47 protein-coding genes and 4 pseudogenes (1 of these 51 cut by a window edge) are annotated in these 57,671 nt (G+C 69.8%); 26 read left to right on the forward strand and 25 right to left on the reverse strand.

What is annotated here, in order from left to right:
• The coding region (locus tag RZ84_RS00975; protein WP_063772645.1) for an IS630 family transposase at window positions 1-737 on the forward strand (737 nt) is incomplete at its 5' end.
• Between the two features lie 527 nt (window positions 738-1,264).
• Here the strand turns inward: RZ84_RS00975 and RZ84_RS00980 are convergent.
• The 4 genes and pseudogenes from RZ84_RS00980 to RZ84_RS00990 all read right to left on the reverse strand — a co-directional run bounded on the left by RZ84_RS00980 (window position 1,265) and on the right by RZ84_RS00990 (window position 3,405).
• Complete coding sequence (locus tag RZ84_RS00980; protein ID WP_043262719.1) at window positions 1,265-1,585, reverse strand: DUF6092 family protein; 321 nt, start codon at window positions 1,583-1,585, stop codon at window positions 1,265-1,267.
• Complete coding sequence (locus RZ84_RS40335; protein WP_241777995.1) at window positions 1,566-1,784, reverse strand: nitroreductase family protein; 219 nt, start codon at window positions 1,782-1,784, stop codon at window positions 1,566-1,568. Before RZ84_RS40335 ends, RZ84_RS00980 begins: the two co-directional genes overlap by 20 nt.
• A gap of 101 nt (window positions 1,785-1,885) precedes the next feature.
• A pseudogene (locus RZ84_RS40340) lies at window positions 1,886-2,074 on the reverse strand (ATP-dependent DNA ligase); the annotation flags it as partial.
• Window positions 2,075-2,589: 515 nt separating this feature from the next.
• Window positions 2,590-3,405 (reverse strand): class I SAM-dependent methyltransferase, encoded by an 816-nt coding sequence (locus RZ84_RS00990; RefSeq protein ID WP_043262720.1) that lies wholly within the window; start codon window positions 3,403-3,405, stop codon window positions 2,590-2,592.
• Window positions 3,406-3,609: 204 nt separating this feature from the next.
• Between RZ84_RS00990 and RZ84_RS35885 the strand changes: the two genes are divergently transcribed.
• Window positions 3,610-4,683: an ISL3 family transposase gene (locus tag RZ84_RS35885; protein ID WP_157878728.1), complete on the forward strand. Its 1,074-nt coding sequence runs from the start codon at window positions 3,610-3,612 to the stop codon at window positions 4,681-4,683.
• 282 nt (window positions 4,684-4,965) lie between these two features.
• On the opposite strand, the gene RZ84_RS01000 is transcribed toward RZ84_RS35885, so the two are convergent.
• From RZ84_RS01000 to RZ84_RS01010, 4 genes are all read right to left on the reverse strand, one after another.
• Window positions 4,966-6,783 carry a ricin-type beta-trefoil lectin domain protein gene (locus tag RZ84_RS01000; protein ID WP_043262721.1) on the reverse strand — a complete coding sequence of 606 codons (1,818 nt, stop codon included), beginning with the start codon at window positions 6,781-6,783 and terminating at the stop codon, window positions 4,966-4,968.
• 518 nt (window positions 6,784-7,301) lie between these two features.
• Window positions 7,302-7,427: a hypothetical protein gene (locus RZ84_RS42200; RefSeq protein WP_277816859.1), complete on the reverse strand. Its 126-nt coding sequence runs from the start codon at window positions 7,425-7,427 to the stop codon at window positions 7,302-7,304.
• Window positions 7,428-7,551: 124 nt separating this feature from the next.
• On the reverse strand, window positions 7,552-9,744 hold the full coding sequence (locus RZ84_RS01005) for a bifunctional polysaccharide deacetylase/glycosyltransferase family 2 protein (RefSeq protein WP_078893472.1): 2,193 nt from the start codon (window positions 9,742-9,744) through the stop codon (window positions 7,552-7,554).
• Window positions 9,745-9,760: 16 nt separating this feature from the next.
• Window positions 9,761-10,204, reverse strand: coding sequence for a hypothetical protein (locus RZ84_RS01010; RefSeq protein WP_043262722.1), 444 nt, complete (start codon window positions 10,202-10,204; stop codon window positions 9,761-9,763).
• A gap of 355 nt (window positions 10,205-10,559) precedes the next feature.
• Here RZ84_RS01010 and RZ84_RS38670 point away from each other — a divergent pair, with 355 nt between their 5' ends.
• The 14 genes and pseudogenes from RZ84_RS38670 (at window position 10,560) to RZ84_RS01075 (ending at window position 26,018) form a co-directional block, all read left to right on the forward strand.
• Entirely contained in the window at window positions 10,560-11,171 is a 612-nt protein-coding gene (locus RZ84_RS38670) for a hypothetical protein (RefSeq protein ID WP_157878729.1), read from the forward strand.
• Complete coding sequence (gene cseB / locus RZ84_RS01015) at window positions 11,168-11,863, forward strand: two-component system response regulator CseB (RefSeq protein WP_052229659.1); 696 nt, start codon at window positions 11,168-11,170, stop codon at window positions 11,861-11,863. The genes RZ84_RS38670 and cseB overlap by 4 nt, the downstream gene beginning before the upstream one ends.
• Window positions 11,864-11,870: 7 nt before the next feature.
• A complete protein-coding gene (locus RZ84_RS01020) occupies window positions 11,871-13,085 on the forward strand; it encodes a sensor histidine kinase (RefSeq protein WP_043262723.1) in 1,215 nt (404 codons plus the stop codon).
• A gap of 238 nt (window positions 13,086-13,323) precedes the next feature.
• Window positions 13,324-14,352 (forward strand): LCP family protein, encoded by a 1,029-nt coding sequence (locus tag RZ84_RS01025; RefSeq protein WP_052229660.1) that lies wholly within the window; start codon window positions 13,324-13,326, stop codon window positions 14,350-14,352.
• Entirely contained in the window at window positions 14,349-16,244 is a 1,896-nt protein-coding gene (locus tag RZ84_RS01030) for an acyltransferase family protein (protein WP_157878730.1), read from the forward strand. Before RZ84_RS01025 ends, RZ84_RS01030 begins: the two co-directional genes overlap by 4 nt.
• Window positions 16,245-16,568: 324 nt before the next feature.
• Window positions 16,569-16,778, forward strand: a pseudogene (locus RZ84_RS01035) (IclR family transcriptional regulator C-terminal domain-containing protein); the annotation flags it as partial.
• Between the two features lie 168 nt (window positions 16,779-16,946).
• Window positions 16,947-18,320 (forward strand): MFS transporter, encoded by a 1,374-nt coding sequence (locus tag RZ84_RS01040; protein ID WP_078893474.1) that lies wholly within the window; start codon window positions 16,947-16,949, stop codon window positions 18,318-18,320.
• Between the two features lie 5 nt (window positions 18,321-18,325).
• The gene (locus RZ84_RS01045; protein ID WP_241777489.1) at window positions 18,326-19,300 is read left to right on the forward strand and encodes a sugar kinase; all 975 of its coding nucleotides are present in this window, start codon (window positions 18,326-18,328) and stop codon (window positions 19,298-19,300) included.
• A complete protein-coding gene (locus RZ84_RS01050; RefSeq protein WP_043262725.1) occupies window positions 19,297-20,037 on the forward strand; it encodes an IclR family transcriptional regulator in 741 nt (246 codons plus the stop codon). Before RZ84_RS01045 ends, RZ84_RS01050 begins: the two co-directional genes overlap by 4 nt.
• On the forward strand, window positions 20,034-20,681 hold the full coding sequence (locus tag RZ84_RS01055; protein ID WP_052229663.1) for a bifunctional 4-hydroxy-2-oxoglutarate aldolase/2-dehydro-3-deoxy-phosphogluconate aldolase: 648 nt from the start codon (window positions 20,034-20,036) through the stop codon (window positions 20,679-20,681). Before RZ84_RS01050 ends, RZ84_RS01055 begins: the two co-directional genes overlap by 4 nt.
• A complete protein-coding gene (dgoD, locus tag RZ84_RS01060) occupies window positions 20,678-21,829 on the forward strand; it encodes a galactonate dehydratase (protein ID WP_043262726.1) in 1,152 nt (383 codons plus the stop codon). Before RZ84_RS01055 ends, dgoD begins: the two co-directional genes overlap by 4 nt.
• 403 nt (window positions 21,830-22,232) lie before the next feature.
• Window positions 22,233-22,811: a chloramphenicol phosphotransferase CPT family protein gene (locus tag RZ84_RS01065; RefSeq protein WP_043262727.1), complete on the forward strand. Its 579-nt coding sequence runs from the start codon at window positions 22,233-22,235 to the stop codon at window positions 22,809-22,811.
• Between the two features lie 295 nt (window positions 22,812-23,106).
• A complete protein-coding gene (locus RZ84_RS01070) occupies window positions 23,107-24,042 on the forward strand; it encodes a tellurite resistance/C4-dicarboxylate transporter family protein (protein ID WP_043262728.1) in 936 nt (311 codons plus the stop codon).
• Between the two features lie 332 nt (window positions 24,043-24,374).
• Window positions 24,375-26,018, forward strand: coding sequence for a cytochrome bc1 complex cytochrome b subunit (locus RZ84_RS01075; protein WP_043262729.1), 1,644 nt, complete (start codon window positions 24,375-24,377; stop codon window positions 26,016-26,018).
• A 39-nt stretch (window positions 26,019-26,057) separates the two neighbouring features.
• Here the strand turns inward: RZ84_RS01075 and RZ84_RS01080 are convergent, their stop codons facing one another.
• From RZ84_RS01080 to RZ84_RS01090, 3 genes are all read right to left on the reverse strand, one after another.
• Window positions 26,058-26,447: an aa3-type cytochrome oxidase subunit IV gene (locus RZ84_RS01080; protein WP_043262730.1), complete on the reverse strand. Its 390-nt coding sequence runs from the start codon at window positions 26,445-26,447 to the stop codon at window positions 26,058-26,060.
• Entirely contained in the window at window positions 26,444-28,162 is a 1,719-nt protein-coding gene (ctaD, locus tag RZ84_RS01085) for an aa3-type cytochrome oxidase subunit I (protein WP_043262731.1), read from the reverse strand. The genes RZ84_RS01080 and ctaD overlap by 4 nt, the downstream gene beginning before the upstream one ends.
• Window positions 28,163-28,333: 171 nt before the next feature.
• Window positions 28,334-29,281 (reverse strand): LysR substrate-binding domain-containing protein, encoded by a 948-nt coding sequence (locus tag RZ84_RS01090; protein ID WP_078893476.1) that lies wholly within the window; start codon window positions 29,279-29,281, stop codon window positions 28,334-28,336.
• A gap of 94 nt (window positions 29,282-29,375) precedes the next feature.
• On the opposite strand from RZ84_RS01090, the gene RZ84_RS01095 reads away from it, so the two are divergent.
• Window positions 29,376-30,470, forward strand: a complete 1,095-nt coding sequence (locus RZ84_RS01095) for a YeiH family protein (protein ID WP_043268748.1) — start codon at window positions 29,376-29,378, stop codon at window positions 30,468-30,470.
• A gap of 298 nt (window positions 30,471-30,768) precedes the next feature.
• Here the strand turns inward: RZ84_RS01095 and RZ84_RS01100 are convergent, their stop codons facing one another.
• Both RZ84_RS01100 and RZ84_RS01105 read right to left on the reverse strand, forming a co-directional pair.
• Window positions 30,769-31,119, reverse strand: a complete 351-nt coding sequence (locus tag RZ84_RS01100) for a DUF3040 domain-containing protein (RefSeq protein WP_078893477.1) — start codon at window positions 31,117-31,119, stop codon at window positions 30,769-30,771.
• 42 nt (window positions 31,120-31,161) lie between these two features.
• Window positions 31,162-31,620, reverse strand: a complete 459-nt coding sequence (locus RZ84_RS01105; RefSeq protein ID WP_043262733.1) for an SPW repeat protein — start codon at window positions 31,618-31,620, stop codon at window positions 31,162-31,164.
• A 146-nt stretch (window positions 31,621-31,766) separates the two neighbouring features.
• Between RZ84_RS01105 and RZ84_RS01110 the strand changes: the two genes are divergently transcribed.
• Complete coding sequence (locus RZ84_RS01110; protein WP_052229665.1) at window positions 31,767-32,285, forward strand: MarR family winged helix-turn-helix transcriptional regulator; 519 nt, start codon at window positions 31,767-31,769, stop codon at window positions 32,283-32,285.
• Window positions 32,286-32,359: 74 nt separating this feature from the next.
• On the opposite strand, the pseudogene RZ84_RS35890 reads toward RZ84_RS01110, so the two are convergent.
• From RZ84_RS35890 to RZ84_RS01120, 3 genes and pseudogenes are all read right to left on the reverse strand, one after another.
• Window positions 32,360-32,843: pseudogene (locus RZ84_RS35890) on the reverse strand (GNAT family N-acetyltransferase); the annotation flags it as partial.
• 64 nt (window positions 32,844-32,907) lie between these two features.
• Window positions 32,908-33,873 carry a nitrilase-related carbon-nitrogen hydrolase gene (locus RZ84_RS01115; protein ID WP_052229666.1) on the reverse strand — a complete coding sequence of 322 codons (966 nt, stop codon included), beginning with the start codon at window positions 33,871-33,873 and terminating at the stop codon, window positions 32,908-32,910.
• 49 nt (window positions 33,874-33,922) lie between these two features.
• Window positions 33,923-34,468, reverse strand: a complete 546-nt coding sequence (locus RZ84_RS01120; RefSeq protein ID WP_052229667.1) for a hypothetical protein — start codon at window positions 34,466-34,468, stop codon at window positions 33,923-33,925.
• Between the two features lie 192 nt (window positions 34,469-34,660).
• On the opposite strand from RZ84_RS01120, the gene htpG reads away from it, so the two are divergent.
• Window positions 34,661-36,580, forward strand: coding sequence for a molecular chaperone HtpG (htpG, locus tag RZ84_RS01125; protein WP_043262735.1), 1,920 nt, complete (start codon window positions 34,661-34,663; stop codon window positions 36,578-36,580).
• Between the two features lie 250 nt (window positions 36,581-36,830).
• On the opposite strand, the gene RZ84_RS01130 is transcribed toward htpG, so the two are convergent.
• From RZ84_RS01130 to RZ84_RS01140, 4 genes are all read right to left on the reverse strand, one after another.
• Window positions 36,831-37,976, reverse strand: coding sequence for a SagB/ThcOx family dehydrogenase (locus RZ84_RS01130; RefSeq protein ID WP_043262736.1), 1,146 nt, complete (start codon window positions 37,974-37,976; stop codon window positions 36,831-36,833).
• A gap of 80 nt (window positions 37,977-38,056) precedes the next feature.
• On the reverse strand, window positions 38,057-40,195 hold the full coding sequence (locus RZ84_RS01135) for a YcaO-like family protein (protein ID WP_043262737.1): 2,139 nt from the start codon (window positions 40,193-40,195) through the stop codon (window positions 38,057-38,059).
• A gap of 87 nt (window positions 40,196-40,282) precedes the next feature.
• Entirely contained in the window at window positions 40,283-40,402 is a 120-nt protein-coding gene (locus RZ84_RS37765) for an azolemycin family RiPP peptide (protein WP_107068054.1), read from the reverse strand.
• 575 nt (window positions 40,403-40,977) lie between these two features.
• Window positions 40,978-41,316, reverse strand: a complete 339-nt coding sequence (locus RZ84_RS01140) for a hypothetical protein (RefSeq protein WP_157878731.1) — start codon at window positions 41,314-41,316, stop codon at window positions 40,978-40,980.
• A gap of 1,028 nt (window positions 41,317-42,344) precedes the next feature.
• Here RZ84_RS01140 and RZ84_RS01145 point away from each other — a divergent pair.
• Together RZ84_RS01145 and RZ84_RS42205 are read left to right on the forward strand one after the other, a co-directional pair.
• Window positions 42,345-42,734 (forward strand): hypothetical protein, encoded by a 390-nt coding sequence (locus tag RZ84_RS01145; protein ID WP_043262739.1) that lies wholly within the window; start codon window positions 42,345-42,347, stop codon window positions 42,732-42,734.
• Window positions 42,731-44,548: a caspase family protein gene (locus tag RZ84_RS42205; RefSeq protein ID WP_078893478.1), complete on the forward strand. Its 1,818-nt coding sequence runs from the start codon at window positions 42,731-42,733 to the stop codon at window positions 44,546-44,548. Before RZ84_RS01145 ends, RZ84_RS42205 begins: the two co-directional genes overlap by 4 nt.
• A gap of 1,324 nt (window positions 44,549-45,872) precedes the next feature.
• Here the strand turns inward: RZ84_RS42205 and RZ84_RS01160 are convergent.
• From RZ84_RS01160 to RZ84_RS01175, 4 genes are all read right to left on the reverse strand, one after another.
• Window positions 45,873-46,163 (reverse strand): sensor histidine kinase, encoded by a 291-nt coding sequence (locus RZ84_RS01160; RefSeq protein ID WP_043262741.1) that lies wholly within the window; start codon window positions 46,161-46,163, stop codon window positions 45,873-45,875.
• A 671-nt stretch (window positions 46,164-46,834) separates the two neighbouring features.
• Window positions 46,835-48,286: a uracil-xanthine permease family protein gene (locus RZ84_RS01165; protein ID WP_052229669.1), complete on the reverse strand. Its 1,452-nt coding sequence runs from the start codon at window positions 48,284-48,286 to the stop codon at window positions 46,835-46,837.
• A 575-nt stretch (window positions 48,287-48,861) separates the two neighbouring features.
• Complete coding sequence (locus RZ84_RS01170; protein ID WP_043262742.1) at window positions 48,862-50,037, reverse strand: alkaline phosphatase family protein; 1,176 nt, start codon at window positions 50,035-50,037, stop codon at window positions 48,862-48,864.
• A 513-nt stretch (window positions 50,038-50,550) separates the two neighbouring features.
• Complete coding sequence (locus RZ84_RS01175; RefSeq protein WP_043262743.1) at window positions 50,551-52,632, reverse strand: alkaline phosphatase family protein; 2,082 nt, start codon at window positions 52,630-52,632, stop codon at window positions 50,551-50,553.
• 177 nt (window positions 52,633-52,809) lie between these two features.
• Here RZ84_RS01175 and RZ84_RS38675 point away from each other — a divergent pair, with 177 nt between their 5' ends.
• Together RZ84_RS38675 and RZ84_RS01180 are read left to right on the forward strand one after the other, a co-directional pair.
• Window positions 52,810-52,956, forward strand: a complete 147-nt coding sequence (locus tag RZ84_RS38675; protein ID WP_157878732.1) for a hypothetical protein — start codon at window positions 52,810-52,812, stop codon at window positions 52,954-52,956.
• A 205-nt stretch (window positions 52,957-53,161) separates the two neighbouring features.
• Window positions 53,162-53,439, forward strand: a pseudogene (locus RZ84_RS01180) (sugar ABC transporter substrate-binding protein); the annotation flags it as partial.
• Between the two features lie 122 nt (window positions 53,440-53,561).
• Here RZ84_RS01180 and RZ84_RS01185 read toward each other — a convergent pair.
• Window positions 53,562-54,278 (reverse strand): FadR/GntR family transcriptional regulator, encoded by a 717-nt coding sequence (locus RZ84_RS01185; RefSeq protein ID WP_241777490.1) that lies wholly within the window; start codon window positions 54,276-54,278, stop codon window positions 53,562-53,564.
• A 216-nt stretch (window positions 54,279-54,494) separates the two neighbouring features.
• Between RZ84_RS01185 and RZ84_RS01190 the strand changes: the two genes are divergently transcribed.
• The 3 genes in view from RZ84_RS01190 to RZ84_RS01200 are tightly spaced (at most 16 nt apart) and all read left to right on the forward strand, a layout consistent with a single transcriptional unit that may run on beyond the window.
• Window positions 54,495-55,553: a sugar ABC transporter substrate-binding protein gene (locus tag RZ84_RS01190; RefSeq protein WP_043262745.1), complete on the forward strand. Its 1,059-nt coding sequence runs from the start codon at window positions 54,495-54,497 to the stop codon at window positions 55,551-55,553.
• Between the two features lie 14 nt (window positions 55,554-55,567).
• On the forward strand, window positions 55,568-57,100 hold the full coding sequence (locus tag RZ84_RS01195) for a sugar ABC transporter ATP-binding protein (RefSeq protein WP_043268759.1): 1,533 nt from the start codon (window positions 55,568-55,570) through the stop codon (window positions 57,098-57,100).
• Window positions 57,101-57,116: 16 nt separating this feature from the next.
• Window positions 57,117-57,671 carry the 5' portion of an ABC transporter permease gene (locus RZ84_RS01200; protein ID WP_241777996.1) on the forward strand. 462 nt of this gene lie beyond the right edge of the window, so only the first 555 of its 1,017 coding nucleotides appear in the window; its start codon is at window positions 57,117-57,119; the stop codon falls past the right edge of the window.

The following is a 57,671-nucleotide window of genomic DNA, read 5'->3' on the forward strand; positions in this document are numbered from 1 at the left end:
TGGCCGCGGCGACGGGGATGTCGCAGTCGGCCGTCTCGCGGATCTGGCGGGCGTTCGCCCTGGCCCCGCACCGATCACAGACCTTCAAGCTGTCCACCGACCCGCTGTTCATCGACAAGGTCCGCGACGTCGTCGGCCTCTATCTCGACCCGCCGGAGACGGCTCTGGTGCTGTGCGTGGATGAGAAGTCGCAGATCCAGGCACTGGACCGGTCTCAGCCCGTCTTGCCGATGATGCCCGGGGTACCTGAACGCCGCAGTCACGACTACGTCCGCGCCGGCACCACCACCTTGTTCGCCGCCTTGGAGGTGGCCACCGGCAAGGTGATCGGATCACTCCACCGCCGGCACCGTGCCGCCGAGTTCAAGAAGTTCCTGATCAAGCTCGACAAGGAGGTTCCCGCCAAGCTCGCGGTGCACTTGATCCTGGACAACTACGCCACCCACAAGACACCGGCGATCAAGAAGTGGCTGCTGGCCCATCCCCGCTTCCATCTGCACTTCACCCCCACCGGATCATCGTGGTTGAACCTGGTGGAACGGTGGTTCGGGGAGCTGACCAGCAAGAAACTGCGACGCAGCGTCCACCGCTCCGTCCAGGCCCTCGAACGCGACATCCGTACCTGGCTGGCCGACTGGAACGACAACCAACGACCGTTCACCTGGACCAAGACCGCCGACGAGATCCTCGAGCAAGTCGCCGCATACTGCAAACGAATCCCCGACTCAGGACACTAGTGGGCACCCGTCGGTCCGACGGTGTCGACGCGGGGCCGATCGCTGCACAAGCTGGCCTGGTTCCCCGGCGAACTCTTCAGTGGGCAAAACGGACCAAATCGCACGTTCCGGTACCCGAAGACAGCCTGGTAGCCGGGCAGAGTGGCGCACTCGGACAGCGCACGGACCTGGACGGACTCGGTGGACGGCAGTTGCTCCAGGGCCCGCCTGATGCGCCGACGGACATCGCGAACCGCTCTTTTCGCCCGCGCGACGGTGCATGCTCGGGCGTACACCCGCCAGCCGCGTGCATGTCGGCCAAGTGCAAGTCGGTGTAGACGACGTCGACTAGGTCGAACATGCACGCGGCCCACTCCAGCAACGCTGCCAGAGTCCGCTGGGTGAAGTAGCTGTTTCCGGTACTGACAGGGATCAGAGCGTGCTCGCCGCGTTCCAGCACCCATCGGCAGGCGGGACTGAACGTCTCGACCTCGACCAACTCCCCGCCTGTGTCGTGAGGGATGTCCGCAGACTCGGTGTGGTCCAGTTCAGTCACGGGCGATCAGCCCTTCCTCCTGCAGCAAGCGTGCCAGGCGCGCGCACAGCGAGTCGAGAAACCCCTTCAGGTCCCGGTCCTTCATCGCGCCGCACGTGAAGTCCTCCAGCTCCGCCCGCACGTACTCCAAGCCCTGGTTGGTGATGCCGGCCGCAGTGGCCAGGGCGAGAGATCTGCGTGCCGCGTTCAGGCGGCGCAACGGCCCATAAGACGGGGGCTCGTCCGGCAGACCGCGTCCGCTACTGAGCAGGAACGTCGCGAGCAGAAGCAACTCCTCACCCGTCCGTCGCAGTTCACCGGTTCCACGCGTCATGGCAGATCACCTCGTTCGTATCGCGACGGCAGGAAGGCTCGGGGGCGCGAGCAGGGTGTCCGACAGGTACCAGCAGTACCGGCTCCAAATGCTGGGGGAGCCCGAGGAGAGCACTGACGGACTCCTTGCGGAAGCTCGCGACCGGGCAGCCCCCCAAACCCAGGGCGTGCGCCGCCAGCAGAAGGTTCTGCACGGCCATGGCGACACACAGCAGACCCTCGTCCCAGCCAGTCGGCGCGCGGCGAACACCGATTCCAGCGCGGGCCCGCGCCGCCGGTACGGCCACCCGGTCGTGTCTATCCCAGACAGCCGCAGCAGATCGAACGCGACGAAGTGGGCCGACCACTCCCGCGCCGCCCGGGTCGCCCCGGCGCCGCGCCCGGCAAGCCGGTGCTGCAGCCGCTCGACGGACAGCCGCCCCGCGACGTCCCAGACGACCAGTTCGCCGTCCAGTGCGGTCTCATCCGGCAGCTGCGCGGTCCCGGTCACAATCTCCGGAAACCAATCTCCGGAAACGAGGCCGCCATCTGAGTGTCGCGCCTGGAGCGCAGCCGAGCCCGGGAGCGCTCCGGTTGTCAGCGGGCGCCGCGGTCGATCAGGGGTCCGCGGTTCCGGGAGACGCCCTTGGTCGCCTCGTCACGGGCCATCCACACCATGCGGGGCCGCCGTTGTCGGGGGCCTCGGGGATCCGCTCGATCAGCGTGGTGCAGAGGTCGGCGGCTTCGTCCTCCTCGATGTCGTCGGCCGGGAACCCGACCCGTACGCCCTGGCGGACTTCCGCCGGAGTCGACCACCATGGCCCCAGACACCAGGTCCACGCTTCCGGTGGTTGCCCTCGCCTTGGCCGAACGTGTGGAAAAGGCCCGGTCGGCACAGGTGTTGGCGTCCGGCAGCAGCCACGGCGAGACGTCCACGGCCGACACCAGCCGATGGGTAGCGGAAGCCCGGCGGTGCGACCTGAGTCGACGATGGCATGACGGGCAGCATCCCAACCGGTCCGCGCTCTACCGGCGGACCGCCGAGATCAGTCCGCCGGGCCGCTCCTCGCGCTGCGGCGGGGTGCTGATGGGACGGCCGTAGGCGGCAGCGCGCTCGCGCAGGGTGTGGCAGTCGGCCTCCCAGCCGTGCCCGGCCAACCAGTCCACCGGGTCGTCGGGCACCTCCGAGACCCACATGGACGCCGCCGACCCCGGCACGGCGTCCGCGCCGAAGCGCTCGATCACGCCGCGCGAGCCCAACGTCAGCCCCATCCGACTGCCTGGCGCCGACTGCGCGCTGATCCGGGCCAGCAGCAGCTCCACCGCGTCCTCGGGCAGATAGATCAGCAGTCCTTCGGCGATCCACGCGGTCGGCACGGCCGGGTCGTGCCCTGCGGCGGCCAGCGCGCCTGGCCAGTCCTCGCGCAGATCCACCGCGACGGTGATCCGCTCGCAGCGTGGGACGGCCCGCTCCTGGCGCAGCACCGAAGCCTTGAAGTCCAGTGGCGCGGCGGTGTCGACCTCGAACAGGCGGGTGCCCTCGGGCCAGTCCATCCGGAAGGCCCGGCTGTCCATGCCGGCGCCGAGCAGCACGATCTGCCGGACCCCGGACGCGGAGGCCTGCCGCAACAGGTCGTCGAGGAACTTCGTCCTGATGACGATGGAGAACGACACGGCCAGTCGGCGGCGTCGCGCGGCCTCGTCATCGGGCAGCGGCGGCGAGGAGGGCCACAGGCCGCCGGCGGCGGCGAAGGCCTGTGCCAGTGGGTCGCGGAACAGCGCGTTCTCCCGCTCGGTCTCCAACGCCCGCACCCTGGCCACACCCACCGCCGTGGCCCACACTCCCGACGGCTGCACCCGCTCCCGCTCATCAGTCACCGCGCCAGCCTAGACGATCGGTTCCAAGGGGCCCGATGAGGGGAGCCGATGAGGGGAGCCAGGTTCATGCGCGGCCAGCCGGTCATGCGCGCACTGACCTCCTACGACGGCTGAAGTTCGCCCGAAAATCGCCTGGCTCGATGGTGGTGTGGTCGACAATCCTTCGCCGTGAACGAAGTGCTGCCGCGGTTGAACGAGCCGCTGTTCTCCTCGGTCGAGGGCGTGTTGATGGAATCGGTCGAGGTGATCGACACGGTCGTCCGGGTCGAGGCCCGTACGACCGCAGGGCGGGCGGCCTGTCCGGGGTGCGGGTGCTGGTCGGGGCGAATACACGGCTCCTACCTGCGATTTCCTCGTGATCTGCCGACGGCGGGCAAGTTCGTCGTGGTGTCGTTGCGGGTGCGGAGGTTCGTCTGCGAGGAGGAATCCCGCGAGCACATGACCTTCGCCGAGCAAGTACCCGGTCTCACCCGCAGGTTCGGGCGACGGACCGAGCGGCTGCGGTCGACGCTGGTGCCGGTCGGTCTTGCGCTCGCGGGCCGGGCCGGCGCCCGGATGACGGACACCCTCAAGCTTCCGGTCAGCCGGAACACCCTGTTGAGGCTGATCGCCTCGCTTCCGGACCCCACCACCGCAGTACCCCGCGTGGTCGGCGTGGACGAGTACGCCCAGCGCAAGAGCCGTGTCCACGGAACCGTGCTCGTCGACGTCGAGACACGTCGCCCGGTCGACCTCCTTCCCGATCGGGAGGCGCACACGCTCGCGGCCTGGCTCGCCGAGCGGCCCGGCATCGAGATCGTCTGCCATGACCGGGCTCCATTCTTCGCCGAAGGTGCCACCCGCGGCACCCCGCAGGCCCTCCAGGTCGCCGACCGTCAGCAGAACGCTTCGCCGCCAACCCCAACCGGTCGGCCTCCGCCCGCCGTCAGCCCGGGCCGTTACGCGCTGGATCCTCACCCACCCCGACGCCCCACCCGAAGACGACCGGCTCCGGCTCAAAGCCGTCCTGGCCAATTCCCCGAGCCGACGGCACTTGCCGAGCACGTGCGCTCCTTCGGGCACATGGTCGCTCACCTCCAGGGTGACCAGTTGCCGACCTGGATCGAAGCGGCCGCCTCCACCGCTGAACTGCCCAGCCTCCGTAGCTTCGCCCAACACCCCACAGCTTCCCGAACTACCTCAACCACCGCCGCGCCGCCCACGACCGGGACGTCGAACCCTTCCGGGACGACTGCGACCTGACCGTCGACGGCAGCCTCCCTGCCGACGACCTCCTCAGTAGGTCTGGTCAGCGATCGTGGTCAAAGAACTCATCTCATCCACAACTCTTGACGATTGCCCGGCCACTTCCGCACCCCCGCCGCCGCCATTCGTGGGCACGGCTTCCCGCGGGGTGAGTGCCCAGCTGGGAGGCTCCGTGGCAGGCGCTCCCTTACGCAATGCGGCGCCCCGTCACGGCCGTGCGGTGGTGACGGGGCGCCGTCCCGGCGTCGGCGTCGTGCGTACGACGCCAGGGACCGCGGCTCAGGCGGCAGGTGGGGTGGTGAAGGGGGCGCTCCAGGTCTGGTTGGGCTGGTACGTGCCGCACTGGTAGGTGGCCACCTTGGCCGAACGGTCGTCCAGCGCACCGCCGTTGATGTCCACGCACGCACCCGTGGCCTGCCGGAGTTCGCCGGAGCGGTGGTAGGTCCAGCGTTGGTGCGGGTCGCTGTCGTCGCAGGCCGCCAGCCGCAGACCGGTCGGGTCGCCCGTCACGCACAGGCCGTCGCCCTGGAGGCTGGAGATCAGCCCGTTGCCGTGCAGCCGCCACTGCTGGTTGGCGCCGCCGGTACAGTCCCACAGGGCGACCTCGGCGCCCTTCGTCGCGCCGTGGTACGCGTCCAGGCAGAACGGTGTCTTCTGGAAGTTGCTCTGTGCGGACTGGATCTGCCCGACCGCGTCCGCCGCCCCGCCGCAACTGCCGGGCGCCACCGTGAACATGGCGTTGTCGTGGCCGCCGATCGTGGTGCTGATCGAGTCGGTGACCCGGGAGTCCTGGTGGGTCCACAGGTTGCGGGCGGTGCGGGTGCAGCCGAGGTTGCCGAAGCCGATCCGGGCCAGGTCCAGTTTGTAGTGCACCAACGAGGAGTTCTTGTTGAGGACGGTCACCGCGCGGCTGCCGTCGGCGAGCGGCTTGACCACGACGTCGATCCCGGCCGTGGCGGAGGCGTTGTCGCGGGAGGCGAGGTAGCCGCCGGCACCCAGCGGATCCTGGTCGACGGCGATGATGTCCTTGTTCTTGAGGATGGCGAGCTGCTCCTGGTAGTCCTCCGGGTGCGCCGCCATCTTCCGTACGTCGGTGCTGATCATCAGCGGCGAGCCCATGGCCGACCACAGCGCGAACTGGCTACGTTGCTCGGGCAGCGTGAGCTGGTTGTTGTCGCCGATCAGCAGCATGTCGGCGTCGTTGTGGTTGCCGACGCCGTTGTACCGGGCCAGCGCCACGGTGTCGGTGAAGTTCTGATAGACGCCGCCCTGGTAGGCCGACTCGGCGCTCGGGTCGTTCCAGGCGGCCTTGGGCCACACCGTGATGTCCGGGCTGACCCGCCACATCTGCCCGAGCCCGCGCACCCAGTCCATGGTCTTGTACTTGACCGACTCGGCGCCCGAAGCGGCCGCCGGCGCCGACTCGTTGAAGAGGATCTTGCGGTCCTTGCCGGCGGTGGCGGTGTTCAGCGCCTTGGCCATGGTGGTGAAGATCTGCTGCCGGTCGCTCCACGTCGTACCGCAGTTGTCCAGCTTGAGCGAGTCGATGCCCCAGTACGCGAGCGAGCGGGCGTCGTTGTCCTCGTGGCCCTTGACGCCGCCGGGCACGCCCTGGCAGGTCTTCTCACCTGAGGTGCTGTAGAGCCCGGCCTCCATGCCGAGGGCGTGCAGGCGGTCCGCGTAGCCGGTGAGTTCCCAGTCGAAGCCGGGCTGACTGCTGCCGCCCCAGTGCGCGGCGCCGTGCAGGTATCCGGCCGAGGTGCGCTGCATCCAGCAGTCGTCCACGGTCAGGTTCTTGTACCCGGCGGCGACCAGACCGGTGGCCTTCATCGCCTTGGCCTGGTCCTCCATGAAGTTCTGGAACGAGTAGCCGGCACGGGTCCCGTCCAGCCGGGCCTGCGCCGCGCACGTGAACCGCGCCCAGTTGTTGAAGCCCATCATCGGTTTCTGCCCGATGGGGGTGTCGGTGTTGGCGGCACCGCTGTCTGCGGGCGCCCGGCCGGCGGTCGTTCCGGCCAGGGCGGTCGTTCCGGTTCCCCCTAACCCGGCCAGCACCACCGCGGTGCACAGCCCGGTGATCCAGCGGCGTCGTCTCATCCTTGCCTCCCCTTCCTCCCGATTTACCCCCCGTGGATGAGTGAAGCTGCTTGGTACATTGCTTTTCCACTCAGATTTTTTCAGAAGGTTCCAGGTGGGCAGCCTGGCCGTCAAGAGGTTCGGGTGAGGTGAATTTTCCAGTCGCACCGGGAAGCAACCGACCCACACCGGATCGACCCCGCCTCGGGGCCGAACAGGGGTCGGCTCCACATCCGTTGACAGAAGCACGACACAGTACGAAAACTTGGCCACCCACGCACAAGGCTCGTTGGCCCGCCGGACTCCGGAAACGACGAACGCCCACAGGCCGACCGGCTCGCAGCGGTCACCGGACACCGGCAAGACGCACTGGAACGGGCGCCGTCCGAACTGGTGCGACAGAAACGTACGGAACCCGACAGACCCAAGCGCAGCCCGAACCAGACTATTTAAGGCAGGACATTGACCATAGGCCGGTCACAGCGCTGGGCATTTACGGCACCAAAGATCCGGCTGAGCTTTTGAGTTCGTGAGGCAGGTCAGACGCCCATCACCAGGCCGGTGCCGGCGAGGCAGTCGCCGACCAGGTCCCAGGTCGGCGGCGAGGTAATCGAAGCCGACATCGAGCACCCCACGGGCGGCACCACCGCCCTGCGCCTGCTCACCGCGACCGTCGTGCTCGCCGGAACGCACGTGGCGTCGGGTGGTGTCGGGTGGTGTCGTTGACGTGGCGGCCGTCCGGTTCGGTTCAGCGGGCCGTCGGTGTGCGGTGGGCCCCGGCGCCGGGGCCTACGTCGTGTCGGCGGCGGGCATGGCGGGGGCGGTGGCCGGTTCGGTGGCCGCGGCGGCCCGCAGGCTTCCGTACCGCTCCATGCGCTGCCAGCGCAGCCGGGAGCCCGCGACGGCGGTGAACAGCGACTGGATGACGACCAGATACATCAGCTGCCGGTAGACGAACTGCTGGAGCTGCAGGCTCCACAGCGGTCCGGGCCGTTCACCGTCCAGACGGAACGCGTACCGGCCCATCAGCAGTTGCAGCAGCACGAAGGCCAGCCACAGGCCGACGATCCGGACCGGGTCGAGGAAGACCAAGCCGTAGAGGGCGAAGATGTCCACGGCGGGCGCGAGCAGCGGCATCAGTACCTGGAAGAGCAGCAGGTAGAGCAGGCCGCGGCGGCCCAGTTTGCCTGCCGCGCCGCGCTGCACCAGCGCGCCGCGGTGCTTCCACATCGCCTGGAGGGTGCCGTAGCACCAGCGGTAGCGCTGGCGCCACAGGGCGTTCAGTGAGGCGGGGGCCTCCGTCCAGGCCCGCGCGTGTTCCTCGTAGACCACGCGCCAGCCGGCCCGGCACAGGGCCATGGTGAGGTCGGTGTCCTCGGCGAGGGTGGCCTCGCTGACGCCGCCGAGTTCCAGCAGCGCTCGGCGGCGGAACGCGCCGATCGCGCCCGGCACGGTCGGCATGCACTGGGCGAGGTCGAACAGGCGGCGGTCGAGGTTGAAGCCGACCACGTATTCGATGTGCTGCCAACGCCCCAGCAGGCCGCCGCGGTTGACGACCTTCGCGTTGCCTGAGACGGCGCCGACGCCGGGGTCGGCGAAGGGCTGCACGATCGTTTGGACGGTGGTGGGTTCGAAGACCGTGTCGCCGTCGACCATGACCACCAACTCGTAGGAGGCGGCGGTCAGTCCGGTGTTGAGTGCGGCGGGCTTTCCCGCGTTCTGCTGGCGGATCACGCGTACCGGCAGGCCCAGGGATTCCACCAGGTCCGCGGTGCCGTCGGTGGAGCCGTCGTCGACCACGATGACTTCGACCGGATGGTCCGAGGCGAGCAGGGAGCGCACGGCGGCCCCGATGCCCGCGCTCTCGTTGTAGGCGGGGACGATGATGCTGACCGGTTCCGTCACCGCCTGCCCCCACGGCCTGCCCCGGCGCCGGTTCCGCAGCCGCCGGTGCCGACGGGCCGCGGCCAGAACGACGATCGCGCGCAGCACGCTGGCCGCCCCGGCCGCGTACATCAGGACGCCCAGCAGCCACACGGCCCAGTCACCGCCCCGGAGCGCCCACACCAGCGCCGTCCCCTGCACGCGGTCGCCGATCCCTGCGGCGTGTACGGGTTCGGCCATGCCGACCGCGTCGCTGACCGTCGCGAACCGGTGGCCACCGGCCTTGAGTTGGGGCAGCAGGGTGCCGAGCGCGGCGACTGTCTGCGATCGGTCGCCGCCGGCGTCGTGCATCAGCAGGATCTGTCCCCGGTCGCCGCGGGGTGTGGCGTTGGCGATGATGCGGGACACGCCGGGTCGCTGCCAGTCCTCGGTGTCCTGGGTGGTGAGGACCGTGGTGTACCCGGCTTTGGCCGTCTGCTTCAGCACGGTCCAGCCGGTGTTGTCCACCGCGCGGTTCTGGGAGGAGTACGGCGGACGCAGCGGTGAGGTGGTGACGCCCGCCGCGCCGACCACGGCCAGCTGGGACTCGCGCAGCTCCAGGGAACGCTGCCGGGGGGCGAGCTTGCCGAGGTCGGGGTGGGTGAAGCCGTGGATGCCGATCTGGTGGCCCTCGGCGACGATCCGGCGGACCAGCTCCGGGTGGTTGATCACCTGGGTGCCGACCAGGAAGAAGGTCGCGTGCACGTGGTTGCGGCGCAGTACGTCGAGGATCCGCGGCGTCCAGGTCGGGTCCGGGCCGTCGTCGAAGGTCAGCGCGAAGGTGCGGGGCTTGACTCGCGCGGTGTGCGGGGAGGTGTGGGCGTTCGCGATCACCGGACCGCCGTGCGCCACGTGGGCGGGCACCGCGTCGCTCGGGCCTTGGGCGCTGTTCACCTCGTCCGGCGTGATGCCGAACATGTGGTGGGTGTAACCCTGAAGCAGCAGGGCCGCCGACAGCGTCACCGCGAACACGCTCAGTAGCAGCCAGTGGGTGCGCGGTGTGATCTGGCGGGTGCGGCCGTGGCGGCGGGAGTCTTTGTGTCGATGGGGGGTGGTCACGGAGGGGCTTTCGGGGTCACGTCGGGGCGGTGCGGGACCGGTCTGCGGCGGTGGCGGAGCGGGCGGCGGTCTTCGCCCCGGTGGGGCCGCCGGTCGCGTGGGCGGGTCCGGGGGAGGTGTCCGGCGCGGACGCCGTGGGACGGGGCGCCGGGCCGGACGGCGGCACGGACGCGGTGGCGAGCGCGGGGCCGCTCAGCACCGTGCTGACCAGCAGGGCCAGGTAGCCGCCCGCGGGGAGCATCAGCAGCCCGGCGGCCCGCCGCACGCGACGCCGGCGCCGTCCCGAGGCGTCGACGAACACGGGCTGCACCACCTCGCCCTCCAACGCGCGCGGGCCGAGCGGCACTGGGGTGTCGTGACCGGACGCGGGGCCCACCAGCCCGAGCGCGGGGGTACTGGCGACGTCGGCCGCGGTGGCCGCTCCCCTGCGGAGGGTGCTGGTCGTCGAGGCTCGGCTCATGGCTTCTTGGCTCCGTTGATGTCGCTGGTCATCGGGTGGCGCTGCAGAAGCTATGCGGGGAACTTCTCGGCGGTTCGTCGCCTGTGTCTCGTCCGTTGATCGACGGCTGATACACGACCTGTACACGGCGGAACGTCTGCACTCTGTCCTGCCTGGTCCGGGCGCACGGCACGGCAACGTGGCGGTCCTCGGCTCGGGTCCTACGCCAGTCTGCGGGGCCAGTCGCCGCGCGCCTTGAGCGCCGCGTTCAGCGGGACTGGATCAGATGGATCCGAACCGGCGTTGTTACCGTTGGCCTCCTATGGGCTGGAGTGTGACACCGTTGCGCGGGGGTCGACGACGCGCAGGAAAAGTTGTGCCCGCGCTGGTGGGTGCTGTCTTTGCGGTGGCTCTGCTGGGGGGCTGTGGGTTCTCGGCGGGGCTGCGGAACGCCGGACCGGCCCCCTCGGTGTCCGTGCCGGCGAGTCCATCCCCGCTGTGGCCGGGCTACACGCCCACCCCCGGTTCCGGCAACGGGTTCGTGTATACCCCTCCCGTTCGTCCGCCCTTGCCGGGAATCACCGTTCCCCCCGGTGGGCTGAAGAAGATCTCGCCTGTGGCGTTGCTCACGGCAGACCCGGATGTAGGCGGGGAGCTGGGGAAATCGCTGCGGAACTGCCCCGGATCATCGTGTCCGCTGCGCCCGCCCGTATATCCGGATCTGACCGGCGACGGCCGACCTGCTGTGGTGCTCGTCATCGACGATCACGGGTTCGCCGACCTGCACGTCTACGTCGCCACCTCGGGGAACTCCGTCCGGCAGGTGTTGAGCTATTCCGCAAACGGTGTGGTCGATGCGGGAACCGTCGGCCATGACCTCGTCATCAAGAGCAGTGGTGACCACCAGGACGTCACTCGGTACCACTGGAACGGGAAGATCATGGTGCCCGTTCCCATCGATTCACCCAGCGCTGTGAGGACCCCGTGACCCATCTGCTCCTTGTCGAGGACGACGAGGTGATCCGTGACACCGTGCGGTTGATGCTGGAGCGGTACGGCTACGCGGTGTCCGTGGCCGGGGACGGCCTCACCGGCCTGGAGGCGTTCCGCGAGCGGCGGCCGGACCTGCTGCTGCTCGATGTGATGCTGCCGGAGCTGGACGGCATCGGCCTGTGCCGTCGTGTCCGCGAGTCCAGTCTGGTGCCGATCTTGATGATGTCGGCCCGTGGGGATGCCCTGGACGTGGTGTCGGGGTTGGAGGCGGGGGCCGACGACTATGTGATCAAGCCTGTCGAGAGCACGGTTCTGCTCGCTCGGATCCGCTCCCTGTTGCGACGTGCGAGCTTCCCGCCCGGTGCGGAGGCGGCCGAGCAGGCGGGGTCCGCGCAGCAGCGTGATGTTCTCACCTTCGGTGACGTGGAGTTCGATGTCGGTGCGATGGAGGTGCGCCGCGCGGGGCGGCTGGTGGCGCTGACCCCGACCGAGTTGCGGTTGCTGTTGGAGTTCGCCGCGAATCCAGGGCTCGTGCTGGAACGCCGGACGCTGTTGCGCAACGTATGGGACTACTCGTGGGACGGCGACCGGCGCGTGGTCGATCTGCATGTGCAGCGGCTGCGGACGAAGATCGGCGCCGAGCGGATTGAGACGGTCCGTGGTTTCGGCTACAAGCTGCGGCGCTGACCTGCGGATGCGCCGGCATTCGCTGCGGTGGAGGATCGCCGCGCTGGTCGCGGTCGCCGTGGTGGCGGTGGCGGTGGCGATCGGCGTACTGGTGCACCAGGCCACGTACGCACGGGCTGTCGACCGGGCCCGTGACGCCGCGCTGCACCAGCTGAACACGGCGGCCCGCACCTACGCCAGCACCGGCGAGCCGGTTGCCGACGCGCATCTTGACTCGCCTCGGGTACCGAAGGAACTCGTGGAGCTGGCACGCCGCGGCAATCAGGGCACCGACTTCGGTGACGGGCCGAACGGGCCGGGGATGTGGGCCGCGCGCCAGGTGGGCGGCCGGGTCCTGTCGGTACAGGTGGGCATGGGCCGGGACGTGAGCGACCTCGAAGCGCTCGATGGCAGCATGGCGCTGGCCGGACTGGTGGCCGTCGCTGTCGCCGTACCGTTGGGCGCAGTCAGCGCTGACCGGCTGGGGCACCGGCTGCGGCACGCGGCGGGCACGGCGCGGCGGATCGCGGACGGTGAGCTTGACGCCCGTATCGAGGCGGCCACGCGTCCGGGAGACGAGATCGCCGAGATTTCCGGCGCCGTGGACTCCATGGCGCAGGCACTGCAGCAACGGCTGCTCACCGAGCAGCGGTTCACCGGTGATGTGGCGCACGAGCTGCGCACCCCGTTGATGGGTTTGGTCACCTCCGCGGAGTTGCTGCCGCCGGGGCGGGCCGCCGACTATGTCCGGGACCGGGTACGGGTGTTGAGCGCGCTGGTCGAGGATCTGCTGGAGATCTCCCGGCTGGACGCCGGTGTCGAGCGGGCCGATCTGGTGCCGTGCGCGCTGGGCGAACTGGTCGAAGAGTGTGTACGGCGCACGGGGCTGGCCGCCCAAGTGCGGGTCGTGGCGGACGCGGTGGTCGAGACCGATCCGCGACGGCTGGACCGCGTCGTGGCCAATCTGGTGACCAACGCGCACCGCCACGGACAGCCGCCGGTCACGGTGACCGTCGAGCGGACAGTGGTGGTCGTCCAGGACCGGGGGGCCGGCTTTCCGGAAAGCCTGCTGGCCGACGGACCGCAGCGGTTCCGCACCGGCGCCCGGGAACGCGGCCACGGCCACGGCCTGGGGCTGACGATCGCCCTTGGCCAGGCCCGCGTCATCGACGCCGCCCTGGCCTTCTCCAACGCGCCCGACGGCGGTGCGGTGGCGACACTGCGACTACCGGAACACGGCTGAGGGGTACGGGAGCACGGGCCGACGGCGACGCCGCGGCAACCCGAACACCGCCGGTGGTGACACCGCCGAGCGCCGATACACCCTCGATACACGGCGGACACCGAGCCGGTGGGGATCGGATACCCCAGCGACGGCGGCTTGGAGACCTTCCCCGCCAACCATGGCGGAGTCCTTGCGACTTGCTCGCGCATTCGTCTCACCGGCTCACCGGCTCACCGGCTCACACAGGTGCTTCACCATGGACTTCGCCCGCATACGGACGCCGCAGCGGCCGACGGCCGGCAGCCGTCGTATCCGCTTCGCGGCCTGGACGGCCGCCGCCGCACTGACCGCCGCAGGCATCGGCGGCTGGCTGCTGTACGCCAGACTCGACCACAACCGCACGACGACCGACCTGGATGCCGCGCTCGGTGCCGAACGTCCCCGGCGTGCCGTCGCGGGCGCCCTCAACATCCTGCTGCTCGGCTCCGATTCACGGGCCGGGCACAACCAGCGGTACGGCGCGGACGAGGGCAGCGCCCGATCCGACACCGCGATGCTCGTCCACCTCGCCCGGGGCCGCACCAGGGCCGTGGTCGTCAGCATTCCGCGCGACACCATGGTGAACCGGCCCGCCTGCCCGCTGCCCGGGGGCGGCACCGCACGCGCCGAAGGCCCCGTCATGGTCAACACCGCCTTCGAGACGGGTGGACCGGCCTGCTCGGTCAAAACGGTCGAGCAGCTCGGCCAGGTGCGCATCGACCACGTCATCGGCGTCGACTTCAACGGCTTCAAAGAGCTCGTCGACGCCGTCGGCGGCGTGCGGATCACCACGGACTCACCCATCCACGACCACTACAGCCACCTGGATCTGGACGCCGGAAGCCACCTTCTCAACGGCGAACAGGCACTGGGGCTGGTCCGCACCCGGCACGGCGTCGGCGACGGCAGCGACCTGGCGCGCATCAGACTCCAGCAGGCGTTCATGACCGCACTCGCCAGGCAGTTGACAAGCTCCGGCCTGCTCACCGACCCGGTGCGGCTCTACAAGGTCGCCGATACCGCCACCCGCGCGATCACCACGGACCAGGGCCTGAGCTCCGTCTCCGACCTGCTGGGTCTGGCCCGCTCTCTGGCCGGGCTGAAACCGTCCGACACCGACTTCCTGACGCTGCCCGTCGGCCCCTACCCACCCGACCACAACCGCCTGGCCGTCAAACAGCCCGAGGCCGCCGCCCTGTGGCGCGCGATACGCAACGACACCGCGGCACCGGCGCGGGAGAAGTGAGCACGACCATGACCGACTTCTCGCAGCCGACCACCTACCGGTCGACCGCACACCGGCGACGGACCGCGCCGCTGCCGCCTTCGGACGCCTCGGCCGCGTCCCGCCCGTACGCCTTCGGCCTCGACGGCCTGCGTGCCCTGGCCGTGACCGCCGTCGTGGTCTACCACGTCGATCCGGACTGGCTGCCCGGCGGCTTCCTCGGCGTCGATGTCTTCTTCGGACTCAGCGGCTACCTGATCACCGACCTGCTGCTTGCCGAGCGGCACCGGCACGGCCGCGTCGACCTGCGCGGCTTCTGGCTGCGCCGGGCCCGCCGCCTGCTGCCCGCACTCGGCGTGCTCGTGCCGACGGCGATCGCCGCGGCCACCGTCTGGCACCCGCACCGGCTGGCCTCCGGCATCGACAGCCTGCCGTCCGTGGCGACGTTCACCAACAACTGGTGGCAGATAGCCACCAACGCCTCGTACTTCGCGAACTTCGGACCTCCGCCGCTCTTCCTGCACCTGTGGACGCTCAGCGTCGAGGAGCAGTTCTACCTGCTCTGGCCGCTGCTGCTGCTCGTCCTGCTGCGCCTCGTGCCCCGGCGCGCTGTCCGGGTGGCCGCCGTGCTCCTGTGCGCCCTCGCCTCGATCACCGCGATGGGACTGCTGTACCGGCCCGGCAACGACCCCTCCCGCGTCTACTTCGGCACCGACACCCATGCCTTCCCCCTGCTGGTCGGCGCCGCCCTGGCCCTGCTGCGGCCCTCCGCCACGCTCCCACCGCACCGGCCGTCCGTCCCTGGGACCATCGCCGGAGCCGGCGGGCTGGCCCTGCTCGCCGCGCTCGCGTGCACCCTCTCCCACGACCAGGACCGCCTCTACCCCGGCGGCTTCGTCCTTGCCGCCGTGGCGACCGGTGTCGCAGTGTTCGGCGCGGTACAGCCCCAAGGACCGCTGCCCACCCTGCTGGGCGCGCCCCCGCTGCGTTGGATCGGCAAGCGCAGCTACGGCATCTACCTGTGGCACCTGCCGCTCATCTCGCTGGCCACCCCGGACCGCATGACCCCGGCCGACGCACCCCTGAACGCGATCGCCGCCGCTGTCGCCTCCGTCGGCCTGGCGGCGCTGTCGTACCGCTGGCTGGAACAGCCCATCCGGCGCCACGGACTGCTGGGATCGCTCCACCGACTGTGCAGGGGGTTCACCCCGGCGGCCCGCCACCGGACGACGAACATCCTGCTGACCTGCACCGCCGCCTGCTGCGCCGCAGCGGTGGGGCTCGTGGGGAGCTGCGGGTTGGCGGCGGAGTCGCACCGGACCGACACAGCTGCCGCCAACACCCAGGCACAGCAGCCACCGGTACCACAGCCCGGGACACCTCCAAGCCACACACCGAACAGCACCCCGACCGCCCGGCAGACCGTGCCCCTGGGAAAGGTGTCCGCGATCGGCGACTCGGTCATGGACGCCGCCGCCCCGGCCCTGAAGGCGAAGTTCCCCGGCATCCACGTCGACGCCGAGGTCGGACGCCAGTTGACCGCCGCTCCCCAGGAAATCAACACCCTTCAGAAGCAAGGGGAGTTGGGGGACGCGGTGGTCATCGGCCTCGGCGCCAACGGCACCGGCGGCGTCCCGGACCTTCAGGCCGCCATCGACGCCATCGGCCCCGGCAAACGGATCGTCCTGGTCACCTGCCATGTCCCGCGTTCGTGGCAGGATTCGGTCAACCGGGCCATCAGCACGGTGGCGGCACGCAACCACAACGTCGCCATCGCCGACTGGAACAAGGCCATCACCGGCCACGAAACCCTGCTCGGCGACGACGGCGTCCACCCCGGCCCCGAAGGCGGCCGGCTCTACGCCGACACCGTCGCCACCGCCCTGGCCACCCTCCCCGCGACGAGCCACTAGGGCGCGTACTGCGTCGTGATCAAGTCGTGATCAAGTCATGATCAATCTGCGGGAATTCGCCCTCGCGGATGGGGATCGCGGCGCACCACCCGGACCGGCAAGGGTGGCGTGCGGTCTTGGGCCGGTAGACGAAACGGCGGGCGTGGCAGAGGTGACTCTGCGGCGGCGTCGTTGATCTAGAGGCCGCGGCCGACTGCAAGGGGACCCGCACGCGGATCCGGGAGGCGCTCGCGTTTCGTCCGGTCAGCGGGCGAGCTTTCGCACCAGGGCAATCAGCGCTGCGGCAGTCTTCTCCACCTCCGCGGCCGGCACGGCCTCGAAGAGTTGGAACAGTCGCAGCCCTCCGGGCTCGCCTATGAGCAGCAGGGGTCGATGCACGGCGTCAGCTGCATCGCGGCGCCGGTCCTCGACGGCCGGGGCGGGGCGGTGGCCGCGATGTCGGTCGCCGTCCCGTGGGCGCGGTTCCGCCCGGCGATCCTCCTCGGCACGGCGATCCGCACCGCCGCCCTGGGTCTCTCCCGCCGAATGCCCGGAGCCCGAGTCCGGACCCGGCCTGGGTCCGGACCCGGCCCGAGCCCGGACCCGAGCACCCTGGTCTCCACACCGGCCGAGCCTGTGCACCATGCGCACGACTGATGTCTCATCCGCACGACCGGCTGCTAGCTTCTGCGCCGATCCGCCGGAGCGTGCAAGGGAGCACAGATGCAGACCGAGCGAGCAGCACAGGACGACCCGGGGCGCAGAGTGCGCAATCGCAACGCGGCGGCCGCCGTCCTGGGGTCGGTGCTGGAGTGGTACGACTTCTTCCTTTTCAGCACCTCGGCGGCGATCGTCTTCAACAAGATTTTCTTCTCCGGGGAGTCGGCCTTCGCTGCCACCCTCGCGTCCTTCGCCACCTTCGCGGTCGGCTTCGCCGCCCGGCCGGTGGGCGGTCTCGTACTGGCCCACTTCGGCGACCGCTGGGGCCGCAAGCCGGTGCTGATGGCGACCCTGCTGCTGATGGGCGCGGGCACGCTGGCCATCGGCCTGCTCCCCACTTACCACCAGATCGGCGTATGGGCGCCGGTCCTGCTGGTGCTGTGCCGGATCCTGCAGGGGCTCGGCGTGGGTGCCGAACTCGGCGGGGCGTACGTATGGACGGCAGAGAGCGCCAAGCCCTCCACCCGCGGGTTCTACGCCTCGCTGCCCGGCGCCGGCGAGTTCATCGGGGTGGTCTGCGCCTCCGGCGCGATGGCCGCGGTGTCCTCGCTGGGCGAGCGCCAGTTCCTGGACTGGGGCTGGCGGTTGCCGTACCTGGCCTCGGTTCTGGTGGTGGTCGTCGGCTTCGTGCTGCGCTGGATATCGGAGGAGAGCGAGACCTTCCGGGAGGCCGTCTCCGAGGGCCGCAAGGCCAAGGCCCCGATCGTCACCGCGGTGCGCGGGCACGGCCGGACCATCCTGTTGATGATCGGCGCGGGTTGCGCCACCGCCATCGCCTCCTACTCCATTCAGGGCTACCTGCCGTCGTACGTCACCGAGCAGCTGGGCCTGGCGTCCAACGACGCGGTACTGCCGATCACCATCGCCTCCGCGGTGTCGGTGCTCAGCATCCCGTGCGCCGGATGGCTCTCCGACCGGGTCGGCCGCAGGCCGCTGATGATCGGCGGCGGGATCGGCATTGCCGTCTTCGCGGCGCCGTTCTGGCTGCTGGTCGGGACGAAGTCGTTCCCGGTGATCGTGCTGGCCGTGGTGATCGGCTTCGCCCTGATCCTCAACTCGCTGGTCTTCGGCCCGGCCGGCTCCTTCTATGCCGAGCAGCTGCCGACCGAGGTCCGGTACACCGGCCTGGTGCTCGCCCGCGAGATCACCTCGGTGGTCTTCTCCGGCACCGCGCCCTTCGTCGCGGCCGTGCTGGTGCACGCGGACGGCGACCGGCCGTGGTACCTGGCCGCCTTCATGGCACTGTCCGGCATCGTCACCGCGGTGTGCGTACTGCTGCTCCCCGAGACCGCCCCGCGCGCCCTGCGTCGCCGGGCGCTGCGCGATGGGAGCAGCGATGGCAGCATCCCGGTCGACGTCGAGTATGCGGGGGCGTAGCAGAGGTGGAAGCGGAAACCACGGGCCACGAGGTGCTGTGTGCGGGCGAGAGCATGGTGCTGCTCGCAGCGCCGGCCGGCGTGCGGCTCGCGCAGGCGCGCGGGGTCGAACTCCGGGTCGCCGGGGCCGAGTCGACGGTCGCCCGGTACCTGGCCGACCTCGGGCACGCGGCCGCCTGGGCGAGCCGGGTCGGCGACGATCCGCTCGGCGAGCGGGTGGTGGCCGACATCGCCGCCTCCGGAGTGGACGTGCGGTACGTCGAGCGGGATCCGGACGCACCCACCAGCGTCTACTTCAAGGACCCGGCGCCGGACGGCACCCGCGTGTACTACTACCGCTCCGGCTCCGCCGCCGCGCGGATCGGGGCGGACTACGCCGAGCGCCTCGCGCCGACCGTCGCCCGGTCGCGCGTGCTGCATCTGAGCGGGGTCACCCCAGCGCTCTCCGCGGACTGCGCCGACGCCTCCCGGGCGCTGTTCGCGCACGCCCGCGCGGCGGGGACGTTGAGCTCCTTCGACGTCAACCACCGCCCCGCGCTGTGGAGTCCGGGCGCGGCCGCGGGGCCGCTGCTGGAGCTGGCGCGCGCCGCCGACCTGGTCTTCGTCGGCCTGGACGAGGCCCAGCGGGTGTGGGGGGACGGACTCCGCTCGGCGGCGGACGTGCGCGCCCTGATCGGCCCCCGCGAGGCGCTGGTGGTGAAGAACGCCGAGGTCGGCGCGACCCTCTTCGAGGGGGAAGGGCCCGGGGTGTTCGTCCCCGCCCCGCCGGTCGAGGTGGTCGAACCGGTGGGCGCGGGCGACGCCTTCGCCGCCGGGGTGCTGGCCGCCCGGCTGCGCGGACTGCCCGTCGGGGAGCAGCTCGCTCTCGGCCACCGGGTGGCCGGCCTGGCGCTGCGTTCCGTCGAGGACCACGCGGACGCAACTGTGCTGCGGGCCGGACTCGACGAGCACGACCGACTCGAAGGGAGGGCCACCCGATGAGCCAGTCCGTCGAACGCGCCATCCGCATACTCGAACTGCTCAGCGAGGGCCCGCAGCATCCGGCCGCCGTCGCCGAGCAGTTCGGCGTGCACCGGACCACCGCGCTCCGCCTCCTCCAGGACCTGTGCGACGGCGGCCTCGCCCGCCGCCGCGAGGACGGCACCTTCGCAGTCGGCTACCGCCTCGCCGGCCTCGCCCAGGCGGCCCTGGAGCAGTTCGACCTGCGGGCGATCGCACACCCCTTCCTGGTCGACCTCGGCCGTCAGCTCCAACTCACCGTGCACATCGCCACCCTGGAGAACGGCCGGGTGATCTACGCGGACAAGGTCGAGCCGCAGACCGGGGTCCGGCTGTACTCGCAGATCGGCAAGCCGGTGCTGCTGCATACCTCGGGCGTCGGCAAGGCGATCCTCGCGTACCTCAGGAACGAGGAGCGCGAGCTGATGCTGGACGGCTATCGCTACCAGCGGTTCACCGACAGCACCGTGACCTCCGCCGCCTTCCGCGCCCAGCTGGAGGAGGTGCGGGCGCGCGGCTGGGCCGAGGACGACGGGGAGTACGAGCACTTCATCAACTGCGTGGCCGTCCCGGTGCGGGACGGCACCGGACGCGTCCGCAGCGCCCTCTCCGTCACCGCGCTCAAGGCGCAGACCGACCTCGCCGGGCTGCACGGCAGACTCCCGGTGATCCGCAAGACCGCGCAGGCGGTGTCCCGAGCCCTGGGATGGACGCAATGACCATATGCGACAACTTCTTTGACGGTGCGTTCGAGAACCTTCCGCTGATGGCGATCCTGCGCGGCTTCGACCGCGAGCGCACGGTCGAGGTCAGCCGCCGCGCCTGGGACGTCGGCATCCGACTGGTGGAGGTGCCGGTGCAGAACGACGCCGCCGTCGAGGCGCTGGCCGCCGCCGCGGCGGCCGGGGCCGAGCGCGGCGAGGTGGTCGGCGCCGGAACGGTGACCACCGTCGAGCGGGTGGAGCGGGCCGCCGCGGCCGGCGCCCGGTTCACCGTCGCGCCCGGCTTCTGCCCGGAAGTCGCCGAGGCCTCACTGGCCGCCGGGCTGCCGCACCTGCCCGGGGTGGCCTCCGCCTCCGAGGTCCAGCGGGCCGAGGCGCTCGGCCTCACCTGGCTCAAGGCCTTCCCGGCCGCCGAGTTGGGCTCCTCCTGGATCCGGGCGATGCTCGGGCCGTTCCCCGGGGCGCGGTTCGTGGCCACCGGCGGGATGAACCTCGCCAACACCCGGGAGTTCCTGGCGGCGGGCGCCGCCGCGGTCTCCCTCGGCTCGGCGCTCTCCGACGCCGTTCAGTTCGCCCGACTCCCCCAGCTGATCGCCGACCTCAACCCCACCTCCATCCAAGGAAAGCAGGCAGACCGATGAAGATCACGGCACTGGAGACCTTCTCGGTCGCACCCCGCTGGCTGTTCCTGGCGGTCCGCACCGACGAGGGGGTCACCGGCTGGGGCGAGCCGGTGGTCGAGGGCCGCTCGGCCACCGTCGCCGCCGCCGTCGAGGAGCTCTCCGACTACCTCGTCGGCCAGGACCCGTTCCGGATCGAGGACCACTGGCAGGTGCTCACCAAGGGCGGCTTCTACCGCGGCGGCCCGATCCTCTCCAGCGCGGTCGCCGGCATCGACCAGGCGCTGTGGGACATCAAGGGCAAGGCCCTCGGCGTCCCCGTGCACGAGCTGCTCGGTGGGCCGGTTCGGGACCGGATGCGCACCTACTCCTGGATCGCCGGCGACGAGCCGAACCGCGTCGCCGAACACGCCCGGGAGCGGATGGAGCAGGGCTTCGACGCGGTCAAGATGAACATCGGCGGACGGTTCCGCGCGCTGGAGTCCAAGGCCGAACTCGACCGCCTGGTCGACCGGGTGGCCGCGGTCCGGGGGACGATCGGGGACGAGGCGGACATCGCGATCGACTTCCACGGCCGGGTCTCACCGGCGCTGGCCCGCGAGGCCTGCCGACTGCTCGAACCCCTCCACCTGCTCTTTGTCGAGGAGCCCGTGGTCCCCGAGCTGACCGCCGACTTCCGCCGGATCTGCGACTCCACCACCGTCCCGATCGCCACCGGGGAGCGGCTCTACTCACGCTGGGACTACCGCGAGCTGCTCGGCTCCGGGATCGCCGTGGCCCAGCCGGACCTCTCGCACGCCGGCGGCATCTCCGAGGTGCGCCGGATCGCGGCGATGGCCGAGGCTTACGGGGTGGCGCTGGCGCCGCACTGCCCGCTCGGCCCGATCGCCTTCGCGGCCTCGCTGCAGATCGACTTCGCCACCCCCAACGCGCTGATCCAGGAGACCAGCCTGGGCATCCACTACAACACCGAGGGCGGCTCCGACCTGCTGGACTATCTCGTCGATCCGAGCGTCTTCGACTTCGCGGACAGCCACGTCGCCCGGCCGACCGGGCCCGGCCTCGGCATCAACGTCGACGAGGGGGCAGTGCGCCGGGCCGCGGCGCTCGGCCAGCGCTGGCGCAACCCGATCTGGCGCAACGCGGACGGCTCGTTCACCGAGTGGTGAGTCCTCGGGCAGCGGGACATGAAGCTCTCCCAGGGCGTCCAGCGGGCGCTGCAAGCGATCGTCCAGCAGTTCTTGTGCGGCAGGTCCACCAGCAGCCCAGTACCAACTGTCGTGCCCGGCGTCGGGGCTCGACCCCTGCGAAGCGGCCCTCGATCCGGCTCAGCAAGTCCTCGAACACCGCCTGCCAACGGGCAGGCACTACGCTGCAACCCGCGGCCATTGCTTCATCGTCAGTCCACACACCTCACGATGATCAACGGTGGCCGCAGCAGTCATCGCACCGGCTCTCACCAACTTGATCACATTCTCTGTGCGAACCGGAGGTCTCTTCAATGTTGCTGGCAACCGGCAATCCACTGGAGATCCCCTGAACGCGGCGCCGGCGGCATGTGATCATGCCGACATGACATCTGGCCGCATCATCTTCCTCAACGGCACCTCCAGCTCAGGGAAGTCGAGCATCGCCCGGGAGCTTTTGGACATCCTGAACGACGGTGTCTTCTTCCACATGGCGGTCGACGGCTTCAATGCGATGCGCAGCAAGCGGGAGCTCGGGGCGGAGGAGCTCGACGCCGCGCTGCGGCGGACCAGGATGGGCTTCCACCGCTCCATCGCAGCCATGGCCGAGGCGGGCAACGACATCGTGGTCGATCACGTGCTGAGCGAACCTTGGCGGCTGCTCGACTGCCTGACGGTGCTGCGGCCCGAGGACGTACTGTTCGTCGGCGTCCACTGCCCGCTTCGTGAACTGGCCCGACGCGAGCTGGCCCGGGGCGACCGCCCGCCGGGCCTCGCGGCGCACCAGTACGACCTGGTTCATGACCATGGCGACTACGACCTGGAGTGCGACACAGGCGCCGCAAGCCCACGCGAATGCGCGCAGCGGATCAAGGAGTTCCTCCCGCACCGCCCCAGCCCCACCGCCTTCACCCGCCTCCGCCGCCGCCACCTGACGGACGGCCAGGAACCGCTCACTGCGTGAGCACGCCTACCCCCGGGCCGAGCTGCAGCTCCGCCATCTCATCTGGGGGTGCCCGGCGGGCTGCGGTGCCGGACGAAAGTGGCCGTATCAGGGTCCTGCCACGAAGAAGATCGGTCCCTTCCCACACCATGGAGGCAGTGCACGAACGGGGCAGCAAGAGTCAGCCGCGATGACGGAATCGCGTGGAGATGGCCTGTCACCTGGGTTCGTTGCACGGCACCAGGTGCCGTCAGGGAATTGCCCCGTACGCCGCGCCCGGGTGGCGGCTGTCATCCAGGTGAGGTCGGATGGGGCGGTGTTCTTTCGCTTACGGCGTTGGTGGGAGGCGCTTCCGCCCGCCGCCGGTGCCGCGGGGATGGCCACCGGCATCCTCTCCGTGGGCCTCCACCTCGTCGGCCACGAGACGCTGTCCCGGATCACGCTGGCCCTCACCGGCGCACTGTGGCTGCTGCTCGCCGCCGACTCCGCCACCCGTCTGGCAAGCGACCACGCCCTCTGGCGCGCCCAGGCGAACACCTCGTCCGCCTTGACCGGCGTCGCCGCCACCACCGTGCTGGGCGCCCGACTCTCTCTGCTGGGGTGGCAGACGACGGCCGCCGCGCTGCTGGCGCTCGCCACCGCCCTGTGGCCCGGCCTGCTGCTCGCGGTCGTACGGCGCTGGAAGCGGCGCATGCCCGGAGCGGTATTCATGGTGTGCGTGGCCACCCAGGGGCTGGCGGTGCTCGCCGCTGCCCTGGCCCTCAGCGGAGCCGGCGACTGGCTCGGCCGGGCCGGGCTGGTGCCGTTCTGTCTCGGACTGCTGCTGTACGTGCCGGCCCTGGCCCACTTCGACCTGCGGCAGGTGAACACCGGCGCGGGCGACCAGTGGATCGCCGGCGGCGCCCTGGCGATCTCGGCCCTGGCCGCCTCCCAACTCACCGGCTCCCAGGCGTGGACGGGCACCGCGCACCAGGCTCTGCGCACCGCCGCCCTGGTCCTGCTCGCCCTCGACCTGGCCTGGTACGCCTTACTCACCACCGCGGAAATCCGCAGACCGCGCCTGCACTATGACGTACGGCGCTGGTCCACCGTCTTCCCGCTCGGCATGACCGCCGTAGCCGCCCACTCCGCAGGAACCACAGCAGCCATCCCCGCCCTGCACACCCTGGGCCGGATCCTGCTGTGGATCGCGGCGGCGGTCTGGCTGCTCACACTCATCGGCCTGTTCACGGCGCCCGACCGCACCCATTGACGGGCCCTGCGTTCGCTCTGGGCCGTTCGTCAGGGAGTAGTCGGTGAGGTGTTGTGGGTGTCTCGCCAGGTGCCGGCGCAGTTCACGCACCTGGGGGTCGCGTGTCAGTTGGACGGCCGGCCGTCCAGGGCAGCCGCGGCGGGACTTTCCGGGTCCACTACGTCACCGGCCAACCGGCCCGGCAGGGCGCCGGCATCGTCGTGTGACGCCCGGCCGCCCGGCGCTGCCCCCGATCTGCGTAATGCGCGCCGGGCGGCGGTCGGCCAGGCAGGGTGCCGTGGAGCGGGCACCGCGGGTGCCCCCGTGGACCACAGCACCGAGGAGGGCCGGCAATGCTGTTCCGGAGCGCAACGGAGAGGACGGTGGCGAAGGCCCGTCAGGCCGGCCGCTCCGCCTACGCCGCGGTCGACGGCCGCCTACCGGCCTCGGAAGGGGCGCGGGCGCTGATGCGCAAGGCGTTCCCGGACCACTGGTCCTTCCTCCTCGGCGAGATCGCGCTCTACAGCCTGCTGGTCCTGGTGCTGACCGGCGTCTACCTGACGATGTTCTTCGAGCCGAGCCTGGCCCACCGCACCTACCACGGTGCGTACGGCCCGCTGCGGGGGCTGTCGATGTCGGGCGCCTACGCCTCGACGCTGCGCATCAGCTTCGAGGTCCGCGGTGGCCTGTTGATCCGTCAGGTCCACCACTGGGCGGCACTGGTCTTCGTCGCCGCGCTCGGGGTGCACCTGCTGCGTGTCTTCTTCACCGGCGCGTTCCGCAGGCCGCGGGAGGGCAACTGGACGGTCGGCGTGACGCTGTTCATGCTGGCCCTCCTGGAGGGCTTCGCCGGCTACTCGCTCCCCGACGACCTGCTGTCGGGCACCGGCCTCCGGACGGCCAACACCATCGTGCTGTCCCTCCCCCTGGTGGGAACGTACCTGAGCTACTTCATCTGGGGCGGCACGTTCCCCGGCCACATCCTGCTGTCCCGGCTCTACACCGTGCACGTGCTGCTCGTCCCCGGGCTGCTGATCGCGCTGATCGGCCTGCACCTGATGCTGGTGGTGTACCTGAAGCACACCCAGTGGCCGGCCCGCGGGCGCACCAACCGCAACGCCGTGGGGCAGCCGATGTTCCCCCAGTTCACCGCCAAGTCCTCGGGCCTGTTCTTCATGGTCTTCGGGGTGGTGACCCTCCTCGGCGGACTGGCCCAGATCAATCCCGTCTGGGCCTACGGCCCCTACCTCACCGACCAGGTCTCCACGAACGCCCAACCCGACTGGTACGTGGGCTTCCTCGAAGGGGCGCTGCGGCTCATGCCGGCCTGGGAGACCAACGTGGCGGGCCACACGTTCATGTGGAACGTCCTGATCCCGGCCGTCATCCTGCCCGGTGTCCTCTTCCTGCTGCTGTACGCCTACCCGTTCTTCGAGCGCTGGGTGACCGGCGACCTGACGGAGCATCACCTGTGTGACCGCCCGCGCAACGTCCCCACCCGCACGGCGCTGGGCGTGGCCGCCGTCGTCTGGTACGCGGTGCTGCTGGCGGCCGGCGGCAACGACGTGCTCGCCGGCCTCTTCCGGGTCTCGGTGGAGAGCCTGACCTGGATCTTTCGGGTGCTGTTCGTCGTCGGCCCGGTCCTCGCCTTCCTCCTCACCAAGCGCCTCTGCCTGGCGCTGCAGGACCGCGAGCGCCAACTGCTGGTGGAGGGCCGCGAGACGGGCCATGTGGTGCAGAGCGTGTACGGCGGAATGCGGGAGACCCAGGAGCCGGTGCCGCCCACCGAGCGCTACCGCATCCTGGCCAGGCAGATTCCCCAGCCACTGCCGCACCCCGGGGACCGGGCGCCCCGCCTGGACCGGCTGCGCGCCGCGCTGAGCGCCTGGTACTTCCGCGACCGGGTGGAACTGCCCGCCACCGCCGAGGAGCGACGGCGGATCGCCGAGACGACGGCGGGCCCGGCGATCGGCGCCAGCGAGGAGCACAAAGGCTAGCGACCACGGGTGCCCGCGGCCCGCGCCGGGGGGCGCGGCTCAGTGGTCGCGCTGCGCGAACTGGAACACCATCCCGAAGAGCGAACCGCCGGTGACGCCCACGCCGATCAGGAAGACCCACAGTCCGTAGACCAACCCGAGGGCCAGCAGGGAGACGCCGAGGGCCACCGCCGCGGGGTATCCGCTCTCCGGCGGGAAGAAGTCGACCTCCCCGGTGCGCTCCTGGATCTCCGAGCCGTCGCGGTCCTCCGGCCGCCCTCCCTTGCGGCGGTAGTTCATGGCGCAGAAGAAGGAGATGACCGACGCCATGCCGAAGGAGACGGCGAGCGCGGCGCCGCCGGCGGGCTCCCGGGCCAGCCAGATGTAGATCGCGTCGGTGATGAGGAAGAAGGCGGCCACGCCCGCGAAGAGAAGTGCCTCCGGTTTCATGCGTCCTGGTCTCCGAGGGTGTCGGGGGTGGGTTCCGTGGTGCCGCGCTCGCCGGCCTGCAGCATGCGCACCTGAGGGTGGTGCAGGTCGAACGCCGGCGAATCGGACTGGATCCGCGGCAGCGCCTCGAAGTTGTGGCGGGGCGGCGGACAGGAGGTCGCCCACTCCAGCGAGCGCCCGAACCCCCACGGGTCGTCCACGTCCACCTTCGGCGCGTACCGGGCGGTGTGCCACACGTTGTAGAGGAACGGCAGCGTGGACACGCCCAGCAGCAACGCACCCGTGGAAGATACGGAGTTGAGCACCGTGAAGCCGTCGGCGGGGAGGTAGTCGGCGTAGCGGCGCGGCATGCCGCGCTCCCCCAGCCAGTGCTGGACGAGAAAGGTCGTCTGGAATCCCACGAAAAGGATCCAGAAATGCACCTTCCCCAGCCGTTCGTCGAGCATCTTCCCGGTCCACTTCGGCCACCAGAAGTAGAAGCCGCCGAAGGTGGCGAAGACGATGGTGCCGAACAGGACGTAGTGCAGGTGCGCGACGATGAAATACGTGTCGGTGAGGTGGAAGTCCATCGGTGGCGAGGCGATCAACACCCCGCTCAGCCCGCCGAGGAGAAAGGTCACCATGAATCCGACCGCCCAGAGCATCGGCGTCTCGAAGGAGAGGCTGCCCTTCCACATCGTGCCGATCCAGTTGAAGAACTTCACCCCGGTCGGCGCCGCGATGAAGAAGGACATCAGCGAGAAGAACGGCAGCAACACCCCGCCCGTGACGAACATGTGGTGCGCCCACACCGACGCCGACAGCATGGTGATGGCGATCGTCGCACCGACCATGCCCATGTACCCGAATACGGGTTTCCGGCTGAACACCGGGATGATCTCGCTCACCACCCCGAAGAACGGCAGGGCGACGATATAGACCTCCGGATGCCCGAAGAACCAGAACAGGTGCTGCCACAGCAACGCCCCGCCGTTCGCCGGGTCATACACATGGGACCCGAATTTCCGGTCCGCGAGCAGGGCCAGCAGGGCGGCGGTCAGCACCGGGAAGGCGAGCAGGGCCAGGATGGAGGTGAAGAGGATGTTCCAGGTGAACATCGGCATCCGGAACATCGTCATGCCGGGGGCTCGCAGCGTGATGATGGTGGCGATGAAATTCACCGCGCCCAACGTGGTGCTGAGGCCGGCCACGACCAGCCCCGCCGCCCACAGATCGCCGCCCGCGCCCGGCGTGTGTTCGGCACGGTTCAGCGGGGCATAGGCGAACCAGCCGAAGGAGGCCGCCCCGCCCGGGACGACGAGCCCGGAGACCACGATCAGCCCACCGAAGAGGAAGAACCAGTATGTCAGGGCGTTGAGCCGGGGAAAGGCGACATCCGGCGCGCCGATCTGCAACGGCATGACGGCATTGGCGAATCCGGCGAACGTCGGCGTCGCGAAGAGCAGCATCATCACGGTGCCGTGGATGGTGAAGAGCTGGTTGTACTGCTCGTGGCTGAAGAACTGCATTCCCGGCTGCGCCAGTTCCGCGCGCATCATCATCGCCAGCAATCCGGCGAACAGGAAGAATCCGAAGGCCGTGACCAAATACATGTTCCCGATCGCCTTGTGATCGGTGGTCGTGAGGTACTTCCTGATCCGGCCGCCCATACGGACCCGCGGATTGCCGGGGGCGGCCAGCGGCGCGCGGTGAGGGGTGTGGCCCACTTGTGACATGGCTCCTCCGGAGCACGGTGACCGGGATGTCTTCCGGCGCGACAGCGCGTTTCGTGTGTAGCGGCTCGCCGACGCCACCGGCCCGACGCCACACCGACGCAGCCCCTTGTTGCCCCGTCCAGCCCGCGACCGCACCACGGCCCGGGTGCTCGCACCTGCGCGGCGAGGCGGCTAGCGGGTGTCCTCCCGCCGGGCCACCGTGACCAGTTCCGCCGCCGGGCCCACCAGGCGCCGCCCGGTGGGCCAGACCGCGCGCAGGTCTCGGGTGAGGTCGACGCCCGCCACGTCGACGCCGGTCAGCCGGCCCTCGGCGATGTCCCCCCGGACGGCCAGCTCGCTCAGGACGGACGGCCCGGTGCCGGCGATCACCGCGCCGCGCACGGCGGCCGTCGAGCCGAGCTCGACCAACGGCCGGGCACGTTCATGGCCGGCCAGGTGCAGGGCGCGGTCCAGGGTCTGGCGCGTGCCGGAGCCGCTCTCCCGCAGCACCAGCGGCGTACGGGACAGTTCCCACGCCGAAAGCGGCTCGCGTCGCCGCGCCCACGGGTGTCCGGGATCGACCACCACGACGAGCCGGTCCTCGCCCACCTGCCGCGTGGACATCACGCGGGACAGGTGTGGCCCCTCGATGAACCCGATGTCGGCCTCGCCCGATTCGACCAGTTCGGGCACGTGCTCGCTGTTGGTCACCTGCAGCCCGATGTACAACTCCGGCCGGCGGCCCCGCAGCTCACTGATCCAGGCCGGCAGCAGGTACTCCGCGACGGTCAGGCTCGCCGCGACGCGCAGTTCGGCCTCCCGCCTGTCGCGCAGCTCGCCGGCCCGGATGAGCAGTTCGTCCAGCTCGTCCAGGACGCACCGGGCGTGCCCCGTGACGACCTGCCCGGCCAGCGTCAGCCGGGAGCCGCGTCGGGTCCGGTCGACCAGCACCAGTCCCAGCCCGCGTTCCAGCGTCGACAGCCGGCGGCTGGCGGACGGCTGGGAGATCCGCAGCTGCTCGGCGGCACGCCCCAGGCTCCCCAGGTCGGCGACGAGGACGAGGAGCCGCAGCGACTCCAGGTCGGGCGTGCGCAGCGGGAAGCGGACGGTACGGCGATCCGGCGTGGAGGAGACTGTCACAGCCGCAGCGTATGAGGTGCTCATACGCTGCCGCTATGAGCTCCTGCTCGATCAGGGGCTACAGGGCCGGCACGGGGCCGCCCAAAGTGTGATCATGAAGGACGCCAGCCTCTCCCGGCCAAGGGCCACCCGCCCGTCCGGCCCTGCCCCCGCCCGAAATCCCGTCGCCGCCCCCACCGCCCGGCTGCCCGGACTCGCCCTCGCCGTCGCGGTCGCCCTCGTCGCGACCGGGCTGGGCCGGCTGGTCCCCGTCGTCGGCGGGCCGGTGAGCGGGATCGTGCTGGGGGTGCTGGTGGCGGTCCTGGTGCGACCCGGCGAGCGGATGCGGCCCGGCATCGCCTTCGCCGGACGCGGAGTGCTGCAGGCCGCCGTGGTGGTGCTGGGCGCGCAACTGTCCCTGGGCCAGGTGCTGCGGGTCGGTGTCGGATCGCTGCCGGTGATGATCGTGACCCTCGCAGTGTGTCTGGCGGCGGCGTATGTCGTCGGACGCCGCCTCGGTGTCGTCCGCGACCTGCGCACCCTGATCGGTGTGGGTACCGGCATCTGCGGCGCCTCGGCGATCGCCGCGGTCACGCCGGTCATCGGCGCGGCCGAGGCGGAGGTGGCCTACGCGGTCTCCACGATCTTCGTCTTCAACATCGCCGCGGTGCTGACCTTCCCCGCCCTCGGGCACCTGTTGGGAATGGGCCAACACGCCTTCGGCCTGTTCGCCGGCACCGCGGTCAACGACATGTCGTCGGTCGTCGCCGCAGCCACCGCCTACGGCGGCCAGGCGGCCGACCACGCGGTGGTGGTCAAGCTCGCCCGGACGCTGCTGATCATCCCGATCTGCCTCGGCCTCGCTGCCCTCGTCCGCCGCCGCGCGCGGCTGGCTGAGGCCGACGCAGCGGGTTCGGGGCCGGGGCTCCCCGGCCCGGTGCGCGTCGGCCGGCTGGTGCCGTGGTTCCTCGCCGGCTTTCTCGTCCTGGCGGCCGTGAACACCGCCGGTCTCGTCCCGTCCGCCGCCCACGGCCCGCTCAGCACTCTCGCGGTCTTCCTGATCACCGTCGCCCTGTCCGCGATCGGCCTGTCCACCGAACCCGCCAAGCTGCGCCGAACCGGCACCGCGCCCCTGCTACTTGGGGGCTGCCTGTGGCTGGTGGTGTCCGCCACCAGCCTGGCCGTCCAGTTCCTGGTCCGGTACCTGTGAGCGCCGCACACGCAGGGACGCACGACCGCGGCGGGTACCGGCCCGCCCCGGCGGGTGGCGCGATGTTCCGGTCCACTACGGGCAGGCGGTGCAGGGTTGGGAGGAGACCGATGGCGGATTGCGTGTTCGCGCCGGCGACCACGCGCACCGCGCCGCCTACTTGGTGGTGCCGGCGGCACCCACAGCCGCTTACGCGAACTGGCCTCGATCGCCTTCCAGGGCGTGCCGCCGACCATGGTGGGATTCGTCGCCGACGTCGTTCCGGCCGATGGACCAGCGTCCGGGCCCGTCGCGTGGATCAGCGTCCGGGCCCGTCGTGGCTGAGGTCCGGCTCGGCCGGGTGACTGGCCCGGTCCCGAATCCGGCCGCTGAGCCACGGAACGCCGGAGACCACCACCATGGCCCCGGCCGCCATCAGCAGCCCCATGTCCCGGGCCATGGCCCCGGCGACGAACAGCACGCCGCTCACCGTGACCGCCAGGTACGCGATCACCACACTCGCCCGGAGTCGCCGCACGAACCTCGCCCGCCGACCCTCGATCCGGGCACCACCGAAGGTGCTCAGCAGCAGGGCGAGGTCGGGATCGTCTTCCAGGAAGTGCTGTTCGATCTCGGCGAGGGCCCGCCGGTCACGCATGGGTAGAGTCATGGCCACCTCCTTCCGGAGCGGTCGCCATGCGGTGCGTGCCAGCTACTTACTGGCCGCTTGCTGCTGCTCCGCGGTCATCGCCAAGCGGGTTGCGGCCAACCCGAGGACGAACGTCACGGCGCCGAGCCAGACGTTGTTCCAGATCAATCCGGCGGTCGCGCTGTGGCCGGCCGTCACGACCCACGGCGAGATGATCAGCCAGACGCCGATCGCCGCGCAGGTCCAGGTCAGCTGGTACATGCGCTCGGGGACCCGGGTCATACCCAGGCCGATCACGGCCAGGACCAGGCCGATGATGAGGTTGTTCACGGTCAGTTCCGGGCTCGTCACACGGAAGTGCACCACCCACGGGGAGATCGCCGCGTACAAACCAGTGAGGAGGACCAGACCGTCGAGGGCGACTGCCTGGCGCCCGCCAACCAGCCGGGCGTAACGCTCGCGCATCTCGGGCACGTCGGGGTGACTGGTGATGTCCGGAGCGTGATGAGAGAGGTCCGACATCCGAATCGCTTCCCCTCAGTTACTTCGAATGACCTCACATCCAGAGTATCATTGCTTTCTGCAACAATGCAGCCGAAAGCAGCAGAACGAAGCGGCCGGCTCCCCCTCCCGCGGCCACAACCGCCAGGGGACTCCGGCGAAAGCCCATGAAGCAGTACACCCACCGTGACCGCGAACCAACGGCCCCGAAGCGCGAAGCGCACGAGACCGTCGAAGAGGTCACCGCTGCGCTGATGGCCAGCTCTCGGCTCTTCATCGCGATCTCCGCCCGCTCGCTCGCCGCCACCGATCCGACGCTCACTCTCCCCCAACTCCGCACCCTGGTCGTCCTCCACAGCCGGGGCGCGGGCAAACTGGCCGCGCTGGCCGCCGCGTTGGAGGTCAACGCCTCCACAGCGCTGCGCATGGTCGACAGGTTGCAGGCCATCGGCCTCGTGGACCGCCGGATCAATCCCACCAACCGCCGAGAGGTCACCCTCCGCCTCACCCCGGCCGGCCGGCATCTGGTCGAGAGGGTCCTGGCCCAACGGTCGAAGGAGATCGGCGCGATCGTCGCCCGCCTCCCCGCCGACCAACGCGCCGGCCTGATCAAGGCCCTGCGGGCACTGGTCGAAGCCGCGGCGACAATGACGGACGCACGGCAGACCGCACCGATCGTGGTGTAGCGGCGCTCCACCTGATGCCGATCGCCTGCGATACTCTCCCCAAGTTGCCCGTCAACAGCGGGAGTTACGTACCCAAGGTCACGCTGATACCAGGCACCCGGCTTGCCGACGATGGCGGCCGGGTCGGCCGGACCGAATCCGCACCAGGCCGGTCTTGCTCAGCACCTTCTGTGACGCTACTTCTCACAGGCAGTGACCGCCCTGAGGTGCGCAGCCCGTACCACGACCTCGCCAACCGACACACGTCCCGGACAGTCGCGCTCGCCACCCCGCGCCCGGCGACGTGCTGCACAACCCGATATCCGAGTTCCGCGGCCCACCCCTCAATGTCGACCAGGTTGAACCTACCCAGCACCGAGCCGCCCTCGGCAACGAGCACGTACCAGGCACAGTCGCCGGCTGCCTGCGCAGCCAACCAGGCATCGAACCTTCGCCGAACTGCTCGAAGAAGCCGTCGCCACGTTCCGAGACCGAGGCGGCGAAGCAGCTGCGAATCACCGGCCCAAAGGCCAGGACCGCCCTGGGGTGTCCGACATGCAGTCGCCGCAACTCAGGCATCACCCGACCCTGCCCGGACGGCGTGCCGAGGCCACCGAGTTTCCGCCACCGGCCAGAGCCATGGTCAACCGTTGATGACGGTGCTACGGCTGGACTCGTCGACGCGGAGGGTGAAGATGTCTGGGCGGCCATAGTGGCCGACGGGGTCGAAGTCGAAGCGGGCGCGTGCGAGGTCGTCGAGGTCGAGTTCGGCGGTCAGGATGCCTTCTCCGTCGCGCAGCGGACCGGCGAGGACCTCGCCGAGCGGGGAGACGATGACGGAACCGCCGCCGATCACGACGGTGTCGGGTGCGTCGCCCCGGGCGGGGTGGAGGTCGGCGGGGAGGGCGTCGCGGCGGAGGAACTGGTTGGCGCTGAGGACGAAGCAGCGGCCTTCCAGGGCGATGTGGCGCATGGTGGCCTGCCAGGCGTCGCGGTCGTCCACGGTCGGTGCGCACCACAGGTCGACGCCCTTGGCGTACATGGCCGTGCGGAACAGCGGCATGTAGTTCTCCCAGCAGATGGCGGCGCCGAGGCGGGCCGTACCGGTGTCGATGACCGGGAGGGTGGAGCCGTCGCCCTGACCCCACAGGTAGCGTTCGGCGGCGGTCGGCATGAGCTTGCGGTGCAGGCCCAGGTAGCCGTCGGGGCCGAAGTGGAGGGCGACACAGTAGAGGGTGCCGCCCTGTCGTTCGACGGCGCCGACGACGGCGTGGCAGCCGAGTTCCCGGGTGAGGTCGGCGAGTTGGTCGACCTCGGGGCCGGGGACGTCGATGGCTGCGGCGTGGTAGCGGCGGAAGAGTTCGCGGCCGGCCGGGGTGCGGCTGCCGACGGTGACGTCGAAGTCCAGGCCCTTGGGGTAGCCGCCGAGGAACGCCTCGGGCAGGACGACGACCTGCGCGCCGCGGTCGGCGACGGCCTCACGGATGAGTTCGTCGGCGCGGGCCAGGGCGGCCGGCGTGTCGAACAGCGGGGCGGCTGCCTGGACGACGGCAGCGGTCACGGTACGGCGGGGGGCACGATCCGCGACGGCGGGTTGCTGAGAGGCCATGCCACCGAGACTAGGAATCCCCACACCATCGGGCAACCACTCCCCCGTTTCAGCAGCTCGGCATCAACGCGAGGGCTGACCAGGGGACTTCGGGGCACTTCCGGGTCCGCACCACCGCCGTGTCCCGTCGGTCGGACGTCCGGCGGCGGCAGCGCAGCTTCTCCAGCGGCGGGTTGGCGAGGAAATCCGCCCAGAAGTCCGCACCGAACGTGCGCACGCCGGCGTCGGACACCTCCAGTGGGACCCAGGTCAGCTCGCCGAATCCGGCCGCCCGCAGACACCGTTCGCAGACCTCGCGGCGCGGGCAGGTGTCGACGATCTCGGTCGGCGGGGCGAGCCGCGCCGCGGTCCGGACCCGCGGTCCGGCCTCGTCCTCCTCCCCGGTCAGCTCGGTGTGGAAGCCGTATTCGCGCAGGGACGGCCCGTCTTTGCGCAGGGACGGCCCGTCGAAGCGGTGATCGGGTGTCTGGGGGAGCGAAGAATCCGGTATCAGGCGCCAGGCTCCGGTGGACGTTGTGGCACATCCGTTCCATGGCGGCGATGTCCTCCGCGCAGTTGAGCAGCTGGACGGCCGTGGCGACGTCGCCCGGCGCACGGCGGAAGCGCCGGACGATCCGGCGCGGGCGCCGTCGGACGTGCTGACGGCGGTGTTGGCGAGCTAGCCGACCAACCGGTCGCGAACGTCCCGTTCCCCCCTGTTCCGCGCATCTCCGGACACCGCCCTGACGTGGTGTTTTACAGTAGCTCCCGCCAGATCCGCCGACAGGACCTGTGAGGTACTGCGAACATGCCGACCGAAACGTTTGAGTTTCAGGTAGAGGCCCGTCAGCTGCTGCAGCTGATGATCCACTCGGTCTACTCGAACAAAGATGTCTTCTTGCGGGAGCTCGTCTCCAACGCCTCCGACGCACTGGACAAGCTGCGCCTGGAAAAGCTGCGGGACGACTCGCTCGACGCCGACGCGTCCGATCTGCACGTCGGGATCGACGTCGACAAGGACGCCCGCACCCTGACCGTGCGGGACAACGGCATCGGGATGTCGTACGACGAGGTCGGCCAACTCATCGGCACGATCGCCAACTCGGGCACCGCGAAGTTCCTCCAGGAGCTGCGGGAGGCCAGGGACGCGGCCGGTGAGGAGGGGCTCATCGGCCAGTTCGGCGTCGGGTTCTACTCCGGCTTCATGGTGGCGGACGAGGTCACCCTGGTGACCCGGCGCGCCGGCGAGGGCCAGGGCACCCGCTGGTCGTCGCGCGGCGAGGGCACGTACACGTTGGAAACGGTCGACGACGCGCCGCAGGGCACCTCGGTCACGCTCCACCTCAAGCCGGCCGACCCGGAGAACCAGCTCCACGACTACACCTCGCCGTGGAAGATCCGGGAGATCATCAAGCGGTACTCGGACTTCATCACCTGGCCCATCCGGATGGTGCCGGAGGCGCCCGCCCCGTCCGACGGGGGCGACGCGGGCGAGCAGGCGCCGGAACCGGAGACGCTCAACTCGACGAAGGCGCTGTGGGCCCGGCCGCGCAACGAGGTGTCCGAGGACGAGTACCACGAGCTGTACAAGCACATCGCGCACGACTGGCGCGATCCGCTGGAGACGATCCGGCTCCAGGCGGAGGGCACCTTCGAGTACCAGGCCCTGCTGTTCCTCCCCGCGCACGCCCCCCACGACCTGTTCACGCGGGAGTTCCAGCGCGGGGTGCAGCTGTACGTCAAGCGCGTGTTCATCATGGAGGACTGCGAGGCACTGCTGCCGCCGTACCTCCGCTTCGTCAAGGGCGTCGTCGACGCGGCGGACCTCTCGCTCAACGTCTCCCGCGAGATCCTCCAGCAGGACCGCCAGATCGAGCGGATGCGGCGACGGCTGACGAAGAAGGTCCTGTCCACCGTCAAGGAGATGATGGCCAAGGACCAGGACCGCTACGCCACGTTCTGGCGGGAGTTCGGCGCGGCCCTGAAGGAGGGGCTGGTCACCGACGCGGAGAACCAGGAGGCCATCCTCGCCGTCGCGTCGTTCGCGAGCACCCACCACGACACCGAGCCGACCACGCTCAAGCAGTACGTGGAGCGGATGAAGGACGGCCAGGACGACATCTACTACCTGACCGGCGAGTCCCGGCAGGCCATCGAGAACTCCCCGCACATGGAGGCGTTCCGGGACCGGGGCATCGAGGTGCTGCTGCTCACCGACCCCGTGGACGAGGTGTGGGTCGACGCCGTCGGCGAGTACGAGGGCAAGAAGCTGCGGTCCGTCGCCAAGGGGCAGATCGATCTCGACGCCGAGGGTGAGAAGACCGCCGACGACGAGCGGGAGAAGCAGACCGAGGAGTACTCCGGGCTGCTGGACTGGATGAAGGAGCAGCTGGATGAGGACATCAAGGAGGTGCGCCTGTCCTCGCGCCTGACCGTCTCCCCGGCCTGTGTCGTCTCCGACACCAACGACCCGACCGCGGCGCTGGAGAACATGTATCGCGCGATGGGCCAGGAAGTGCCGCGCACCAAGCGGATCCTGGAACTCAACCCGGACCACCCGTTGGTGAAGGGCCTGAACCAGGCGTACAAGGAGCGCGCGGACCGCACGGAGCTCACGGAGACCGCCGAGCTGCTGCACGGTCTGGCGGTGCTCGCCGAGGGCGGTCAGCCGAAGGAGCCGGCCCGGTTCGTCAAGCTGATGGCGGACCGCCTGGAGCGCGCGCTGTAACGCGACTTCGCGGGCGTCCGTCGGCGGCCTGCCCCAGGGGCTTCCGGACGCTGATGGGCGAATGTGGGTCCTGTTGGCGAATGTGGGGCCTTTGCGTGACGTCGGTCTCCACGACCTGGTTGTGGTCTTGGAGACCGACGTTGCTGTTTGGGGAGAACGCCGGTGTCGATTCGGCCCGACGGCGCCGCTGCCGCCGTCCTCGCCCACCATCCGGCTCGGCCGGTCGAACAGTGAGGTGCCGTGTCGTCAGCTACTGAGGCTGCTGGGCGTCGAGCGGGACGCCCACCGGGGAGGCCGGTCCGGCCGCGGGCAGGCCGAGAGCCAGGCTGCCGACGTGGATCAGACGGTCGTGGTGCGGCGGCGCGAGGAAGGGGGCGGTTGCCGGGGACTCCATACGGCCGGTCAGGCAGGATGCCAGGCCGAGGTCGGTGGCGGCCAAGGACAGAGTCTGCATCAGGCAGCCCGTGTCCCGGTAGATCAGGCTGAGCGCCATGCCCTCGTACTTCCACGTGGTGCGGGCGGCGCAGGCGGCCAGGTAGAGGCTGACCGGGGGCGCGGCGTCCAGGAGCGCGAGTTCGGTGACGGTGCGCTGCTGGAGGGCGGCCAGCTCGGCCGTCCAGGGGGAGAGCCCGTGCAGGGTGTGGGTGAACGGGTCGTAGTGGTAGGCGCCGGCGGGCAGGCCCTCGACCTCGCGGGCCAGGACATAGATCTCCAGGCTGTGGCGGGCGCCGCCGGAGGGCGCCGGACGCTGGGTCTGCTCGTAGGCGCGCGGGGGCAGGTAGCCGCGGACGCGGGCGGAGCGGTCGAGGAGGGTACCGAGAAGGGGCAGTGGGACGCGCTCGGCGGCGTAAGCGCGGACGCTGCGGCGGGATGCCAGGACCTCGGTGAGGGGGCGGCTGGGGGCGTCGGAGCCGTCGGGCAGGGCGATGACGGCATCGGCCTCGGGGTGGTGCAGGCGGGCGGGCGGCGGAGTGCCCTGGCCTGCACCGGCAACCGGGCCGTGGCCGGACCGGGCGTGGACTGCCAGTTCGTACGGGGTCCAGCCGTCGCCGCCCGGCCCGGCCCAGGTACCCTCCGGGTCGTCGGGGGCACGGCGCTGGAGTATGCCGACTGCGGTGAGCCGGGCCAGGAGGGTGTGGACGTCGCCGCCGGGGGCGGAGTCCCGCCAACGGTCGTGGAGTTGGTCCGCGGTCTGCGGCTGGTCGAGCTGGTTGAGGAGATCGACGAGGGCGGGCTTGGCGGTGAACTTTCGCCAGCGGCGGCAGTCGACGAGGACCGGGCCGCCGCCCTCCGCCCATTCCAGCAGCAGGTCGGGGTTGCGCCGGTAGTGGCATTTGGCGTCGTGGGAGGGTGCGTCCGGGGTGCCGTTGGGAGTGTTGTCCGGGGTGGCATTCATGACGTGATTTCCGCTTTCGTCGGGACGGTCGCGGGTGAGGAGAGGGCAGGAGTTCAGGACGCCGGAACGTCCGGGACACGTCAGAGGAACGGCAGGGGCATCGGGTTGAGCTGATCTTCCCTCAGCGGGGTCTCGCGGGCGCCCATGGCCAGCGGGGCGGTGAAGACCCGGGGGCCGCCGCGCCGGTGGAAGTCGCTGCGCAGGGTGAGCGGGCACAGGCCGGGGATCACCGTCCGGACGACCGAGACGCCGCATTCGGCCACGTCGATGGGGGTGATGTCGACGGTGATCGTCTCGTAGCCGCGGGCGGCGAGCCGGCGGACCGCCTCGGCTACGTCGTCCTGGAGGCTGCCCGCGGGCCGGGTGTCGGGCAGCGGGTGCAGGGGGCCGTCGTTCCAGAAGGCGAGGTGGTGCCGGCGCTCGGGCGCGCAGTAGTAGAGGCAGAACTCGCTGAGGCTGCTCAGGGCGGCGTCGGCGGCCGGGATCTCGGCCTCTTCGAGCCAGATGCCGGCGCCGGTGCGGCACAGGCATGCCTCCTCCAGCGCCCCCAGTAATGCGGCGTGCGGGTCGAGGCCGGCGCGGGCGGCGTGGATGACGACCGGCCGCTCGGCGGTGCCCTCGGCGAATCGGACGGCGACGGCCGGGATACCGAGGTCGGTGGTCAGGTCTTTGCAGGTGACCGTCGCGCCTTCGGCGGTGATCCGCTCGACGATCCGGCGGGCGGGCCCGTCGGGGAGGTGGGTGAGGTCGAGGCTGGGGAGGGTGAGCCGGTTCTCCCAGAAGACCAGGGTGGCGTCGCGTTCGACGATCTCCATCAGGCCGCCGAGGACGGCGTGGTGGTACGAGCCGCCCGCCGCCAGCCCGGTGGAGATCGGGTCGAACCACGGCTTGTGGGCGCGCGGGAAGCGGTAGGGCAGATAGACCGCGCAGGCCGGGACGTACCGCGGGCGACCGGTGGTCAGGGACCGGCCGGCCACCCAGTCGATCTCCACGTCGGGGTCGAAGGGCGCGTAACGGCGTTGCTCCGCATACTCCTTGGCGGAGCCGAGCGGCAGGCTGCGCGGGTCGACCGCCTCGTCGCCGAGGGCCGCGAGCGTGGCACGGACCAGTCGGCCGGTGTCGTACACCCCGGCCGCGTACCGCTCCAGGGTCTCGCCCACCGCGCAGACCCGGGCGTTGACCGGATCGCTCTTGACCGCCCCGCCGCGGGCCTCGGCAGCCACCGGCGAGAACCACGTCGTGGTGATCATCCCGGCCGTCCGGGCGTAGGTGGTACCGCCCGCAGGGCCCTGCTCCTGGTCCACCCGCAGCTCGGGGACCAGCCCGGTCAGCGGATCGACCGCACCGCGCATCAACCGCCAGCTCTCCCGTGCGTCCACGGCGGCCGGTTCGTCCCTCTTGGGCGGAACGGCGACGGTGCCGCAGGCGGGGCAGCCAGGGGTGTGGAACAGGGTGTGCCGGATGCGTTGCAGGGAGGCGTGGTCGAGTTCTGTGAGTACCGGCGGTTCGGTACCGGCCTCGGGGGCGGCGAGTGCGGTGAGGACCTCATGGGCCAGGACACCGGCCGCGATGGCGGTGGTCGGCCATGCCTCGCTCTCCGCCGCGCCCAGCAGCTGGTCGATCGGCAGACCGGCCACCGGCTGCCAGGTGTGGTTGGCGCGGATCCGCCGTACGAGGCAGACCGGGCACGGCGTGCGGGGCGGGTCGAGGGTGGCGAGCAGCATGCGCGTGGGGGTGCTGAGATAGGTCACCAGGGCCGTGCCGCCGTCGAGGACCAGGCGGGTCCAGCGCCGGAGTTCGTCCTCCGGCAGGCTCAACGGGAGGACCGCGGCCTGCGGTTCACCGGGCTCGTCGACCGGCACGACGCGAACTCCCGCCCTGGTGAGGATGTTGGCCGCCTCGCCGGCCAACGGCCCGTCCCCGGCCACCGCGACGGTCCGCCCGCGCAGGGCGGCGTCATCCCCGTAGAGCGGGTGCGCGAGCCGCCCGTCCCCGGGGTGGGCCAGGCCACGGGCACACAACCCGTTGGTCACGCGCTCGGGTACCGCCTCTAGCGTGATCGCCCCGCCGTCGTCATCCGCGCCGGGCAGCCGGACGGGGACACGGAGGGTGCCGGTACTGGCGCAGACATAGAGGTGGTCGCCTCGGGCGATGAGCCGTACGTCGGGACGGAGCGTCGGGCGGGCGGTGGGACGCGGGGAGGGCCGGGAGGTTTCCAATTCTGTCCGCCTTCGGAGAGCCGTGGGTGGTGGCCGAAAGACGTCTCCCGGCCGGTTCGCTGCCCGGCCGGGAGAGGCTTCTTCCTGTTACTCGGCCTTCTCCGAGTCGTCGTATTCAGTGACGAAACAAAGGCAGCTGTGGCCCGCGAAAGCCGTCTCCGACTCCGGGATGACCATCTCCTCGAACAGTTCCTCATTCTCCGGCACGAAACTTCTCCTTCCGTTTTCCATTGGGTGTTCGATTTTTCGTGCGCCACACCTGACCACGCTCCGGTCCGGCGCACTCCTTCCATTTCGAGGGATGGCGACATTCCCCGTCAAGAACGACTGAAGAAGTGACTCAAACCACCGCCAGGAAGGCGATCTTACGGATGAATAGCACAGGTGAACGCCGTCTACCTGCAGGTTCTCCCTCACCGCCGACCAAATATGGAATTTCCCGGTCCGGCAACCCCACAAATCGGCCCGACGCGTCAACGGAAAATTTCCGGCCACTGAGGAGATTCACGGAGGGAGAACAGAAACGGGCGGCAGGAGTCCCACAGGGCTCCGGCCGCCACAGCGACCGCGCCCGCTCTGGCCAATAGTCGCCGGCCCGGCCGCACCGCTCCCCCACCGCGAAGACGCGGAGATCGCCTTTGCGAAGAAAGAGCGCCAATTCCGGTGGCCGATCGGCTCGTTCCGGACGTTCGAGCACACCTCGGCCGACCGGCCCGCCCAGCAGATGACGACGCACGGCTCGGGCCCTGGCGGCGGCGACCGGCGACGGGGCGGTAGGTAGGTCAGGCCGGGGCGATCAGGTCGCGGTAGTCCTCGCTCCACAAGTCCTCGGCCGCGGTCGGCAGAAGCTCGTCCACCCGTTCAGCCGGCTCCATCGAGGCGGACGTCGCGGGGCCGACCGCCTGGCTGAGCGTTCCCTGTGCCGTCCACTCCGTACGCAGTTCCAGAATCCCCGGTTCCGGACACCGCCACCTGAAGCGCGTGACGCACAGTGCGCCGACGTTGAACCACCAGCTCCATCCCCATCCGTCACCGAGGAACCCGAGCTCAGACACTTCCATGGCGCCATACGAAAACGGGAAGCTGCTCCAGTGGCCTACCAGCAGGTCATCCAAGTCCATCCACAGAGCTTCGGGCACACGAGCGTGCTCTTTGGGACTGGGTTCGATGAGGCGGCGACTGGATCGCATGAGAAGGGACATCATGTCAGCAGGTTCGGTGAAGAATGCCCTGGACGGGGCGTGCCTCCGCGCGGGCCGGCCACCGACCCCGGCCCAAGACGACGGACGGTCGGCCGAGAGGCGTCAGGTCCAGCGCACGGCACAGGCGTTCCAGCTCCGCAGCAGCCACGGACTCAGGGTCCGCAAGCACCGTGTACACCGTCGCCACACCAACATTCTGCCCCCGACGCTGGACAGTTGGAGGTGGAACACATCGATTTCACCGCAGCAGGAATGCCCCGTGACTCCGTTCACGATTCTCGACAGCAGGCGGTCCGTACTTCGGGAGGCACCCGCCTCACCGTCCGTTCGATGTTCACGAGAAGCGACAGCGTCCTGCCTGATCAGCGCGGCCAGGGTCACGGCCGCCGCCTGTGGCGGGCCGCGATGCACCGGACCGCAACCGGGTGCGGGTGAAGGAGCTCCAGGCGGAGGCGGACCGGATCCTGGCCGAACTCGCCGTGGCCGAGGCGGTGTTGGAACGCCGTTGATCACCGGAGGAGAGCTGGCCGCGGCCCTGGCCGCCCCCCGGTGATGGGACGGATGCGGCCATGCAGGAGGCACCGGAGCCGGTGCCGGCGGCCAAAGCAGTGAAGGTCCGGGGCGCGGGGTCGATCGTGCCGCGCTTCGGGGAGGGGATGACGGTGGAGGCGCTCGCGACGGACCACTGGCGGACTGTCGAGGTGCTTCAGAGGCCGTATCTCTGTCGATCACGAGAGCGGTTCTGATCGATGGAGATACGGATGCGAGGTCCCGGTCCAGGCGATAGAAGGTTCAAACAGCTGCTGCAGGGCTGGCCCCAGCCACCTCAAGTGCCTGGTAGGGGCCGTTGCCCCCGGGTAGGAAGGAACGCAGACTGGAGTTGAGGCACCGGAGCCGCTGATGGTTCGCTCCGGAGCGCCCTTGTATGCGTACGAGGGGGTAATCCGGTGGAAAATCGACTCGAGATTCTCCTTTCGGAAGAGGGAGCCGAAGCCGGTCACATCGATGAGCTGGCCGGCCATCTGCGCGAGGAACTGCTGCAACTCGATGTGGACGATGTGACGCGCCTCCCGGCAGAGGAACAGGCGCCGCCGGGGGCGCGAGCCGGGGAGGCCTTCGAAGTAGGGGCCCTGCTGGTGACCGTTGGCCAGTCCGCCGAGATGCTCAGACAGGTCCTCTGTCTCGTCCGCGTGTGGTTGGGCCGCTGCCGTGAGGCGCGCACTTCGGTGCGCCTGAAGATGGACGACGACGAGCTGGAGCTCTCCAAGGCGACATCGGAGCAGGTCACAGAGGCGTTTGACCTCTTCATCCACCGCCACTCCGCCGTTGGGACATGACCATGGACGATTCCCGGCATGCGTTGGTCGTCACCACCGACAGGTACGAGGACGACGGGCTGAAGCAGTTGCCGTCCGCGGCGCAGGATGCCGTGGCCCTGGCCGAGGTACTGGGAGATCCGCAGATCGGCGCGTTCGATGTACAAGTGGTGCGGAACGAACCGGCACACGTGATCACGAGGCGGATCAACCAGTTCTTCTCCGGCCGCCGACCGAGCGATACCCTGCTGGTCCATTTCTCCTGCCACGGAATCAAGAGCGAATCCGGCGAGCTCTACTTCGCGGCCAGTGACACGGAACCCGCGCTGTTGGACTCCACCGCCGTGTCGGCTGACTTTGTACGCCAGCAGATGTCCCGCACCCGGGCAGGAAGCACCATCCTCTGTCTGGACTGCTGTTACGGCGGCGCCTTCCCCCGGGGGGCCAGAGCCCGGGCTTCCGGGGACGTCAACGTGCTGGAGTCCTTCTCCGGCGAAGGCCTCGGCGGCGGGCGCGGCTGTGCCGTCATGACCGCCTCCAACTCGAGGGAATACGCCTTCGAAGACGCCCAGCTCGCCGAGAACCGCGCAAAGCCCTCGGTGTTCACCAGCGCGCTCTACGAGGGCCTGAAAGACGGTACAGCCGATCGCGACGAGGACGGCCTGGTTTCCTTCGACGACGCGTATCACTACGTCTTCGACCGGGTGCGGCGGGAGAATCCGAACCAGACCCCGAGTTGTAGCGCCGACCTCCAGGGCGACGTATATCTGGCGCGCAGCCGCCGACGCCGGATCATCCCCTCGCCCATACCGGACGATGTACGCGCCGCCACACGCAACCCGGACACCTACACCCGCCGCGGGGCCATCGCCGAACTGAGGGCCCGCATGGAGAACACCGACCTCTCCATCGCCCTGGGGGCGCGCGAGGCACTGGAAGAGATGGCACACAAGGACATCCGCTTCGTGGCGGAAGAGGCCAGTCGTGCCCTGGGCGAGATCTCCGTCAAGCCGTACCCCACCCATCTGGAATTCGAGCCGGTGGCTCAGCACGCACCGTCACCGCACCAATCCGTGCGGTTGCTCGGGCCGCCGCTGGCCCGAAGTTGCGCGCCACACCCCAACCAGGACTGGCTGCGGGCCTTGGAGTCCTCCGACGGGCTGGACATCAGTGTCGAGACCTCCACCCCGGGCCACCTCAGCGGTGACATCGTGCTGAAGGGGGTCGTGGGAGAGGCGGTGGTTCACGTCGAGGCCCAGGTGCTGTCGGTCGCCGAGACGACGCCGACCGTCGAACCGCCTGTTCCGGAAGAGCCCGCCACCGCCCCGTCGGCACCGCAGCCACCGCCACAGGTCGAGGAGAAGCCACAACCGGCGCCTGAGCCTGTCCCACCGGCACCGCCGCGCCCGCCGCCTCACACCGAACGCCAGCCGCGTCCCAGGGCGCTGCGCGCGCCGGCGCTGGCGGTCGCCGCTGTGAGCCTGGCAGTCACCTCGGTGATCATGGTCATCCTGGCCGCTGCCCAGGCGATTCATGCGGTATACAACAGGGCGAGCTACGACTCGACCCTTGGGTATTGGGTCGACCAGTCCTCGATGATGCTCTTCCTCGTCGTTTGCCTGAGCACGGCGGTGCTGGCGTTGGTACTCGTAGCGCTCGCCCGGCGCGAGCTCCGCCTGCCAGACGCGCCCTATTCGAAGGGGGAGGTGCGTGCCACCGGCAGCCTGGCGCGGTGGGCGAAACGCCTCGCCCGTCCGGCACTGACGCTGGCCGTGCTGCTCCTCATCGCGTACTTCATCGCCATCAATCTGACGTTCAACGGGGTACCCGTGTAGATCTGCCCATCGACCGACGACAGGTCAGTGACGGGCCGGCCCCGAACGGTCAGTTCCGGCGGCGAGGGCACATACCGGCGAAAACGCCATCCCCAGGTTCGGTACGACAACAGCTACTGACGCGGCCAGCGGTTGAGCTGTGCCATCGGCTCACGGTTTGTCGCGCGTCCCACGGCATCCGAACAGGAAAGGGCCGGAATCTTCCGGTAAGGATCGGATGAGCCAGCGCCTTCAACAACAACCGGGACTGCCGGCCTCGCTCCGAGCGGCCGAGCTGACCCACTTTCTGATCCATGGGCATTCGAGTTGCGTCAGGTCCGTGAAAATCCCTCGTCACTGAAGCGCATGAGCCGATTCCCTATGCCTGCGCTCGCTTGCGTAACGATCACGCGACGTCATCGCGGGGCAGCTCTGCCACATCAGCAGTTCGCCTTCCATCCCGAGCCGGTCACCGCTCTGGCCAAGGACTTCACCGCCTCCGCCGGCCATCTCGACGGCTGCATCGGCGACTTCGCCGAGCGGGCGGAAAACGTGGACGACTCCTTCGGCGTGCTGTCCGAGTCCACCGGGACCCTCTCCCCGTACGTGGAGATGACCCGCCACACGACGACGGCGCTCCAGAAGTTGTCCGCGGGCTTACGGAACTACGCCGCCGGCCTGCACCACAACCTCGCCTCCTACCAGGACACCGAATCCGCGCGGGCGCAGCAGTTCGGGGACCGGTGGCATGGCCGGCCAGCAGGAGAAGCAGAACCCGCAGCAGGACCGGCAACCGCAGGTCGAGAAGAGCCTCGACCTCTCCAACCCCGGCGAGGACCCGTGCGTCCTACGGGCCTGCGCCGAGGTGTGGTGGGGCATGGCCCACAAACTGCAGACCACGATCGACCACACCTGCGCTCACCCTGCCACGGCGCCAACACCCACTACGCCTCGGCCCCTCGAACCAGGGCACGGCTCGTCATGGGCCGCTCGGCGGTCCCCACAGGATGGGCCCAAATCCGTAGATCCGGGCCCATCAGCGTCTCGACGGGGGCGGCAATGGCGGCTGCCTTCTTCATGGCTTCGCCCGGACCTGCGGCCAGGCCGCCGACGCAGTCGTCAGGACCTGGCCCGTGCCATCGGCGTCGAGCAGGGCGAGCGGATCGTTTTCGCGGGCTCGTGGGCCTCGCCGAGGGCCGACTTCTTCGCGGCCTTCTTCGTGCCTGGGCGCGGGCATCTGGCCGTTTCGACGACGGCTGACGGCTCACGCGAGATTCTCGCCGAGCGCCGTCGTTGTTGCGGGAGCGGACAGGGCCGGGAGTTCCGGCTCGGCGGGACAGCACATCTAGCGCCCCAGGGCCGGGAGTTTGAGGATGAAGCGGGCGCCCCCGTGCGCGCTGGGATCGACGGTGAGGGTGCCGTCGTGGGCGTGCGCGATCCAGGAGGCGATGGAGAGGCCCAGGCCGGTCGAGCCGGAGCCGCTGTGGAAACGTTGGAAGAGGGAGTGGGCCAGGGCAGGTGAGATGCCTGGTCCCGCGTCGTCGACCGTGACGGTTCCGTCGGCTGTCACGGTGATGTCCACCGTGGCGGGGTGGCCGGGGGCGTGTCCGTGGTGGAGGGCGTTGCGTGGCGACACGGACCACGTCTCCGGCCGCGAGTGTGCTGGGCTCCCACCCTGCCCCGTAGTGCGCGAGGAACATGTGCTGGAGCGTATCGAGCACCGGCCAGTCGGCGCCCACCCGCTCGGCAGCCTTCCGGTACTCCTCCAATTCGCCGATCAGGCACGCGAGGTCGGTCTCGGGACGGCCCTGTGTCGCCTCGAAGCCGGACAGTACGCAGGCACGGGGTGTCGCGTCGGTGGAATCGACCACGATGATGCGTCCCACGGAGAACCAGCCGTGCACAGTGCCGGTACGGTCCGTCGGCCGCGGATGCCGCAGGTGGTGGGTGAAGTCGCGCAGCTTCTCCCACCTGGCGGGGCCCAGTTGTTCCCGCAGCCGGTGATGGAAACCGGCGCCGGCGCGCGGGGCACGGCCGCTGTCGAGCCAGGCCATCAACCGGGCCGGGCCCGGTGGGGGTGGATAGTGGCCGGGTGGTTCGGTGCCGGGCGGCTGGTCGTGCAGGCCGCGCAGCCGGAGGCGGAGATGGCCGATGGTCCCGTGCAACTGCCCGGTGGGGTCGTCTGTTCCGCCGGCGGCTTCACGTTGCTGCCTCTCCTGATGCGATCCGGTCTGTGCCGGGTGCGGTGTGCCACCCGGTGGTGCTGGTGGTGCCGTGCCACCATCAGCACCACCGGAGAGCAGTGGCCTACTCCAGGTCGCCTGGATTCACCGCGGTGGCCTCGGCGGGCCGCCCCGCGGGCAGTGGTCCGCTCCGGTCCTCCTGGTGCCGTGCCGCGTCGTCGGCCACTTCCCCGGTCACACCGTCGACCTGGTGGGCGGGGGTCGCCAGGCGCAGGGCGTGATATCCGGCGACCGTCACGATCGTGCCGAGGGCGATGCCGCCGATGGTGAAGTCGTTCGAGATCTTCACGGCCACCCCGCCGATGCCGATGACGAGTCCGGCGGCCACCGGTACCAGGTTCTGCGGTCGGGCGAAGTCGACCTTGTTCTCGATCCAGATCTTCGCGCCCAGCAGGCCGATCATGCCGTACAGGACGACGGTGATCCCGCCGAGCACTCCGCCAGGGGTCGCCGCCACCAGCGCACCGAACTTGGGGCACAGGCCGAACAGGACGGCCACACCGGCCGCCACGAAGTAGGCGGCCGTGGAGTAGACCCGGGTGGCCGCCATGACGCCGATGTTCTCGGCGTACGTCGTCGTGGGCGATCCGCCGACCGAGCTGGCGATCACCGTGCCCAGGCCGTCCGCTGCGATGGCCCGGCCAAGGCTGCCGTCCAGGTCGGTTCCGGTCATCTCCGAGACGGCCTTGACGTGGCCGGCGTTCTCGGCGACGAGCGCGATGACCGCGGGAAGCGCCACCAGTACGGCCGAGGTCTTGAAGTCGGGGGTGTGCATGCTTGGCAGGCCGAACCAGTCGGCGTGGCGCACGGCGTCGAAGTTCACCCGGAAATGCGGGACCGCCCTTCCGTCCACGCTGCCCGCCGGCACCGAGGTGATCTTGCCTGTGGTCCGGTCCAGCACCCAGGACAGCAGGTAGCCGAAGGCCAGGCTCAGGAAGACGGCTATGCGGGACCAGAACCCGCGCAACAGCACCGTCATCGACACCACGGCCGCCATCGTCAGCAGCGCCACCCACTGGTCCTGCGGCCAGTACACCTGGGCCACCACCGGCGCCAGGTTGAAACCGATCAGCATCACGACCGCGCCGGTCACCACCGGCGGCAGAGCCCGGTTCACCAGCCGCGCGCCCACCAGGTGGATCGCCACGCCCACGGCAGTCAGCGCCGCTCCGGCGACCAGTACCGCGCCGGTGACCGTCGCGCTGCTGCCGCCCGAGGCTCGGATCGTCGCCACCGCGCCGACGAACGCCGCGCTGGTCCCCAGATAACTCGGAATCCGGCCCCGCACGATCAGCAGGAAGATGACGGTGGCGACGCCCGACATCATGATCGCGAGATTGGGGTCGAGCCCCATCACCACGGGGAAGACGAACGTCGCGCCGAACATCGCCACCACGTGCTGGGCCCCCAGGCCCAAGGTCCGGCCCCAGGAGAGTCTTTCGTCCGGCCTGACCACCTCACCAGGAGGTGGTGTTCTGCCGTCCCCGTGGAGTTTCCAACCCATGCCGAGTGCCATAGGAGCCGCCTTCCGCGTCCAGGGGGCGATGCCCTCGGTGTCGTGACCACCTTGATCCCCGGCTCAGGTCCCGTGATGCGCCGCGGCGACCACCGAAGATGCAGGAACGGTACGGACGGCTCATGATCGCGGGCATGGGGGACAATTGACAGAGCCGTGCGCAACCCGTTGTCGAATGTCACCCATGCCGTGCCCCGCGGCGTGCGGGCGGGTCTCGTACCCGGTACCGCAGGTGGTGACGCCGGGCAGACGCGCGGCCCGGACACGATCCGGCGTCGGCACCGCGACCTGTTCAAGCGACGCCACGGCGACCGGTGCGCCGAAGCGGCGCGGGCGCCCGCCCACCATTCGCTCCATCCGCGAACCGGTCACGCGCCCGGCCCGCGAGAACGGCTCGTGGGGATGGCTCAGAATTGGTATATGGGCACACGCAGAGTCGAGGGGAGAGTCCTTCGGCAGGTCGTCGGCAGTCGCGCGCACTCGGGTCGCGAGGGAGTCCAACTCCGGCCTCACGGCCTGACCGTGGACTCCCTCGCCTCATGTCATGCGCGCAGGGATCTCCTGGAATCGGTCGTCTAGCGGGCGAACAGATCCCGTAGCGAGCCGGAGGTGCGGGGCGAGCAGGTGTTCTCCAGGCAGCCGAGGTGCCACATGTGCTCGAGCGTGGCGAGCACGGTGTAGTGGTCGGCGGGGACGTTGGAGTCCTTGTGCGGGCCGCCGTGGGAGTTGATCACGATCAGCGGCGCGTCCCCGCCGCCGAGCACGGCGCCCTTCGCCCCCACCGGGCTGCCGGGCCCTCCGGAGTAGCCGGAGTAGTCGTTCTCGTCCCAGTTGATGACGATGCTGGAGTTACTCGACTTCCACGTCGGGGAGTTCATGATCTTGGTGACCGCGTCGCGGAGGAACTTGTCACCGAGCCGGATCGCCCCATGATCGAGGCCGGAGTTGGGGGTACCGCAGTCGGGGAGGCCGACGATCGCCGCCGCGCTCGGGGATATCCCGTGCATGTCGTGGCACTGGTCGGGGCTGATCCAGGAGAAGTCGGGAACCCTGCCCGAGGCCAGGTCCGCATCGAAGTTCTTCTCCATCGGCACAACCTGCTTCAGCCGAGGGTTGCCCGGAGAGTTGATGTCCGAGAAGTACATGAACGGGTTGTGCTTCTGCGCGTACAGCTTCACCGTGGTGCCGTTGACGTCGCCCGGCGCGTACTCGCCCTCGAAGCCCGCCCGCGGCATGGACTGCATGTACGCCTTCCACGTCCGCCCCTTCGCCTCCAGCTGGTCGACGAGGTTACGACCGGAGAACATGTGCGGCGTCTTGCTCGCACTGGCCACCTGGGCGGGCGTCAGTGAAGCGCTGTCGGTCGCGTCGCCCGAACCCGGGACGAACTCCTCCGGGGGACAGGTCACCGTCGCTCCCGCCTTGCAGTCGTCCCAGATGCCCTGGAATGACCCCGAGAAGGCGGACAGGTAGTTGGGCAGGCTGGGGTGGGTGACCCCGTGGAAATTGGATGCGGTGTTGTATTTGGTGGCGAGCTGGTTGATATAGGGCGCATCGGCGGTGTTGCCGATGATCTGGGACTCCCCGTGATTCTCCATCATGATGTAGAAGACGTGCTGTGGCACACCCTCGTCCTGCCGCGGCTCAGCAGGCGACGCGGCGGCCACCCCCATGAAGGCGCCCCCCATCGCCAGCGCCGTCGCCGCGGCGCCCGCCGTGGTCTTCTTCCAGCCGAAGGCCGTTTTGCGCATGCTCCACACTCCAGTCGACGAGATGTTGTCGGCAGGAAGATTGGCGGCACGCATCAAACTGTTGGAGGCGCGCCCCGTGAACAGTGGGCGAAGCACACACGAACAGGGTCCGAAACCAGTAGACACGTCGCCGGACCGGCGCATCTGACGCGAGATGGCGGCTGTCCCTGCGGAACACCACTCAAGCCGTCAGCGCCCCGCTCCCAGAGCATCGTGCTCTCGCCGTCGCACAAGGTCGCGTCAAGGCCGGCCGTTTCAGAGCGCCACCCACTGGCTCTCCGCAAGCAAGCGTCAACTCGACCCGGGTCCAGGCACGTTCATGACGGAGGACCGGACGCTCACCGCAGCCCTTGGGCCCCGCCTCCCTCGGGCCCCGCACCTATGACACCGATCTGGTCGCGCGTGCCGGGCCGGTCAGATCCCCTTGTCGGGCAGCGGAGTCGCGACCAGCACGACGAGCACCGTGGCGAAAGCGGCCAGGCTGGCCGCCTTCGCCACGGATGTCCTGGCCGATCAGTCCTTTTCGGCAGTGGCGATCCGGCCGGCGTAGCGCTGCGTCCAGGTGGTGTCGGTGTTGACGGTGACGACCACGTCGTAATAGCCCTCCTGGGTGGGCCACATGACGACCTTCGTCTCGCCGTGGGCCACCGCGACCTTCTGGGTACCGCCGAGGTAGTCCTTGGCGGTGAGCGTGTAGTCCACCGGCTTGGTGCCGTCGTTGTGCAACGTGAGCTTCACCTGAGCCTCGTGCTTGGTGCCCTCGCCCTTCAGCAGGTCGACCTCGACGCGCGGGAGGCCACCGTCCCTCTTGCCGGCGGGTGCGACCTGGCCGGCGAAGGAGCGCACAAAGCCGTCGTTGGAGTAGATCGAGAACGCGTACTTGCCGTCGGTGGCCTTGGTGTACCAGGTGTACTCGCGCGACTTGCGCGCGGTGACGGTGAACGGCGTGTTGGAGAACGCCTGGTACTTGTCGGGGAAGACCTGGAAGCTCAGGGCCTTGTCCTTCGGGCCGCCGGTCAGGGTCATCCTGGCGGTGACCGTCCTCGACGCGCTGTCCTCCGAGATCGTCGCGTGTGGATGGAAGCTCAGCGGACGTGCCTTCATGTGGTCGGCGGCGATCGACACCGGCCGCTCGGCGAGCGGATCCGGGAAGGTGGCCGGCCCCGGCTGCGGGTGGGCGAAGTCGAGTGCGCTGGTCAGGTCGCCCGCGATCGAGCGCCGCCAGTCGCTGATGTTGGGGCAACGGAACGGCTTGCCGAGGTGGGCCGCCCAGGTCTCCAGGAACGTGATCGTCGAGGTGTGGTCGAAGACTTCCGAGGCGACGTACCCGCCGCGGGTCCACGGCGAGACCAGCAGCATCGGCACCCGCGGACCGAAGCCGAGCGGGTAGTCGCCGGCGTACTCGCGCGCCGTGCCGGGCTCAGGCCACGGCGGCAGCACGTGGTCGAACTTCCCGTCGTTCTCGTCGTAGTTGAGGATGAAGAGGGTGTGGTTCCAGATATCGGGGTTGCTCTGCAGGATGTCGAGCACCTTCTTGACGTAGCGCTCGCCGTGCAGGGTGTCCGCGTCCGGGTGCTCGGACCAGCCGTACGGCGCCACGATCCAGGAGACTGCCGGCAGCGGGTGTTCCGCGCCCGGCCGGCAGGCGTCCTGGAGGTTTTTGAGGACCGCGCCGAGGTTTTCCTCGGAGTCGTCGTTCGGCGAGGTCATGCCGGAGTAGTACGTGGCGTTGCCGCGCCAGATCAGCCCGGTGCCGGGCCGCAGCTTCGGGTCGTCGGCGCTCAGCCCCTCCGGGTCGAACCCCTTGAAGTACTTCAGCTCGTTGTCGCCGTAGTCGCCGACCCAGGTGCTGAGGTAACCCTGTCGCCCGTTGCCGCTGTTGTCGGAGTAGAGCCGCCAGTCGATGCCGACCTGCTGGAGCTGCTCGGCCACCGTGATCCAGGGACGGGAGTAGTTGGACTCGTCGACGTTGCCCGTCTCGCTGTTGGCGGTACCGCTCCACAGGTACTTTCGGTTGGGGTCGGTCGGCCCGAACTCGGAGCAGAAGTTCTGGTCGGCGATGGTGTACTGGGCGGCGACCGAACGGTAGAAGCCCATGTAGGCGTCGCTGTGGTGGTTCATACAGCTGGCACCGTTGTGCTGCACCCACAGATCCCAGTTGCGATGGCCGACGTCGCCCCAGGCTCCGTGGTCATTGCCCCAGGCTCCGTCGTCGACCTGCGGGGTGACGGTTTTGCCGTTGCCGTCCTTCTGCTGGAAGACGGTGGTGCCGTCCTGGAACCGCAGCGCCTGCTTGTCGTTGAAGCCCCGCACGCCGGGGAACGTGCCGAAGTAGTGGTCGAAGGACCGGTTCTCCTGCATCAGGATCACGACATGCTTCAGGTCGGATATATCGCCCTTGAAGCCCTTCGGAAAGACGTGACCGGGCTCCGGAGCGGCGTGGGCGCCGCCCACCCCGGCGGTCCCGCCGAGCACCAGCGTCCCGGCGGCGACCCCCGCGCCCTGGAGGAACCGGCGGCGGGTGGCACCGGTCGTCGTCCCGGGTCTGTCGCCGAACTCGGACTCGGGGGTCGGGGTGATCGGATCGGGGGCCATGGAAGCTCCTCAGAATGGGAATGGACAGGCGGGGAGGGAGAGAGACGGCTACCGCAGCTCGCATCGAAGCGAGTGGAAACCAACGCCGTGTGAACTCCGGCCGAGCGCTGATCAGCAGGACATCGACTGCGAGGGTCGTCAACTCCGGGCCGCAGACGAGGAAGCGCGGGGATCGGCATGAGCGGTGACCTGCCTCTGGCCATGGCGAAGGCACCGGCCAACCTCATCGCCTCCAGCGACGCCGGCCACGCCGGCCACGCCGGCCACGCCAGCCACGCCAGCCACGCCAGCCACGCCAGCGACAACGATGATGTGCCGTCTTGAAGTCGCCAAGCCTCGACCCACCGGCTTCCTGCAACTCGATCCGGGGGTCGCCGTGACTGTGCCATAGCTTCCACGCGAGCGAAAGGGCCCCATCGGCTCCCTCCGGTGGTCCCGCTGTCGCCGCCGTGCTCGCGCTGGCCGCGTTCGCCACCGCCTGCGACCGGCGGCAGCGATACCGCCACCGGCTCGGGCGCCGGCGGCAGATATCACCATCGTCTCCAACGACGGCGTCCCGCAGGAGTTGGCTGCGATCCGCAAGGGGAACATCGACGCGACCGTCTCTCAGCCCGCCGACCTCTATGCCAAGTACGCGCTCTACTACGCCGAGGCAGCAGTTGCGGGCAAGACGTTCAAGCCAGGAGCGACCGACCACCACTCCACCATCATCGAGCTCCCCAACGGCTGGAGGACCAACTGCCCGCCCCGCTGGTGACCAAGGCGACGGTGGACGACAAGTCGCTGTGGGGCAACAAAGTCGGCTAGGACCGCGGCTGAGGGGAGACGACAAGAGCCGTCTCCCCCACCTTCACCCCTCCGCAGGAAGAGCCTGCGGAGGGGCAGTTCGTCCGCGCGGAGGTTGTCGGCGACCTTGTCGGTGTGCGCGGCTATGCGCCGTCCAGTTGCCTTCTCAGCCACCGTTCGACCCCCGCCACGTGCACGGACGCCGCGGCGCCTGCCGAGCCGGGATCGCGGTCGACCAGGGCCTCGTAGATCCGCGTGTGTTCGAGGTGGGTCCGTTCGAAGGCGCCCTCCTCCTCGTAGCCGCGCCACACCCGCGTGCGGAGTGTCTGGGACGAGAGCCCTTCGAGGATGGCCGCCATGGACTCGTTGCCCGAGGCCCTCGCGATCGCCCGGTGGAAGGCGACGTCGTGCGCGAGGATCTCCTCCGGGTCGGCGCTCGCCCGCATCGCCTCCAGGTGCTGCGCCACCTCGGCAAGGTGCTCCGCGTCGATGCGTGCGGCGGCGAGGGCCGTCGCGGTGGACTCCAACACCCGGCGTACTTCCAGGAGTTCGAGCAGTCGCGGGCCCGGCGAGAGGTCCGCGACGGCACCGAAGGTCTCCAGGAGGTCGCCCGCCTCAAGCCGGGTCACATAGATCCCCGAGCCGTGTCGGGCCTCCAGTACGCCCATGGCGGTCAGGGCGCGGACCGCCTCACGCATCGAGTTGCGGGAGATCCCGAGTCGGGCCGCGAACTCGCGTTCCGTGGGCAGGCGTTGCCCCGGCTCCAGAAGCCCCTCCCCGATCATTGACTTGATCCGGTCGATGGCGCGCTGGGTCACCGTTCCCTTCGGTGCCACCGCCCGCTCCGCACGCGTCTCCACTTCCGCCTCCCTGGTTCGCTGCGCGGAGTCTAGTTCCACAAGTGGTCGGACCACTATGGCTCTGTCTGGCGGAAAATTCACCGAGCGCCCATTGACACGGCCGAATGGTCCGATGAATAGTCGTGCCCGGCCGGTGAAGCGACCCGGCCGTTCAACTCTTTTGCATCCCGCAACCCCCATGACTCAGCGCAGAGCCATCGGTGAGGAGCCGCAGCTATGGCCGGCAAGACTCTGAGAATCCCCTCGCGAACAGCCCGCGCGGCGGCCGCGGCCGCTTGTGCCGCACTCGCCCTCGCAGCGTGCGGAAGCACGAAAGACGCCGCCGGCGGCAAAGGAGGCGGCGAGGGCAAGGTCGGTGTCGTGCTGCCCCTGCTCACGTCGCCGTTCTGGCAGTCGTACAACGACTACGTGCCGAAGATGGCGAAGTCGGAGGGTGTGGACGCCCTGAAGACGGTGAACTCCAACAGCGACCCGTCCCAGCAGATCACCGACATCAACAACCAGCTCAACCAGGGCGTCAAGGGTCTTGTGGTGGCCCCGCTGGACAGTGCCGCGATCGCCGCGGGCCTGGACCAGGCCGAGCGCAAGGGTGTCCCGGTGGTCACCGTGGACGTCGCCCCGGACAAGGGCAAGGTCGCCATGGTCGTACGGGCGAACAACACGGCGTACGGCCAGAAGGCCTGCGAGTACCTGGGGAAGACGGTTAAATCAGGCAAAGTGGTGCAGATCATGGGTGACCTCGCCTCGGTCAACGGGCGTGAGCGCTCCGAGGCGTTCCGGACCTGTGTCCGGAAGAATTACCCGGACCTGAAGGTCCTGGAGATTCCCGCGAAGTGGGAGTCCGACACGGCGGCAGCCAAGCTCGACACGCTCCTGAACGCCAACCCCGACATCAAGGGCATCTACCTCCAGGCCGGCGGCGTCTACCTGGCACCCACCCTCCAGACCCTCAAGTCCAAGGGGATGCTGAAGAAGACGGGCGAGCAGGGGCACATCGCGATCGTCTCGAACGACGGCATCCCGCAGGAGTTCGACGCCATCCGCAAGGGCCAGATCGACGCCACCGTCTCCCAGCCCGCGGACTCGTACGCCAAATACGCCATGGACTACATCAAGGCCGCCATGAACGGGAAGACGTTCAAGCCCGGCCCGACGGACCACGACTCGACCATCGTCAAGCTGCCCAACGGCATGCTCGAAGACCAACTGCCGGCGCCCCTGGTCACCCAGGCCAACGTCGACGACCCCAAGCTGTGGGGAAACACGGTCAAGTGAGCGCCGTCGACACCATGACCCGCCCGCTGGTCGCCGCCGAGGGCATCGTCAAGCGCTACGGGCCCACCGTGGCGCTGCGCGACGGCCGGCTGACCGTCGTGCCCGGCGAGTCCCACGCCCTGGTCGGCCGCAACGGCGCGGGCAAGTCCACTCTGGTCTCGATCCTCACCGGGCTGCAGGCTCCCGACGCGGGAACGGTGAGCTTCGACGGGGAAGCGGCGCCGCCGCTCGCCGACCGCGATGCCTGGCGCCGCAAGGTCGCCTGTGTCTACCAGAAGCCCACCGTCGTCCCCGGCCTCACGGTCGCCGAGAACCTCTTCATCAACCGGCAGCCCACCGGCCGGGGAGGCTTCATCAGCTGGCGCCGCATGCAGGCCCGGGCCGCCGAACTCCTCGACACCTGGGACGTACGCGTGGCGCCCGAAGCCATCACCGCGGAGCTGAAGGTGGAGGACCGCCAACTCGTGGAGATCGCACGGGCGTTGAGCTTCGGTGCCCGCTTCATCATCCTCGACGAACCCACCGCGCAGTTGGACAACAGGGAGATCGAGCGGCTCTTCGACCGGATGCGCAGCCTGCAGGAGTCCGGGGTCACCTTCCTGTTCATCTCGCACCATCTCCAGGAGGTGTACGAGGTCTGCCAGACGGTGACCGTGCTGCGCGACGCCCGCTGGATCACCACCGCGCCGGTGGCGGACCTGCCGCGCGCCGCCCTCGTCGAGGCCATGGCGGGCGAGGCGGTGGCGGGTGAGACGGCGGCGGGTGAGACGGCGGCGGAAAGCGGTGCCGTCGCCCGCCCGGCCCCGCCCGCCGACGCGCCCCTACGTCTCGATGTACGCGGACTCACCGGCGCCGGCGGCGTGTTCGGGGACGTGGACCTGACCATCCGCCGCGGTGAAGTGGTCGGCCTTGCGGGATCCAGCGGCAGCGGCAAGATCGAGTTGGCCGAGAGCCTCGCCGGGCTGCACACCCCGACCGCGGGGCAGGCGGAACTGGACGGCGTGAGGCTGCCGTTCGGCGACGTCTCCGCCGCCTTGCGAGCCGGTGTGGGCTGTGTCCCCCGAGACCGGCACGAACAGGGCCTGGTGTCCGGGATGACCATCGGCGACAACGCCACCATGAGCGTCCTCGACCGGCTCGGCCGATACGGCCTGGTGGGCACCACTGCCAAGCGCTCCTTCGCGAGGGACCTCATCCAGCGTCTCGACATCCACGCCGAAGGTCCCGAGCAGCCGGTGTCCGACCTGTCGGGCGGCAACGCCCAGAAGGTCGTCATGGCCCGCGCCCTGGCCCGTGACCCCCGCCTCCTCGTCCTCATCAACCCGACCGCCGGCGTAGACGTGAAGTCCAAGGAGTCACTGCTCGCCCGGGTGGACAGTGCCCGCGACGACGGCACCGCGGTGCTCGTCGTCTCGGACGAGCTCGACGACCTGCGGCGCTGCGACCGCGTCCTGGTGCTGTTCCACGGCCGCGTCGTCGCCGAGCACCCGGCCGGCTGGAACGACCACGAGCTGATCGCCTCGATCGAAGGAGTTGACCGTGGCTGACACCCAGGCCCCGCACTTGCGGGACGCCACGACCGCCTCGTCCACGGCCACTCCGCCGGGTACGCCCAAGAACGTACTGCTGCGCCGGGCACGCGAGTTGGCCCTCGTACCCGCACTCCTCGCCCTGCTGGTCCTGGGCGCGGTGGTCAACGACTCCTTCCTCACCGAACGCAATCTCATCTCCGTCCTCGGCGCCTCGGCCGCCCTCGCCATGGTCGTGCTCGCCGAGTCCCTCGTGCTGATCACCGGGAAGTTCGACCTGTCCCTCGAATCGGTCGTCGGCATCGCACCCGCACTCGGCGCGCTGCTCGTACTGCCCGCGACCGGCGCCGGTTTCGGCACCCAATGGCCCGTCGCCACGGGCCTGTTGGCGATCGTGGTGGCCGGTGCGCTGGTCGGCGCCTTCAACGGTGTCCTGGTGGTGAAGTTCCGGCTCAACGCGTTCATCGTCACGCTCGCCATGCTGATCATCCTGCGCGGCCTGCTGGTCGGCGCGACCGAGGGCAAGACCCTCTTCGGTATGCCGGACGCCTTCTTCACCCTCGCGACCACGACCTTCCTCACCGTTCCG

This window comes from Streptomyces sp. CT34 (assembly GCF_000805335.1).
Taxonomy (GTDB): Bacteria; Actinomycetota; Actinomycetes; order Streptomycetales; family Streptomycetaceae; genus Streptomyces.

Excerpts from the sequence above, each read along its gene's own strand:
- RZ84_RS01055 (WP_052229663.1), top strand. The coding sequence starts at position 20,034 with ATGACCATATGCGACAACTTCTTTGACGGTGCGTTCGAGAACCTTCCG.
- RZ84_RS01195 (WP_043268759.1), top strand. The coding sequence starts at position 55,568 with ATGACCCGCCCGCTGGTCGCCGCCGAGGGCATCGTCAAGCGCTACGGG.
- RZ84_RS01105 (WP_043262733.1), bottom strand. The coding sequence starts at position 31,620 with ATGTCGGACCTCTCTCATCACGCTCCGGACATCACCAGTCACCCCGAC.
- RZ84_RS01075 (WP_043262729.1), top strand. The coding sequence starts at position 24,375 with ATGCTGTTCCGGAGCGCAACGGAGAGGACGGTGGCGAAGGCCCGTCAG.
- dgoD (WP_043262726.1), top strand. The coding sequence starts at position 20,678 with ATGAAGATCACGGCACTGGAGACCTTCTCGGTCGCACCCCGCTGGCTG.
- RZ84_RS01165 (WP_052229669.1), bottom strand. The coding sequence starts at position 48,286 with ATGGCACTCGGCATGGGTTGGAAACTCCACGGGGACGGCAGAACACCA.
- RZ84_RS01130 (WP_043262736.1), bottom strand. The coding sequence starts at position 37,976 with ATGAATGCCACCCCGGACAACACTCCCAACGGCACCCCGGACGCACCC.
- RZ84_RS01110 (WP_052229665.1), top strand. The coding sequence starts at position 31,767 with ATGAAGCAGTACACCCACCGTGACCGCGAACCAACGGCCCCGAAGCGC.
- RZ84_RS01095 (WP_043268748.1), top strand. The coding sequence starts at position 29,376 with ATGAAGGACGCCAGCCTCTCCCGGCCAAGGGCCACCCGCCCGTCCGGC.
- RZ84_RS01140 (WP_157878731.1), bottom strand. The coding sequence starts at position 41,316 with ATGGACTTGGATGACCTGCTGGTAGGCCACTGGAGCAGCTTCCCGTTT.
- RZ84_RS38675 (WP_157878732.1), top strand. The coding sequence starts at position 52,810 with ATGAGCGGTGACCTGCCTCTGGCCATGGCGAAGGCACCGGCCAACCTC.
- RZ84_RS01170 (WP_043262742.1), bottom strand. The coding sequence starts at position 50,037 with ATGCGCAAAACGGCCTTCGGCTGGAAGAAGACCACGGCGGGCGCCGCG.
- RZ84_RS42205 (WP_078893478.1), top strand. The coding sequence starts at position 42,731 with ATGACCATGGACGATTCCCGGCATGCGTTGGTCGTCACCACCGACAGG.
- RZ84_RS01000 (WP_043262721.1), bottom strand. The coding sequence starts at position 6,783 with ATGAGACGACGCCGCTGGATCACCGGGCTGTGCACCGCGGTGGTGCTG.
- RZ84_RS01190 (WP_043262745.1), top strand. The coding sequence starts at position 54,495 with ATGGCCGGCAAGACTCTGAGAATCCCCTCGCGAACAGCCCGCGCGGCG.
- RZ84_RS01065 (WP_043262727.1), top strand. The coding sequence starts at position 22,233 with ATGACATCTGGCCGCATCATCTTCCTCAACGGCACCTCCAGCTCAGGG.
- RZ84_RS40335 (WP_241777995.1), bottom strand. The coding sequence starts at position 1,784 with ATGGCCGTGCAGAACCTTCTGCTGGCGGCGCACGCCCTGGGTTTGGGG.
- RZ84_RS01100 (WP_078893477.1), bottom strand. The coding sequence starts at position 31,119 with ATGACTCTACCCATGCGTGACCGGCGGGCCCTCGCCGAGATCGAACAG.
- RZ84_RS01175 (WP_043262743.1), bottom strand. The coding sequence starts at position 52,632 with ATGGCCCCCGATCCGATCACCCCGACCCCCGAGTCCGAGTTCGGCGAC.
- RZ84_RS01020 (WP_043262723.1), top strand. The coding sequence starts at position 11,871 with ATGCGCCGGCATTCGCTGCGGTGGAGGATCGCCGCGCTGGTCGCGGTC.
- ctaD (WP_043262731.1), bottom strand. The coding sequence starts at position 28,162 with ATGTCACAAGTGGGCCACACCCCTCACCGCGCGCCGCTGGCCGCCCCC.
- RZ84_RS01010 (WP_043262722.1), bottom strand. The coding sequence starts at position 10,204 with ATGAGCCGAGCCTCGACGACCAGCACCCTCCGCAGGGGAGCGGCCACC.
- htpG (WP_043262735.1), top strand. The coding sequence starts at position 34,661 with ATGCCGACCGAAACGTTTGAGTTTCAGGTAGAGGCCCGTCAGCTGCTG.
- RZ84_RS01080 (WP_043262730.1), bottom strand. The coding sequence starts at position 26,447 with ATGAAACCGGAGGCACTTCTCTTCGCGGGCGTGGCCGCCTTCTTCCTC.
- RZ84_RS01050 (WP_043262725.1), top strand. The coding sequence starts at position 19,297 with ATGAGCCAGTCCGTCGAACGCGCCATCCGCATACTCGAACTGCTCAGC.
- RZ84_RS01025 (WP_052229660.1), top strand. The coding sequence starts at position 13,324 with ATGGACTTCGCCCGCATACGGACGCCGCAGCGGCCGACGGCCGGCAGC.
- RZ84_RS00980 (WP_043262719.1), bottom strand. The coding sequence starts at position 1,585 with ATGACGCGTGGAACCGGTGAACTGCGACGGACGGGTGAGGAGTTGCTT.
- RZ84_RS01040 (WP_078893474.1), top strand. The coding sequence starts at position 16,947 with ATGCAGACCGAGCGAGCAGCACAGGACGACCCGGGGCGCAGAGTGCGC.
- RZ84_RS01115 (WP_052229666.1), bottom strand. The coding sequence starts at position 33,873 with ATGGCCTCTCAGCAACCCGCCGTCGCGGATCGTGCCCCCCGCCGTACC.